Source organism: Cupriavidus phytohabitans (genome assembly GCF_017815025.1).
In the GTDB taxonomy this organism is placed as follows: domain Bacteria; phylum Pseudomonadota; class Gammaproteobacteria; order Burkholderiales; family Burkholderiaceae; genus Cupriavidus.
Map to the genome: position 1 here is coordinate 1 of NZ_JAGIQB010000043.1, position 56,491 is coordinate 56,491.

Below are 56,491 nucleotides of genomic sequence, written 5' to 3' on the forward strand. Positions count from 1 at the left end.
GGAGAAGGTGCGCGATATCGTGGGGTTGTACCTCGACCCACCGCTCAAAGCCATGGTGTTGTGCGTTGACGAGAAGAACGCCAACCCCACGCCTTTCGTGTGGACGAAGTCCGCCGACGACATCCTCGCCAGCGTCAGGCGATGTCTGCGAATCTCTGACGCAGGACACTAGGGGTGAACCTGCCGAAGTTGCACAGGATGGAGAACGTCCGTTGTATCTCTCGCAAGCGGCCATGGCGAACGTCAACGACGGCCGGCTGTTTTGGGTCGCGAAGAGACGACGGCCAGAGGGGGAGATCCATGACTTGCCGCACCCCCCTGCCCCTCCGATGACCAAGACTTCTCGCCGGCGACCAGGTCGGTGGCACCACCGACCGTTCGGCGACACATACCCGGCATAATGTCTAGACTTTTACGTCACACCCTTGGACGGGGCTTCACGGTTTTATAGCTTGGGCCGCTGTAGGGACTGTTTTCGCCAGCATAGAGAAGTAGGCGGGCGGGGTCATTGAGGCACGCCAGGAGGAGCTGTCATTTGCCGTCGTGATCGAGCATTTCCGAGTATTCGCTGCTGCCATCGATGCCAAGCCTTCAAATGAACAAGGGCCCCCGAAGGAGCCCTTGTCAGTAACTTTTCTGTTTCGAGGTCAGTTACAACCCAAGGCGGCTGTTAGGCGGCCAATGCGAACTTTTCGTCGTTAGCATTTACTTCGATTTAGTTTTAACGTCTTCTCTGACGAGTTGCCTCACGACCCTATCTCCCCCTGTCGAAACCAGGTCAGGCCCATCAGAAGCGCACTACCCGTGCAATGTGCTTCTGGTGGACCTGGGCGGAATCGAACCGCCGTCCAGAAGGCCTTCAAGAAGAAGGTTCACAACCATTATCGGGAACCTTGCGGCACCCGACCCTGCAGATTCTACGCCTCCTGCCGGCAGCGTCAAGGCGGTTTACGCGCGGCTCCTACAAGGCCCGTAACCCGGCTGCGCAGCCCCGTCGGGCGGCGCACGCGCGAGACTCGTGGGCTGCCCAAAGTCCCTCGACTCTTGTACACCATCCAAATGCCGGGCGGCGTTCATATAGCGTCAAGCAGGACGGCCGGTGGATGCATGGCGTCCCGGATGCCATCCACGCGGTCGACTCGGCCTCGAGAGAGGTGAAACCGGCCGCTTTGAGCGTTGCCGCCCCAAAGCAGCCCCGCCGCCAGGAAAGCGCCCTTTTTCAAGTGGGCACTTCGCCCTTCAGGGTGACTCGGTTCAAGAGGCGTTCCTGGTTGCCGTAGTCGTGGACCGCATAGTGCATGGTGCACCGGTTATCCCACATCAGCGCATCGCCGACGCGCCACATATGGCGGTAAACGTTGTCCGGCTGCGTGCTGTGCTCATACAGGAAGTTCAGCAAGGGCCGCGCTTCGGCCTCGGTCATACCCTCGATGCCCATCACATTGTCCGGATGCCCGATGTAGAGCGCCTTGCGGCCGGTCTCCGGATGCGTGCGCACCATCGGGTGCACTGCTGAGGGCGCATCGGACTCGCACACGCCTTGGGAGCGGGCCAGCCGCACGGCACGGAACTGGACGCGCAGGCCTTGCAGCATGCGTTGCATGACGGGAGTCAGCCTCTCGTAGGCGAGATATTGGTTGCACCACATCGTGTCACCACCCACCGGTACCACCTGCGCGCTGAGCATGGTGATCTTGGGCGGCACGGGCGTGTGCGGCGCATCGTAATGCCAGGCCTCGGTCGAAATAAGCTCCTTCGGCGCCGTTCGGATCTGGACCACTTCGGGATACTCATCGAGCCGCAGCCTGGACAGCAGGGCCGGAACAACCGGCTCGCCCCAGTGTCGGATGAAATCCAGCTGAGCCGCCGGCTTGAGCGACTGGTCGCGAAACACTAGCACGCAGTGCTGCAGGAATGCCTTGCCCAGTTGCTCGAGCATTTCGCTGGACAAGGGCTCCGAGAGCGAAATGCCTTCGACCGAGGCACCAATCGAGCCGGTGAGTGGTGTGATCTTAATGTTCATGCAAGCTCCTTCGTCGCAGTCTGCGACACGGTGATTGGCACGGCGGCCGCCATCACGCTTTTGTGGACGGCCACGATGATCTTTCCGAAATGCTGGTTGGTTGCCATGTAGGCGTGGGCCTGTGCAATGTCGTCGAGTGCGAACAGGCGGTCGACCGGCATCTTGAGGCGACCCTCGCGCAGCAGTGGCAGCACATCGCGCGCGCACGCTTCGATCAAGGCGAGCCGTTCTTCCTCGGTACGGGTGCGGAAGGTGGTCCCGACAACCTTCAGGCGATTGACCCACATGTGCTTGATGTCGACCTGGGCGGTATCGACGCCGCTCATCCGCGCAATGATGACTAGCCGGCCGCGCACGGCCAGGCATTTCAGGTTGGTGTCGAACACCGCGCCGCCCAGTGAGTCGATGATCACGTCCACGCCGCGGCCGTCGGTGATGTCTTTCACGGCCTGCACGGTGTCCTGCTGCGAGGTATCGATGGTGTGAGTCGCACCGTATTCACGCAGCCGCGCGAGCTTGGCCGCCGAGCGCGAGGTGGCGATGACCTGGCTGGCGCCGAGTTGGGCGGCCAATTGGACGGCTGCCAGTCCCATGCCACCTGTGGCGGCATTCACGAGCACAGATTGGCCGGCACGGAACTCGCCATTAGTGACCAGCGCGTCGTGTGTACTGATGAACACATTGGGGAATGCGGCCGCCTCGACCCAGGACAGCGTGGCCGGGATCGGGATCAGCGCGCGCGCCTCGGCCAGCACATACTCGGACTGGCCGCCCCAGCCGTGGCCGGTCACGCGGTCGCCTTCACGCACGCCGCGCACATCGGGTCCGACCTGGCTGACAATGCCGGCGAACTCGATGCCGGCCAGTATCGGGCCGCCGCTTTTCGCCTCACCCACCCGGACCAATTCGCCCCGGTTCAGGCCCGAGGCCATCACCTGCACCACCACTTGGCCGGGACCGGGCGTCGGGCGGGGAATCTCCCGGATTTCCAGATGGCCGCCTTGCGGGCCCGAGATAATCATGGCTGCTTTCATAGCTGAATCATTTCCATCAAGGTTTCGTGAGGTCTTACTGCTTCAGGGTCAACTTGCGGTTCAGTGCGTCAAAGTGGTCGTAGTCCGACTGCAGACGCTGCGCGAATTGCTGCGGCGATTCGGGCGTGATCGGCTCGAATCTCAGCTTTGCGACCTGGTCGCGGAACGGCGCCAGACCGGCGATGTGGCGCGTGACGGCGTAGAGCTTTTCGACAACGGCGGCTGGTACCTTGGGAGATACCGCGATGCCCTGCCAGCTGCTGAAATCATTGAACTCCGGAAAACCCTGTTCAGCGAAGGTCGGAACCTGCGGCATGCCGGGGTAGCGAGTGGTGCCCGCGATGGCCAGCGCCTTGATTTTGCTGCTCTGCAGATGGGGTCCCGAGGTCACGACGCTGTCCAGAACCATCGTGACCTGATTGGACATCACCGCGAGCAGCGCTGGAGGAGTACCCGAATACGGAACGTGTTGCATGTTCACGCCGAGTTTGAGATTGAGCATCTCACCCCCGCGCTGCGCGATCGTTCCAGGACTCGGTGATGCAAAGCTGCTCTTGTCCGGCGCGGCCTTGAGCTGCCGCACCATGCCGGCCAGGTCATTCGCTGGGTAGTCCTGCGCAACGACCAGCACGTAGCGGTACTGGGTGAGCGCCGCCACCGGCCGCACGTCCTTCATCGGGTCATAGGGGGGCTTCATGACGTGCGGTATTTCGGTCAGCACGTTCGAGCTGGTGTACAGAATGACGTGGCCGTCGGCAGGCGCGTTTAGCATGGCCTGCACTCCAATGGAGCCCCCCGCGCCCGCCTTGTTTTCAACAATGACAGGTTGGCCAACTTCCTTGGACAAATAGCTGGCAAAGATGCGAGCCGGCCCGTCCATATTCCCGCCAGCAGGCGCGGGGACGATGATCTTGATGGCTCGATCGGGCCAGGCCTGTGCCAGCGATGAGCAGGCCAGCAACAACGCGCCGAGCGCGAAACGACAAGACGCAAGGCTAGCAGCTTTCATGGATATCTCCTCGATTCTATTTTTCACACGACGGGGTGTTCTGCGGACGATAGGCATCGACGCGTCCTGCGCCAGTTCGCGGATCAGTTCATTCGCTGCAGGCTGATCAGTGGTCCGGTGCCTCGTCACACAGACCTGGACCTTGCAGCAGTGTGGGCGCTGCGGACCGTTGTGCGTCGCTCATCGCGCCACCTTGCGTTCTGCCAGCGCCGGCCTGATCGGACGGCGTGCGGTGGGATAGCGCAACTCGGCGAGCGTCTGCTCGGTGGTCTGGTACTGCGTGCCGATCTTGAAGATTGCGCGCGCCTCCTGGGCCGACGCGACGCCCCGACCCAGTTCGTGCGAGATGCGCACCAGTTGTTCGATCTGCTTCACGCTGGACATCGGCTCGCCGGTGGGGCCCCAGATCGTGTCCTCGATGCCGCAGCGCACATGCAGGCCCATGGCGATGGCCATGGTGTTGATCGGCAGGGTGGCGCGCATCAGCGATTCCAGCGTGAGCGTCGAGCCATCAGGGAGAAGGCGAATGAACTCCATCATGCTATAGGGGTCCGGGTTGTCGAAGCCGCCGCTGAGCGCGACCCAGTTCACATTGAGCGGCCCCTTGTAGATGCCACGCCGGATCAGGCGCTCGAGGGTGACGAGGCCCGACTTCATGGTGATCTGGAAGTGCGGCTGAATGCCGTTGGCCGCAAGTTGGGCGAGGTGTTCGCGCAACCAGGCGGGCCCGGCTGGAACGATCATCTCCTCGTAGGCGTCGTAGACCGCCTTGCGCTCGAACGAGGTTCCCGCGCAGTCCTCAGGGGTCATGATCTCCACCGTGTTCATCTGGCCGGTGTTGATGGCCACGGTGACCTGCTCGGGCGTCGGCTTCAGGCGCGCCAGCATGTGACGGGTCTCGTCGCTCAGCCATTCGGCGGGTGCGCCCTCCTCGACCGGTGCGAACGAGATCGAGCCGCCGACCTGGATGATCATGTCGGGCACCGCCTGCTTCAGGCGCGATAGCAACTCGTTGAAGCGGTCGAGGTTCTTGCAGCCCGAACCATCGTCCTCGCGGGCATGGAAATGAAGCACGGTGGCGCCGGCGTTGTAGCAGTCCACCGCCTTTTGCACCTGCTCCTCGATCGTGACCGGGATGTCGGATGGAAAGTCACCCGGCTCCCATTGCGGGCCATACGGAGCGGCGGTGATGACAAGTTTTTCCTGGTTTTCGGGCAGCAGGGCCCCATCGAGGAAGTGCATGGAATTCTCCTTTGTAGCTGCGGAGTCTGCGAAGGCAGGCCGTGTCCGCGCTTGTAGCTATGATGCGGGTGGCCGCCTCGGAAGAATTGATCCGTTGTCGCGTAGAATTGATAAGTCGTAACAGGTCAAAACATTCGAAAATGTCCACTACCCAGGTGACCCATCTCATCCGAAGTGCCAGCCTGACGGGCTTCGCCGACCTCGCGCAGTCGGCTGGACTTGACCCCTTGGCGATGATGCGCAAGGCGGGCCTGCCGCGCCGGTGTCTCGACGACAGCGAGGCCCTGATCGGCATGGAGGCGGTATGCCGCTTACTGAACCACTGTGCGCAAGCCTCGGACATGGAGGCGTTCGGCCTCAGGCTAGCCAGCCGCCGCCATATCTGGGAACTCGGCCCCGTCAGCCTCGTGATCAAGCAGGAGAACACTGCGCTGAGCGCGATCAAGACACTACTGAGCTACAACCGTGTGCTCAGTGACGCGCTGCTGGCCCGAGTGGATGAAGAGGATGAGGTTGTCGTCATCCGCGAGGAATTGATATTGGGCAAGTCGGTCCCGACGCGCCAGGCGATGGAGCTGACGGTCGGCGTGATGTTCCAGGTGCTGCGCGACCTTTTGGGTCCCAGATGGGAACCTCGTCAGGTTTGCTTCACCCATCGGCCGCCAGCGGATCTGACCTTTCATCGTTCCTTCCTCGGCAAGCGCATCGAGTTCAATAGCGCCTTCAACGGAATCGTCTGCGCAGCAAGCGACATGGCTCGTGAGCTGACCTCGACGCAGGCAGGGCTGGGTAGTTTCGCGCGTCGCTTCATGGACTCCGCGCTCAACCAACGCAAATTGGGGTGCAAGGAAACCGTGCGCCACCTGATCGCGGCCTTATTGGGCAGCGGCCGTTGCACGGTTGACAAGGTGGCGCAGCACCTGGGCGTCAGCCGGCAGACCCTGCACCGGCAACTGACCCTGGAGGGCGAACAGTTCAAGACCGTGCTGAATTCCGTCCGTCGAGAGCGGGCGCTAAAGCTGCGCGACGACAGTGATCATTCGCTGGAAGACGCAGCCTTGATGCTCGGTTTCTCCTCAGCCAGCGCCTTTGCGCACTGGTTCCAGGCCAGCTTCGGCACCAGCTTCATCCAATCCCGTCGGGAGCGCCAGCGTGAGACAAAAGAACAAGTCCATGTGACCGCTGATCAATAGCTGCCAACCGGCCGATTGTCATAATTTGGTTTGTCGCGGGAAACTGCAAACTGATGGAGGCAAGAGCATGGCACGCATGAGGATGGTCGATACGGACACAGTGGACCCGGAACTGAAGGACGTCTTCGAGAAGATGAAGCAGCAAGGCACCGTGCTGAACGTCTGGCGGATGATGGCCTGGTCCCCGGCGCTCGCCAAGGCCTGGGCGCCTTGCTCGCGCGGCCTTCGCAACGACCTGTCTGTCTCGCGCAAGCTGCGCGAGCTGCTGATCGTGCAGATCGCCTTGCGGCACGAATCGAGGTACGAATACGGACACCACGTGCACATGGCGCGGGCCGAAGGCGTCACGCCGGCGCAGCTCGCCGCATTGCCGGACGGACGAGATGGCCCGCTGTTCGACGCGGACGAAGCCCTGGTGCTACAGCTCGCAGACGATCTGACGCATGCCAGCGGCGCGAGTGCGGCGACCATGAACTCCATGCTGGAGCGCTTCGGAGAGAAGCACCTGATGGAGCTGCTCGCGACGGGCGCGTTCTATTGTGCGGTAGCGCGCATCGTCAATTCGCTGGATTGCGAACTCGAACCGGAAGCCGGCTGATTTGCTTGCCGGCGCGGCCGCAGCAGGAAATCAATGGTCTTGCCGGCGTTGTCCACGGACTGGTAGAGGCACTCATCCGGCGGGATACGAGCGCCATCTTGGCGCGACGCAGAAATCGGGCTCGTGCAAAACTTTGGACGTCGTCAGTTCAAGAACGTACTGGAGGCGTAGACTTGTCCAAGCGTGCTGCCCCGCCAGTTTTCGATCCATGCGAGTATTGATAACTTGAACTAAAGACCGAAGTCTTTTGCATCCGTTATCAAGCTCGCACACTATCGATTGTTTGGTTGTTAAAGAAGCCACCCTTTTCGGGTCACGCTCGTCGGCTTTGCCGGCTGCGTTGCCGCATCAGCAGCAGAGAAACGAGCCCTTAAAGGCTTGATTAACCGTCGAAAATGCTACTCAGAATTCTTGCGGAAGGAACACGGCGTCCCAACTCTCTCCGAGCAGAACGCCGACGCACGGCTAATCCGCAGGTGCAACCTCTGTTTGGGTCGCCGGGGGCCGGCTGCGGCGGACGCAGATGGCCTGAATAAGTCACGATCGTCAACGGACAGACGGGTGACGCGGGGGCGCGGCCGCCTCGATCATGCCGGCGGCTTCGTTGCGATCTCGTAAAACCTAACGAAGTTCGCCTTGTCGCCTCCTGTCTTCTATCGAATATGAAATCGCACCTGCGGCTTGCCTATCGAGTTCGCCGGAGGGACAACCTGTGTGGCGAATCATCAAGCTTGGTCCGACTTGCCGCTTTCCCTTGTATGTCTTGTGCTTTCCCTTTGATGACAGGGGCGGGTTAGCCCGGACACCACGGTGGCGTCGCAGCGCGCAAACGCTACCGCGCCGGGTCTTTGAGGCGTTCGCGCCGCGCACTGCTCCATGTTGCTTTCCACGTTCTAAACCGCGTCGGCACCAGGAATTACGTCGGACCGTACGTACGCTTGCCGACGCATCGCTGACCACCTCACGGTGGCCAGCGCACGGCTCGGAGCCGATGTGGCTCGCTTTCTTCATCGTACTGGACTCGCACCACCTAGTTCCGTTGCCAATCTCCCGGCGCACTCAGAACTTGTGACGCACGCCTAGCCCGATCCCCAGCATGTTGGACTCGCCCCGGCCGAGGGTATAGCTGTTGCCCAGCGCAAGGCTGTTGGCGAAGCCGTTGGCCAGCGAATCCAGTCCCAGCCCTGCATTCTTCGAATAAGCCGCCGTCAGGTAGATATCGGTGCGCTTCGAGAATGAGTAGGTGCCGATGAGATTGATCTGCCAGGGATTGGGTATCGATTGGTTGCCGAACAGGTTCTTAATATTGTCGTAGGCAAACTCCGCGATTAAACCCAGGGCCGGCGTTAACTGATATTGCCCGCCAAACCAGTAGTAGTCGTCGCGCTTGATCATGCTGCCGTTCGCTCCCCGGTTCTGACCCCACCGATAACCGCCCATAATTTTGGCATTGCCAAAGGCATAGCTCCCTGCAATGGCAGCGTTCTTGAAGGTACCGGTGGCGCTGCCAAATGTCGGATTGAACTGGTCGTAGCCTGCCGAGATGCCGATACCACCGGCGGAATAGGACAGGCCCGCGCCATAACCGGTGTCCCGACGGAACTGACCAGGCACCTCACCGTTACCGCCACCGGCAACCAGCAACGGGCTGGTCTGCGGCACAGCCAGACCGACGCCGAATGACCAGTGCAACGCTGCGGTCAGCGGACCGAATGCGCCCTTGTACTTGACCGTGTTGTCTTCACGATAGTTGGGTCCCAGCAGCGAAGCGCTCGGCTCATAAGATGTGGCGTAGAGCGCCGGCACGAAGTTCGACATCGAGTCGAACAGCGACGTGTATTGCCGACCAAAGGCTACCTGTCCATAGTTCTTGCTCGCGAGGCCGACGTACGCCGAGCGGCCGAACAGCCGGCCGCCCTGCTGCAAGGTGCCAGCGTCCTGGTTGTAGCCGCCTTCCAGCACGAATAGCGACGACAACCCGCTACCGAGGTCTTCCGTACCTCGCAAGCCAAAACGCGAGCCGGACAAGCCGCCAGAGTTCATCCGGTAGACCTTATTGCCTGGGCCGGGGTTGTAGCCATTTGCCGGTGCGGGCGCCGCGCCCACGTGGTTGGCAAACTCCAGGTTGGCGTCGGCTACGCCGTACAGGGTGACGCTGGTCTGAGCCAGCGCCGTACCGCCTCCTGCACCAACCATGAGAACAACAAGCCCCCCCTTCTTCATCATCGCGGCGAGGCCGATGCTGCCTTGCCGAACCGGCCGAAATGTTCGATCAAACTCTATGGTATTGCTGCAGCTGATGCCCAACTTTGTTCTCCTCGGTCTTTATATTGGTGCCATCGGACGACGCGCTCACAAGGACGTCCACTCATGCGCCTGTGATACAGGCAACCATCACTGCAGTGTCAGGAAGGTGCCTCTTCGATCGGCAGCCGGAGGGGCGGCGTGCTATCCGGCCCATGATGCCGGGCGATCCCAATAGCTCTCCTTTGATCGCCCGATCCCTGCCCAGTGATGTGCTTCCCCGCGGCAGATGCAAAAAGGAATGCCGTCCAGCGATCATGACGGGCTGGTGAAGAGCTGTTCGGTGCCATGATTCACGGCGTCCACGGCGTCCTCCTCTCAAAGAGCGACGCCTCACGACGGGTCCCCGCCGAAACGCTTACTGACTCTTATAGCCAACTGCTTGCAGCACTTCGCCCGTTGTTTTGTAATCCTTCCTCAAGCTCATGGACAATTGGTCGGGAGTGCGCGGGTTTTGGGTATTCACACTTAGACCTAGCGAGGAGAGCCGTTCGCCTATCTCTGGCGTCTTTAACGCTTTCAAAACTTCGCTCCGGATGCGTTGCTGGATTGCATCCGGCACACCAGGGAGCGTCCACAATCCCATCCAGGAGGTTCGTGTCATCGCGTCATAGCCCAATTCGGCGAAAGTCGGGACTTCTGGCATCAATTCGGAGCGCCTGGGCGAGCTGACCGCGAATAGCTTGAGTTTTCCCGCTTTGATCAGGGGCACGGAAGTCAATGGCACATCCAGCTGAAACTGGATGTTCCCCGCCATAACATCCACCAATCCGGGAGTGGAGCCATTGTATTGAATGATATTCATATCGAGCCCCGCCAGTTGGTTCAATTGGAGTCCGAGTATGTGCGACATCGTTCCCGGCGAGAACGAGCCGATATTGACCCTCCCCTTGTTGGCCTTCACATACGCAACCAACTCCTGAAAGTTTTTGGGTGGCAGGTTGACATTGCCCACTAGCATCGCGCCCATGCTTCCCAGTTCCACCAGCGGCCGAATCGCTGTGAACGGATCGTACTTAGGCTTGAACGTGTAGGGTAGCTCCGAAACCAGACTGCTAATGGACAGCAGGTAGGTGTGTCCGTCTGGGGGCGCTCTCAAAAAGGATTCCATGGCCACGGCACCACCCGCACCTGGCTTGGATTCCACGACGACGGGCTGCCCCAAACTCTTGGTCAAGGAGTCGGCCACTACTCGCGCCAGAATATCCGCCGTCGCTCCCGGCGTGCCAACGGCAATGATGCGAATCGGGCGATCGCCCAGAGGCTGGCCCATAGCGATCGACGTCGAAGCCGCAAACAATCCGGCCACCGCGGCGCGCACAAGACTACGGCGTACAGTATTCAGTGTCATTTTGTCAGGCAGAGTCATCTTGTCCTTTCAAATATGCAGTGAGGCAATTCAGTAACCGCTCCACGAGGCCGCGTTACACTCCCCGCGTTTCCCTGCCACTGGCCGAACTCGTTGGCGGTACGCGCGAGTTGTTCAATCTGTTGGAGCTAGTTCATATGGCTCCCCCTGCTGGTCGATGCGGGTGTTGCTCATGGCTTTCAAGGCAGGCTCCTGAGAGCGGAGAACGAGGTTCATGCCCGCTCGGTGGCCGTGGCCTGGCGCTCGCGCAGTTCCTGCTGTAGCAGGGGCGCTGCCAGGCTCATGGTATGCAGTCCCAGCGTTGCGGTGAGCTGCAGCACGGCCATGATCTCGTCGGCGCTCACGCCGAGGTCGAGCGCTCGCCGAATGTGGCGTCGCGTGCCGGGCGCGAACATGTGGGTCACAGACGCGTCGATCGCAATGCAGACCAGTTCGAAGGTCCGCGAGTCGAGCGCGGAGGAGTTCAGCGGGATGCTGACCATGCGCATAAACTCTTCGGTCCAGCCCGGCGCCAGAGACGCCATGGCGTCCCAATCTGGGTTCCAGTGGCCTTGTGCGCGCAAGGCGTCACAAGTGGGTGTTTGGCTTTGGCTCATGCGAGGACTCCCGACACGTCTTGGCGTTGGGCCAGCCTGCGGATCAGCGCGCGTGCTGCGGGCCATGGCCCATAGCCCGACGCTGGGTTCAGATGCCCGACCTCGCCAAGGTCGACCAGCTCCGCGCCCCAGCCGGACGCCATGTCCTTCACCCTTGCAAACTCACCCAGCGGATCGTTGCGGCTCGCCGCCACGATGCAGTGGAAAGGTAGCCGCCCCTTCGGCATAGGTGTCCAGCCTGCTTCGGCGAAAGCCGACAGCGCAGGGAACTCAGGCGGCAGAGGCTTCTCGAGGTCCGGCGGTGTCGCCAGCAGGGCGCCGATGATCATCCGGCCGCCGGTGCGGCGCGCCCAGTGCGCTGTCGCAATGCATCCGCCACTGTGCGCCAAGATGATGACCGGCGCCGGCGCAGCCAGTACGGCGGCATCGATCGCCGCGACCCGCGCATTCAGGTCGATGTTGGTGCGCCCCAACGCAGGGAGCGAGCGAACGTTGGGCAGTTCGTGGGCCAGCAGCGTCTGCCAGTGCGCCGGCGTTTCCTCTCGCAGCCCCGGTACCGTAACAACGGTCACTTCATGATGGTCTTTCATGCTGCCACCTTGCGTTCTGCCAGCGCCGGCCTGATCGGACGGCGTGCGGTGGGATAGCGCAACTCGGCGAGCGTCTGCTCGGTGGTCTGGTACTGCGTGCCGATCTTGAAGATTGCGCGCGCCTCCTGGGCCGACGCGACGCCCCGACCCAGTTCGTGCGAGATGCGCACCAGTTGTTCGATCTGCTTCACGCTGGACATCGGCTCGCCGGTGGGGCCCCAGATCGTGTCCTCGATGCCGCAGCGCACATGCAGGCCCATGGCGATGGCCATGGTGTTGATCGGCAGGGTGGCGCGCATCAGCGATTCCAGCGTGAGCGTCGAGCCATCAGGGAGAAGGCGAATGAACTCCATCATGCTATAGGGGTCCGGGTTGTCGAAGCCGCCGCTGAGCGCGACCCAGTTCACATTGAGCGGCCCCTTGTAGATGCCACGCCGGATCAGGCGCTCGAGGGTGACGAGGCCCGACTTCATGGTGATCTGGAAGTGCGGCTGAATGCCGTTGGCCGCAAGTTGGGCGAGGTGTTCGCGCAACCAGGCGGGCCCGGCTGGAACGATCATCTCCTCGTAGGCGTCGTAGACCGCCTTGCGCTCGAACGAGGTTCCCGCGCAGTCCTCAGGGGTCATGATCTCCACCGTGTTCATCTGGCCGGTGTTGATGGCCACGGTGACCTGCTCGGGCGTCGGCTTCAGGCGCGCCAGCATGTGACGGGTCTCGTCGCTCAGCCATTCGGCGGGTGCGCCCTCCTCGACCGGTGCGAACGAGATCGAGCCGCCGACCTGGATGATCATGTCGGGCACCGCCTGCTTCAGGCGCGATAGCAACTCGTTGAAGCGGTCGAGGTTCTTGCAGCCCGAACCATCGTCCTCGCGGGCATGGAAATGAAGCACGGTGGCGCCGGCGTTGTAGCAGTCCACCGCCTTTTGCACCTGCTCCTCGATCGTGACCGGGATGTCGGATGGAAAGTCACCCGGCTCCCATTGCGGGCCATACGGAGCGGCGGTGATGACAAGTTTTTCCTGGTTTTCGGGCAGCAGGGCCCCATCGAGGAAGTGCATGGAATTCTCCTTTGTAGCTGCGGAGTCTGCGAAGGCAGGCCGTGTCCGCGCTTGTAGCTATGATGCGGGTGGCTGCCTCGGCAGAATTGATCCGTTGTCGCGTAGAATTGATAAGTCGTAACAGGTCAAAACATTCGAAAATGTCCACATGCTGATCACGTGGTCGTCGAAGCCGGGCAGCCGGCGCTGGTACTTCGCCACCAGCTGCGGCTCGAAGGTGGCCTGCCGGTCGCGTGGAATGTCCAGTTCCAGTTCGCCATTGGGCGTGATGACGGTCTTTGGGCTGGTGCCGTTGCGGTGGTTGCGGCTCCTGCCTTCCTTGGCCTCAGCAGCCAGATGGTGGGTCAGTTCGGCGGCCAGCATGCGCTCGGCCGACCGCTTCTTGAGCAGCCCGGACAGGCCTGATTCGCCGAGAATCGACTCGGCTTCCTTGTTCTCGACCTGGGCCAGCAACTGGTCAATCAGCTCGTCGGAAACAAGCTTGGGTGCCTTCGGTTTCGTGGTCTTCTTGGTACGAGGCCCAGACGGCTAAGCGCAGTCTCAGCGCCGTCGGTGCGGGCGATTCCGCCGATTGCTTGGTCGTATTCCGCGATGCGGTCCTCGAGGCCACCGCACAGACGCGATCTCCGGCGGGGTGCCGGCGGCAGCCCCCCCGTGCGCTGATTCTTTGCCGTAACGTACTGGACAAAACTATTTTTTTGTCCTAGACAAATAGGGCCAACACTCCCTTTTTGTCCATGACCCCCTCCCACCGCTCCCTTCCGCCCCTGACGCCGGCCCGCCGCACGGAGGCCGCGGCATGAGCACGCTGACCGCCTCCGGCGGCGATGCCGGCCTGCCGATTGCCGCCGTGGAGCGCGAGACGGGCTTGGCCAAGGACACCCTGCGCGTCTGGGAACGGCGCTACGGTTTTCCACAGCCGCTGCGCGATGCCGCAGGCGACCGGCTGTACACCGCGCCCCAGGTGCAGCAGCTCAAGCTCATCCGCCGGCTGCTGGATGCGGGCCTGCGCCCCGGCAAGGTGGTGGGCCTGGACAGCGCGGCGCTGCACGCCCTGCTGGCCCAGGCGGTTCCCGCCGCGCCCATGGCTTTGTCCAGGACAAATGCCGGCGACAGCGCCTCTTCCCCGGCAATCGCGGAACTGCTCGATGCCATTGGTGCACACGCCCCCCAGACCCTGCGGCACGCGCTCAGTCACGCCCAACTTCGCATGGGACTGGCGCCCTTCGTCACGGACCTGGTGGCGCCCCTGACCACGGCCGTGGGTGACGCATGGGCTCAGGGGCGCTTTGAGGTGTTCGAGGAACACCTGTTCACCGAGGTGGTCACCGGCGTGATGCGCCATGCCATCGCCTCGCTCGCGCCGCTGCCCGTTCCGCAGGAACCCAAGGTGCTGCTCACCACCCTGCCCCAGGAGCTGCACAGCCTGGGGCTGCTGATGGTCGAGGCGCTGCTAACGCTCGAGGGCTGCACCTGCGTCTCGCTGGGCACGCAGACCCCGGTGGGGGACGTGGCTCAGGCCGCACAGGCCCACCGCGCCCACGTGGTGGCCCTGAGCTTCAGCAATGTGCACAACGCCGCGGTGGTGCAGGCCAGCCTACGCGAGTTGCGCGGCCAGCTGCCTGCGACTACCGCCCTGTGGGTGGGCGGCTCATGCACGGCGCTGTACCAGAAACCGCTGGACGGCATCAGCGCCGTGCAGCAGTTGTCGGGGCTGCCGTCCCTGGTGACGCAGTGGCGCCATACCCACTGAGCCCTTGGAGGGCATCCCATGGACACCACCCCAATCGTCTTTTCCTCGCCACTGCAGCGCCGGTCCCGGTCCGGCCGCCTGGGGCTGCTCGCGCTGCTGGAAGGCACTGGCCTGCACGCGGGCTGCGCCAGCACCAGCCCGCTGCCCCTCGTGGCGGCGGTCACGCCGTTCGACCTGCAGCGCTACCAGAGTCGCTGGTACGAGCTGGCGCGGCTCGATCACGCGTTCGAGCGAGCCAAGACCGATGTATCGCCGTGGGCGAGGTGGCCGACGTGCTTGCACGGCTGCATGGGCAGCGGCCCTTTGCCCGGCTGGCCTCGCACGAGGAAACCGGCAATGGCGACAGCTACGTGCGCGAGCAGTCCGTGGCCCGCTGGAGCCGCCAGCAGCGCATTGCCTGGCAGGAATGGCCCACCACGGCACCCGCGTGTACGACCACCAGGCGGCCTGGGAACACGACCCGCCGAACCTGTTCGTGCGGCGCTGACTGCCCGCGCTGCGGCGCGCGGACTGGTAAGCCTTATCCACGGAAGGAGCACTTTTTCAATCCACCCCATCGCAAGGAGGCAACGACACGGGACACCACACACACTGGTTGCGCGCAATGACGTGAATTGATCTTTTGTTCAGGAGACAATACATGCTAAACGGGTTCAAGAAGGCTTTGGTGCTGTCGCTGGTGGCCCTGCTGGCGGCTTGCGGAGGGGGCGATGACAACGACCCCGGCACGATCACTGAGGTGGCGAAAAGCGACACCCGCCTGAGCATCTTGGGGGAGGCCGTGACGGCCGCGCAGCTGGCCGACACCCTGTCGGGCCCCGGCCCGTACACCGTTTTTGCCCCCACCAACGACGCCTTTGCCGCGCTGCTGGGCGAGCTGGGGGTGACCAAGGAACAGTTGCTGGCCAACAAGCCACTACTGACGGCCGTGCTCAAGTACCACGTACTGGGCGCCAAGGTCACGCAGGCGCAGGTGCCGCTGGGCAAGGCCATCACGCCGCTGGAGGGGGGCGTCTTCAAGATCGACCTGGTGGATTCCGCGCTGCGTATCACCGATGGCCGCAACCGCAGCAGCCGGATCGTGCAGACCGACATCACCGCGTCCAACGGCGTCATTCATCTCATCGACAAGGTGCTGCTGCCGGCGGACAAGACCCTGGTGCAGACGGCACTAGGCACCCCTTCCCTGAGCATCCTTGTCGAGGCGGTCACGGCCGCGGGCCTGGTGGACACGCTCAACGGCGCCGGTCCGTTCACCGTGTTCGCCCCCACCAACGAAGCCTTCGCCGCGCTGCTGGGCGAGCTGGGCGTGACCAAGGACCAGCTGCTGGCCAACAAGCCGCTGCTGACCCAGGTGCTAACCTACCACGTCGCGCCCGGCCGCGTGCTCAAGGCCGAGGTGCCGGTAAATACGCCCATCAAGACTGTCCAGGGCGGCACTTTCACGGTCACGCCTGCGCTCACGATCACCGACCAGCGGGGACGCTCCTCGCGCATCGTGGCAACTGACGTGTTCGCCAGCAACGGCGTGTTGCATGTGATCGACAAGGTGATCCTGCCCGCTCCGTGAATGGCACTACGGCGCATGGCGGCCGTGCGCGCGTCTGCGACGCGGTACTGCTCCGACCGCTGCCGCCGCTCGCACGGCCAGGCGCACCGCCCCCTTGGTGTTCTGCTTCCGCAACGACCTGCGGCTGCACGACCAACTGGTGCTGCGGATCGCCTGCGCCGCTGCCCACCCCACCTGCTGCCCGGGTTATGCCTGCTAGACCCGCCGCAGGCCAGCCCCTTGGACTTTGCCCGCATGGGACCGCCATGCGGCGCAATCAGCCAGGGCTCGTCATGGCCAAGGCTGCGGGCGGGGATCAACGCTCCAGGGTACGGGCCTTGGCATCCGGAGCTTGGTCTGCCGGCCTCTGGGATGCCGCGCCGCGCGTCTTCCACAGTGACACGAGCACGCCGCCGGCGATCAGGCCGGCCGTGATACCCAGGCTCAGCAGCGAGGGGATCTTGCCCACGAGGTTGACCAGGAAGATCTTGCCACCGATGAACACCAGCACCAGCGCCAACGCGTACTTAAGGTAGGCGAAGCGGTGGATCATGGCCGCCAGCGCGAAGTACAGCGCGCGCAGGCCCAGGATGGCGAAGATATTGCTCGTGTAAACGATGAACGGGTCGGTGGTGATGGCGAAGATCGCGGGCACCGAGTCGACGGCGAAGATCAGATCAACGAACTCCACCATGCACAGCGCGAGGAACAGCGGCGTCACCCAGGTCACGGACCGGCCGGTGGCGGGGTGCGGCGCGCGCACGAAGAAGGCGTTGCCGTACAGCCCGGGCGTGACGCGCAGGTGCCCGCGAAGCCAGCGCAGCAGCAGGTTCTTCTCCAGGTCGGGCGTGTGGTTGGTCATCCATAGCATCTTGATGCCGGTGAGCAGCAGGAACGCGCCGAACACGTACAGCACCCACGAAAACTGCGTGACTAGCGCCGCGCCCAGGCCGATCATGAGCGCGCGCAGCACGATCACGCCCAGGATGCCCCAGAACAGCACGCGGTGCTGGTATTGGCCCGGGATGGCGAAGAACGAGAAGATCATCGCGATCACGAACACGTTGTCCATGGACAGCGATTTCTCGATCATGAAGCCGGTGAAGTAGTCGAGGCCGCTCTGGGCGCCGAGCAGCCACCACAGCCAGCCGCCGAACAGCATGGCGGCGCCGATGTAGCCGCCCGACAGCCACAGGCTCTCGCGGATGCCGATCTCGTGGTCGTCGCGGTGCAGCACGCCCAGGTCGAAGGCGAGCAGCGCCACCACCACGCTGGCAAAGACCAGCCACAGCCAGACGGCCTGGCCCAGGAAGCTGGTGTGGAGGAATTCAGTCATGGCGATAGGTGCAAGCAGAGGTGCGGATCGTGCCGGTCACTGCGCGGCCGCTTATTGCGGTTGCGCCATGGTGCGCGGCGCTAGGCCCCAGTGGCGTGCCGACTTCTGGGCTGTTGCGGGGGTAGATTCGCATGGGGGTGTTCCTCGATTCGTGTTCAGAAAGCAGTGCCAGGTGACATCAGTCGAACAGTTCACTGAACAACGAGGACTTGCGGCGCCTGTCCGCAGGCAGGCGCTCAAAGCCCATGTTGCCGTGCGTGGGTGCGTATTCGTGTTGCGCTCGTTCGACCAGCTTGTCCCGTTCGCCGCGGCCGAGCCATACGCCACGGCATTGCGGGCAGTAGTCGATCTCGATGCCGCTGCGCTCGGCGATGACCAGCGTGGGTGCGGGGCAGTGCGAGCATTTCATGGTTCGTGCTCCATCGTGCGGTGGCGATGGTCGCACTGTAGGTACGCAACGATCAGAGAAAAATCAAAAAATACGCAAGACACTTCAAAAAAAACGAAGTTTCTTTCGCCGAGGAAAGGCATGAACTACAAGCACCTGCACTACTTCTGGACCGTGCTGCGCGCGGGCGGCATTGTGCGCGCCAGCGAGCAGCTGCACCTCACGCCGCAGACGCTCAGCGGCCAGATCAAGCAGCTGGAGCTTTGCCCTGGGCGCCTCGCTGCAGGAGGCGCTGGCGACGGGGCGCGACGCGCGGCGCACCGCGGTGCTGCGCGTGGGTATCGCCGACTCGGTGCCCAAGGCCGTTACCTTCCACGTGCTGGAGCCCGCCATGGCTCTGCCCGAGCCGCCCCGGCTGGCGTGCCACGAGGGCGGACTCACGGGCCTGCTGGGCGAACTGGCGGTGCATCGACTGGACCTGGTCGTCTCCGACGTGCCCGCGCCCGCCAGCCTGAGCGTGCGCGTCTACACCCATCTGCTGGGGCGCACGGGTGTGGCCTTCTTCGCCGCGTCCCGGCTGCTCCAGGCCACGGGCTGGTGCTGCTGCCCACCGTGCACACGGCACTACGTCCGCGGCTCGACGCCTGGCTGCGCCAGCACGCGCTCGCGCCGCCGGTGGCCGCCGAGTTCGACGACAGCGCGCTGCTCAAGGCCTTCGGCCGCGAAGGCCAAGGCGTTTTCGCCGCGCCGGCCGTGCTGGCCGAGGAGATCGCGCAGCAGTACCACGTGGTGCCGCTGGGCATGCCGCTCGACCTGATCTCATCGGCATAGCGCATCACGAGGCGGCCCGCGTCGGTGGGCTCGACGCCGCGCCCCACCTTGCGCAGCAGGGTCTGGCCCAGGCGCTCGGACGGCCCGGCGCGCGCGCAAGGCCTTTCCCGCCTGCCTGGCCGGCATGCCGCTGCTTTCTACGCGATCTCGGTCGAGCGTCGCATCACGCACCCGGCAGTCGCCGCTATCACGGCCGCCGCGCGCGGCAAGCTGTTTGCCAAGCGGCCTTCGTGATCGGCGGAAGCGCGCCAGCCGTCATGCGGGTTTCACGCTTGCTCGCGATACAGCCAGGCACGGGCAGTGCGTTTGGTCGTGACGTTGGCGATCAACACGTCGAGTTCGGCACGCTGTGCGGCTGGCAAGCCGTCGCGATCCTTGAGCAGCGTCCAGCGCAGGCCTTTGAGGCTTGGTTCGATCTTCTGTTCGCCCCGCAGTACCCCTTCGCGCAGGTCAGTGTAACCGGTCATTTACTCATAAGTCAGAAATGTAGCGGACAGATGGATGCCTAAAGAACGAGCGCACGAGCTTCGGGTTACGTCCAACTTGTGCGAGCTGTTCGTGAATTCTAGGGCCCAGCTTTTCGCCTCTTTGCAATTGACGTCGGAGACCGCGCCAAACCGGGGGCTAAGCCTTCGTGTTCGCGGAGATGAAACGCGGTCAGCGGCAGTTCATTCGCCACGGTGCAGAACTGCAGGACGCCTTCATGCGCTTCGCCGTAACGCCTGCCACGAATGCTGAATGTGTGCAGATGTTCGTCGGCCCAACCCATGACGACCTGGATGACATGGTGCAACTGTCCGAGCGTCAAGTGCTTGGGAACGACGACGCGCCGCCAGACCGGCGGGCTCAGGCGCCCGTGCATCGCACCTAACGCCTGCAAGTCAGAACCGGTGCACGATGCCGGTATAGATGCCTTGCTGACTTGCACCCGCCAGAGGCCTGTTGCTGCCAGCCTCGACGGAGAACGCCGCCTTTCCGCCGTTCATGACGGTACCAACCGTCCCATACAACAGGGTGCGCTTTGAGAAGAAGTAGTTTGCGCCGAGTGCAAGCAGGGTTCCGTTGCCGGCAGAATTGTTCCGGATTGCCCTGTATGCACCACCAATCAACGTCAGCGCTGGCGATACTTGGTAGTTCGCGCCAAGCCAGAACTGTTGCTGCTTGTTAGCGGCCATCGGATTGTCGGCGTCTGCCACCGTTGCGCCGCCGGAGCGAGTGAGACTATAGCCCCCGAACAGTTTCAGGTGGCCTACCACATACGCGGCGCCGGCCTCATAAAGGCGTGAAGCAGTGTATAGATTGGTAAATTCCCCTTTGGCATCTCGGATTTCTTCGTAAATTCCCTTGATCAAAATGGGGCCGTTCTCGTAGCTCAAACTACCAGCTAACTGCCTGCCAGCGTTGAAATTTCCTGCGGTACCATTGAGGCCTGCCTGCGCCCGGAACGAGAGTCCTCCCCAGTCCGGTGAAGTGTAGGTGATGGCATTACCACGGGACCCCCAACTTCTGCCATTTTGAAGTGTGCCAATGCTGATGGCCTGCATACCCATCGGATCGACGGTCCAGCCCTCCGAGTCAGGCAAGCCCATGGCGCGACCAAGCCACAGGGTTCCGTATGTGTTGCTGGAAAGCCCGACAACAGCGTAGCGACTGAAGAGGCCCAGACCCGCTCCCTGCCCGTCACCCGATGAGAATGCACTCTCCAGGTTCATCACCGCACTGAGACCGTCACCCAGGTCCTCCTTGGCCCGGAGCCCCCACAGGCTTACCCCCCACTGATTGCTGCCGTAACGCAGCAAATCGCCGGTTTGCCCATTTCCGGTGGCGATCTTGTTCATATAGTCGACGCCGCCGGCAACTCGCCCATAAAGGGTGATACTGCCCTGCGCATTCGCGACCGCCGATACAAGCAACACGATCGCCGCCGCCACGGCCCTGGCACACAGCCATTGATTGCGATACCCCAGAAACATCTGTCCCTCCACTACCTGCGTCAATTCCTGAATTAGCTTTGAAAATGGTCCCATGGTGCGCGCCGCAGAATCTCGTCATGGCAGAAAAGAGGCAATATCATCCCGCCCGTTCGCAATAATTCGAACAGACCTCATACCCTGACTTGCCCTTTGTGGCTGGCGACTCCGACAGCGCCTCACCGGCCGATCTATCGAAGCGACCTCGCGATGGAATCGCTCACGTCATTCGGCGTCAGCCTGATGGATTTACCCCGTTGTCGAACGCAGGCGAGCGCCGGGAGGGGCAGCCGATAGCGTGCTCGTTCGCCCGTCTCGGCAGCCCCTTCCGTTGAATAGGGGCATCCATGTCTGTCTCCTTCGGTTGCTCTTCCTGGCCACAAGGCGATGTGAGAGTGACCCTGCCGGCGCAAGCCAGGAAACAGTCCCGCAAAGCAACCACGATCCAGGCCTTGCGTCTTGTATTCAGGCTCGCCGTACTGAGTGCCGTTATCAACTCTTTTGATACGCCTCGGCAGGCTCCAGCTTCGTCGATGTTTGTCGTATTATTTAATTCACGCTGAATTAAATAATAACCGGGCATAGAACTCAACAGAGGGAATACCCGCGCGGCGAATAAGACGCTCTGGAGCGGAGCGCTGCTGCCGATTACTGTGAAGGGTCGTAAGACGCCGGTCGGCTTCTCTCAACTTGGTCTTCATGACGGTTGACTTCAGCCAGTTGCTCCCCTAGGGCTCACTACAAGCTACCCAGCCTCAGCCGGAGCCAGGAGAGGTATCGTGCGCTCTCACCATGCGCGGGACTCGATCACTCCCGAGCAACGCCGCTTTAAGTGAGGCGCATCCTGGACTTTTACCTGCTCCTTGCCGGTTAGCTGGCGAGCACTGTATATTTATACAGTTATCGTCGCATCCCGGAAAAGCTGGCTCCTGAAGTCAAGCCCGTGCGGCGCCTGCTTTCTCTCCCCACCTCGAAAGGCAATCATGTTCGTGGACCGCACCGAAATCATCAACGCCGCCAAAGCACTGCGCGCCAGCCAGGAAGAATCCAGGTACAGCAAGCTCGTCGCGCTCGCGAACAAGCAACTGAAGGCAATGCAAACGGCAATCCAGAAGGGCAAGGAAGAATTCGAGACCAGACTGGTACTCGACATCAACGAAGACAATCCGCAAGCAGCGCTGGAACCGCGCGCGCAACGGCTGGCCGACGACCTCAGAGCGCAGGGCTACACCGCAACGGTGACCACGTTTGCCGAGGTCAGCACGGACCGCAAGAACTGGACGCCGAATATCACGGTCGTCATCGGTCTGGGCGACATGGTTTCCGAAGACGACAGCGCGATAGCGGAAAGCACGGTGACCGACGAGACGGAAGTCGCGCTGGCTGGCGAAGCTGCCAGTGAAATGGCCTGACAGCAGGCGGGCAATCCGAGATAAGGACGAAGCCTTGCAAGAGTCGGAGCAGCACGAGCAGCACCGGTGCGGCCATGCCAATGGCCGCATAGCCGGGGACCAGACCAATGCCGATGGTCGTGGCCGACATCGCCAGCACCGAGACCAGGAAGACCACGCGCCGGCCGAATCGGTCGCCCAGGCTGTTCAGGATGGCACTGCCGAGCGGCCGGGAAACGTACCCGAGCGCAAAGACGCCGAAGGCGCCAATCAGCGAAGCGACGGGATCTGTCGCTGGAAAGAATTGCGTGGCGATCTCCCGCGCGAAGACGCCGTAGATGATGAAGTCGTTCCAGCGAACCACCAAGGCTCGCCAGCATAACGGTTTTCCACTTCTGCCTGATAGGCGGGTGCGGGCTTCGAGAATCAGTAGGCCCTGACTTTGCAGAAAGGGCCAATCACGACGCCAGCCTTGGCTGGCGGGAGCTACGCCCCCTTGATACCGAAGCGCCTGATAATGTCTCTGTAACGCGCCGACTCGCTGCGCATCCGTTCTGCGAATTGCGCACCCGGCATGCTGACAAGATCCGTCCCGATTGCCGAAAACCTCGCCTTGGTGTCCGGCCGCTTGAGCACGGTGAACGCCGCCCTCTCAAGCTGGGCGACGACGTCCGCCGGCGTGCGTGATGGCACAAGCAGGCCGTACCACGCCACGAAATCGTCGTCCCGCATGACGCCCATCGCCTCGCCAAGCGTCGGCACGTTCGGCAGCAGCGGCGAGCGACGAGGCTGCGTGACTGCGAGTGGCACCAGCTTGCCGGACGCAATGTGCGGTAGCAGCGGGGGCGCACCGACGAGCGCGAAGGTCACCTCGCCGCCCAGCGCGGCCACCGTGGCGGGGCCGGCCCCCTTGTAAGGAACGTGGACGATGTCGAGCCCGGTTTGCGCCCGCAACAACTCCAGCGCAATGTGCTGCGGTGACCCGTTGCCGGGCGTGCCGACCGAAATGCCGCCTGGCCTGCGTTTTGCCGCGTCGAACGCCGCGCGCAAGGTCTTCGCGCCGAGCGATGCATTGGCGACGAGCACGTTTGGCGACTGCGATATCAGGACGACCGGCGTGAAGTCGGTAATCGGCGCATACGACGTCTTCGCCTGCAGCCACGGCGTAATGGTCAGTTCCGGATTGCCGGCGACGAGCACGGTGTAGCCATCCGGGGACGCCTTGGCGACAGCCTCGGCGCCCATCATTCCGCCAGCTCCGGGACGGTTGTCAACCACGAAGCTCTGCCTGAGTTCGTTGCCCATCCCCTGTCCGAGCAGGCGGGCGATGGCGTCAGCCCCGCCCCCGGCCGCGTAGGGCACGATCATCCTGACTGGCGCGTTGGGATAGCCCTGCGCCCACGCCGGCTCGAGCGTCGCGAGCAGCGACGCGCCCAGCGCGCCCATGAAGGTTCTGCGATGCATGTGGATCTCCAGCGCTAGTCGAATATCCGGCCGGGATTCAGTATGCCGGCAGGATCCATCGCCTGCTTGAGGCGCCGCATCAGCGCGATTTCCTCAGGCTTGCGCGATACCAGGAGGTATTCCTTCTTCAACCGGCCAACGCCATGCTCGGCACTGACGGCGCCCCCGCGGCCCTTCAGTGCAGCGTAGGCCAGTTCGTCGACGAGGTGCAGGCCGGCGTCGTCGACAGGGCCGCTGATCAGGTGGATGTTGTTGTCGCCCAGATGCCCGAGGAACAGGTGCTCCGCATCCGGCAGGCGCTCCCGCAACGCGGCTTCCAGTTGCCCGATGTAGCTGGCAGTCTCGCTCCACGGCAGGCCGAGGTCGAGCGTCGCAGCCGGCTTGAGATGCGTGAGGACTTCCGGGATCGACTCGCGCAGGCGCCAGAACGCTTCGCGATGCGACAGCGACGCCGCAAGGGCGCAGTCGGTGATCTGGCCTGCATCCAGGGCATCGGACAACGCTGCTTGCAGCGCGTCATCCATCAATTGCCCGGCATTGCCGGCCGCCTCGATCAGCACATGCCACGGCGCTCCGGCGACCGGCGCCGGCTGCCCGGTCAGGCGCGACGCAAGACTGATGAAGCGGTCGGACATGAACTCGAACGCGCACATCGCCGAACCCAGCCGGCGCTTGAGCGCACGCAATAGTTGCGGCAGCGCCTCGAAGCGGTCGGCCGACACCCACGCTGCCGCCAGATCGCCCATGGGCGGATGCAGTCGCAAGGTCAATCGTGTGATGATCCCCAGCGTGCCTTCGGATCCGATGAACAGGAAACGCGGATCCAGTCCCGTGCTGTTCTTGACCAGGCGAGTGAGCGAAGAGACAACGGTGCCATCGGCCAGCACGGCCTCGATGCCGAGCACGGAGTCGCGCATGGTCCCGTAGCGCATGACGCGGATACCGCCGGCATTCGTCGACGCATTTCCGCCGACCTGGCAACTGCCGCGCGCGCCGAGGTCGACCGCGAACATCCAGCCCTGGTCTGCCGCCGCCTCCTGGACCTGCTGCAGCGTCGCGCCGGCCTGGACCTGCATCACGCCTTCGAGGGCGTCGATCTCTTCGATCCGGTTCATGCGTTCCAGGTTGATCACCACGTCACCCTCGCCGGGCACCGCGCCGCCGGCCACGCCGGTCAGACCGCCCTGCACCGTGATCCGGCGCCCTTCTTCGTGGCACCGCCGCACGATGGCCGCGACTTCTTCGGTTGAAACGGGACGGAATACCCGGGAGGGCCGCCCGACGGCGAGTCCGCTCCAGTCCCTGAGAAAGCGTTCGTCGATCTCGGTCGCCGGTGCCAGTTGAAGCTGTTCGTCCATGATGTCACTTCCTGTCTTATGCGGCGGTCTTCGCCGTCACGGGGGTGGATGTGGACGAGCCGAGCGTATGGGCCACGTCGGGGCCGCCGTAGTGCGCGATCAGGGCGGCTTGATCGCACTTGGCCTGCCGGTCAACGGCATCGGGGTCGCAGATCGCCAGCAGGGCATTGTGCATGCGGGCCAATACCGGGGCGTATGCCGCATCGCCAGCCAGATCGGTCAGTTCCTCGGGATCGGTCTCCAGATTGAACAGCTCGGGGGGGAAGCCAACGTAATAGTGGTACTTCCAGCATCCCTTGCGCAGCATGAAGCCACCCGCATTGCTGCCCGCGGCGTGGTACTCGCTGAGGATGACTCGCTCCGGTTCCGGTGCCGAGCGTGCAAGCTCGAACAGGGAGCGGCCGGGCCGGTCATCGATCTCCGTCGCCGGATCGATGCCGGCGCCTTGCAGGATCGTCGGGAACAGGTCCAGCAGGTCGACCGGGGTGCCGCACACGCCGGACGGTACATCCGGGCCGGCCAGCAGCATCGGGACCTTGACGCTTTCTTCGTAGAGGGTCGACTTCCCCCAGACGCCGCGCGCACCGAGGTTGTCGCCGTGGTCGGACGTGTAGATGACGTGCGTGGTGTCTTCCAATCCGTTGTCGCGCAGCGCCCCGAGGATCTGGCCGACGTTGTGGTCGAGCCAGGTGCAGAGGCCGTAGTACGCGGCGAAGGCGCGCAGGCGTTCGTCGGCATCGGCGAACTGCCTTTCTGAGGCCATGAATTCGCAATACTCCTTGACCCAGGGATGCTGTTCATAGCCGGTACGCGGGTGCAGCTTCGGCTCCGGCAGGCGGTCGGTGGGGTAGAGGTTGTAGAACTCGTCCGGCACGACGAAGGGGAAATGCGGCGCGACCAGGCCGACGTACAGGACGAAGCCGTCTTCCTGGCGTTGTGCCGCCTCCTCCAGCCATTGCACCGCCCGCTGCGTCACCGCCCGGTCGTATTGCGTGTACGACGATTCGCCGGGGCCGATGTGCTCGCCCAGCATGCGCGGGCCGTTTTCGCGCGGACGAAACGGATTGCGGATCGACGCCCAGACCATGCCATGGCCGCCGACCACGTGCATGGGCAGGTGCTCCGCATCGAAGCCCGCCGGGTCCTCCTCGTTGCGGTAATGCAGTTTGCCGATGCTCTCGACGCGGATGCCCCGCTCCTGGAGCGCATGGCCCCATCCGCGCTGCTCGCCGGTATAGGGCATGGCGTTGTCCCAGAGGCGGACCTGATGCACCCGCCGGCCCGTGGCAAAGGCTGCACGGGCCGGGACGCAGATCGGGCTGGGTGTGTAGGCGTTGGGGAAACGCACGCCACGGGCGGCCAGTGCGTCCAGGTTGGGGGTCTTCACGAAGGGATGCCCGGAGCAGCCCATCATTCTCGGGTCGTGCTCATCGGACATGATGACCACAACATTCTTGCTTGCCATGCTTGTCTCCATCGAAGGCGTCTCAGTGCGCTCTGGAGACAACTCTAATCAAGGCGCTGCGCCGAAACCAATACTGTCTCGGACTACGAAGGTTTCATTTTTTCTTATAGGTCGCCCCGACCTTGCGGCCGGGCAGCGCGCCGCTCTCCACCAGGCCACCGACAATGCGAGCGATGAGGTCACGAATTGCCGCTGCAGCAGGAGACAGGGGACGGTCCTCGGGCCAGACCAGCGCCTGGATGCGGGTCAGTTCGGGCTCCATTACCGGGCGACCGGCGATGGATTTGGCCGCGACGGCCTCGAGGCAGGCGCTGGGCGGCATGACAACGTACGCAAGTCCGTCGCGTGCCAGCGCGATCAGCATCTGCGGGCTGTTGAGCTCGTACCGGACATCAAGGGAACGGCCAATGGCATTGGCCGCACGTTCGATGATCTTGCGCAGGTCATGCGCGCCGTCCGGCGCGGCCAGTGGAAGTTCTGCCACCTCCGCGAACGTCATTGTCTCTGGCTTGCGGCGCATGGCCGCGCGCGTGCCGTACAACAGAAATCGCTCTTCATAGAGCGGCATGGAGGCCATGCCCTGGATTTCCGATGGGCTCGGCATCAGGGCCAGATGCGCCTGCCCCGACTCGACGAGCGCGCGCGATTCGAAAGACATACTTTCGCGCACGGTCACTTCGATGCCGGGATAATCACACGCCACGGCGCCGAGCAGCGGCCCAATGACCGCGCCGGCAATGGATCCGGCAATGGACAGACGCACATTCCCAGTCGGAAGGCTCGCGCGTCCGTCAATCTCGTCTTTCAGGGCGTCCGTCCGGGCAAGAATGTCGATGGCGCTCGCCAGCAGCCGCTGGCCGGGGGGCAAGAGTTCGACGCCACGAGCATGGCGCTCGAATAGCTTCGCACCCAGACTGTCCTCCAGCGAAGAGATGTTCTGGCTGAGAGCGGGCTGGGCTACCCGCAACCGCTCCGCGGCGCGCGAGAAGCTACGGCTTTGCGCGATCTCGACAAAATACGCAGTGTGATGTCATATGGCACGTCCCTCCCGCGATGTCAGCCAGTGCACTTTCGCCGGCCTCTGGCGTGCAATTTTAAGCACTTGTTGCAGTGAACTGACGAGGACAAGCGCAAACATTGGAACGTGCATGTTTGGCGAGGTCTTTCTCGACTCCGCCACGCCGATTCTTACCTTTGGCACGACGTGCCTTTGTGCGTCGTACCGCTGGCCTCCCGAACAGCTTCGCCAGCAACATGCCCAAGCGCATCGTGATCATCCAGGGGCATCCAGACCCATCGGGCCAGCGCTTGCTGCATGCGCTGGCGGACGCCTATGCTCAAGGCGCGACCACGGCAGGACACGAGGTACGGCGCATCGAGGTGGCGAAGCTCGACTTCCCGTTGCTTCGCACGCAGGCTGAGTTCGAGACTGGCACATTGCCTCCTGCATTGGAGCAGCCAAGGGAGGAATTGCGCTGGGGGGAGCATTGGGTCTTCCTGTTTCCGCTATGGCACGGGACCATGCCGGCGCTATTCAAGGGTTTTCTCGAACACATCTTTCGGCCCGGCTTTGCCATGGAATACAGGGAGAAAGGGTTCCCCAGACGACTGCTCGCCGGCCGCTCGGCACGGATCGTCGTGACCATGGGAATGCCGGCGCTGCTGTATCGCTGGTACTTTGGCGCATATGGAGTCCGCGGCTTCGAACGAAGTATGCTAGGTTTCGCCGGGATCAAGCCGATCCGCAAGAACCTGTATGGGCTTACCTTTGCCGACGAGAGGACACGTACCCGTTGGCTGGAAAACATGCGTGCACATGGTGCGCACGGGAACTGAGCGGAACGTGGCAAACCACATGCCCGCTGCTTGGGCGGTTGCCCGTTGTGGTGTCTCCCTGCCACCGTTCGTTCATCGACCAAAGGAGCCGTTCGTCTTGCAGCTGTTGGATGTCTCAGATGGGTCGTCTTCTGCCCTACGCGGACAGGTCCCAGGAGGAACGCTCGTTGTGCTCGGCGTCGGGCCGGACCCGGCCATTCTCAGTCATCTGATCCTCAGCCACCGAATGACGGCGCCGCACCAAACAACAGACATTGAAAGAAGCGTAGTCGCACCGGAACACCATCGAGCCAAGATCTGCTGCTTTAATCGGACCCAACGCGCGAAAGCCTCACGTCGAGAATTGCGTGAAATCTGCTAGGTCGAGGCGTCTTGCAGCCAGTCTCACGTTGACACTTCGATGCCGCGCCCCGTCAACTCCGGCCCTCCGAATTGCGCAATCTCACGAACAAGCTGCATAACGGTGCGGCACGCCAGTGTGAGTTCGCCATGGCGCGACATCGCCAACGCAATATGGCGGGTGATCTGTGGATTGATGATCTTCGATGCCCGCAAGTGGCAATCCCGACCGGCGTTCGAGATGGCATACGGCCCCAGCAGCGCGTACATGCCCCCGTCGGCGACGATATGGGTCTGCAGGCTCAGCGAATCAGCCTCCACTGCGACGTTCAGCGCAACACCATGCTCCAGTGCCAATTGATCCAGTCGGTCGCGCCAGCTATTGGGTCGGCAGAACATCACCAGGGGAAGATTGTGCAGCGCAGAAAACTGAACGGTAGGGTTGGCGGTCACGCTGTCTCCCTCTGCACCCACCAAGTAGGTCGCCGTTTCGACCAGGTACACGTCACCGTGCTTGGGCACCGGACTGTGGCGGAACAGGATAGCCAGATCGACGTGTCCAGCTTCCAGCCAGTTCTCCAGTTGTGCGCCCTGCCCCTCGCGCACACTGAGTTGCACCAGGGGATAGCGCTCCTTCAGGCGGTAATAAAGCGTGCTGACCAGTGGATGCGCGGTGGAAGGCAGGATTCCGAGGCGAACCGTACCGATAGGCTTACCTGAGGTCGAGTGGATGTCGTTGACCAGTTGGTCCGTGCCCGCCACCCACGCCCGGACCTTGGGCGCCACACGCTCGCCGAATTCAGTAAGCACAACCCCGCGACCCGTGCGCTGGAATAGACGCCCCCCGCATTCCTGCTCAAGTTCATTGAGTTGACGGCTGATGTGGGGCTGGCTCGTGCCATAGGACTGAGCCACCTTGCTCAGGCTGCCTAGGTCGGCAGCCGCCAGGAACAATTTCCATGCGGAGTAGTTCATCGCTTTCCTTGGCTTCCATGCTATACGGAATCAGTATATCTGAAATATAAAACATGACACTTCCAGCATGACACGGCCGCTCCTAGACTGCCTCACATGCCCGCCAACGTTATGGAGACACCAGCAGCGGCGGGCTCTCCGGGCAAAGCATCCGGCACCCGGTGAACTCCATACTCATTACAGGAAGTGACATGAAAAACATCGACCTCCGCGGCCTCAATCCTGCCCCGGTCACGCCCTTCACCCGCGACGGTGCGGTGGACTACGCCGCCTGCAAGAAGCTGGGCGCCTGGCTCGGCAGCATCGATGGCGTGAAGAGCCTAACCGTGCTCGGTCACGCAGGCGAAGGCACCTTTCTGACGCAGGCGGAGCAGATGAAGGTCATTGAAACCTTCGTCGAGGCAGTCAATGGCGCCATTCCCATCATCGCCGGCATCACGTTGGAAGGCACCGAGGTGGCCGCCGAGGAAGCCAAGCGCGCGGTCCAGGCGGGCGCGTCCGCTGGCCTGCTTTACCCCTCGCACGGCTGGCTGCGCTTCGGCTATCAGAAGGGCGCGCCTCAGGACAAGTACCGCCAAGTGTATGAGACCAGTGGGCTGCCGCTGATCCTGTTCCAGTACCCCGATGCAACCAAGTGCACCTACGACCTGGAAACCCAGCTCGACATCGCGGCGCAGCCCGGCGTGTTCGCGATGAAGAACGGCGTGCGCAACATGCGCCGCTGGGACACCGAGATCCCCGTGATTCGTCGCGAGCGCCCTGATCTGCAGATTCTGAGCTGTCACGACGAATATCTGCTGCACACCATGTTTGACGTGGACGGTCTGCTGGTGGGCTACGGCAACATCGCACCAGAACTGCTGGTCGAACTGATCAAGGCCGGCAAGGCACGGGACTACAAGGCCGCCCGCGCCATCCACGATCGCCTGCTGCCGGTCACGAAGAACGTTTACCATCGCGGCTCGCACATGGAAGGCACTGTGGCGCTCAAGCACGCCCTGGTGGCACGTGGCATCCTGGAACACGCCACCGTGCGCTCGCCGCTGCTGCCGCTGGCACCCGGCGCCGAGATCGACATCGCCAACGCCATGCGCGCTGCCGGCATCGTTGGCTGAACGACGGCGGGTCCAGCTACAAGGCTGTGCCCGCCAGCCGGCTCGAGCCCGGCTATTGGATTCTCCCGTCATGCCGCAGCCGGCAGGCAAGGCGGCACAACGGGCGAAATACAAGGCCTCACGCTGACTTGAGCTTCTGGAGTGCCCGCAGTCGCCGGTTTCCAAAAGCTCCGGTAGCAAGAAGGTCATGCCGACAGCGGAAGCCGACGACATAAGAAAGATGGCCGGTGCTCGCACACCATGAGCCAGTCAACTTGGAGACAGCATGGACACCACTACGGTCGCACCCATGTACAACAGTGGCAGGAGTGATGCGGCAAGCAGTGCGCCATTTGATCCCCGGCAGCGGACAGCGCAACTTCTCTTTCGCATCGAGAACGTTCCCTTTAGCAGGTGGCACACCAAGGCCCGCATTGTCATGGGCAGTGCCACCCTGTTCGATGCATTCGACGCGCTCTCTCTGGCGTTTGTCATGCCGGTCCTGGTTGGGCTCTGGCACTTGTCACCGGGCGAGATCGGGGTCCTGATCGCTGCCGGGTATCTTGGGCAGGTCATCGGCGCACTATGCTTCGGTTGGCTGGCCGAGCGCCTGGGTCGGGTGCCGAGTGCCACCGTGACCGTGGGCCTGATGTCGGTCATGAGTGTGGCGTGTGCCTTTGCCGGGAACTTCCAGATGCTGTTCCTGTGCCGTTTCATCCAGGGCATTGGTGTCGGCGGCGAGGTGCCGGTTGCGGCAACCTATATCAACGAACTGTCGCAAGCCCATGGCCGTGGCCGCTTCTTCCTGCTCTATGAACTGATCTTCCCGGTTGGCCTAATGCTGGCGGCCCAGGTAGGTGCCTTCCTGGTGCCGCGCTTTGGTTGGGAGTACATGTTCCTGGTTGGCGGGATACCCGGCGTGGTCATCGCGCTGCTGATCATGCGGCTGCCGGAATCACCGCGATGGCTGATAGGCAAAGGCCGGTTCGATGACGCAGAGCGCGTGATCGGGGATATCGAGGCCAGTACCCCCAAGCGAAACCTCGATCCGCAGCACAACGCCGCAGAGGTGCACCGGCGTATCTCGGAACTGTACGATGGCCTCCATTCGCAGAAGAAGGGCAACTGGAAGGAGCTGTTCTCGCCGTTTTATCGTGGTCGTACGGTGGTGGTATGGCTGCTGTGGGCGAGCTCCTATTTCGTTGCGAATGGCATCAACAACTGGTTGCCGAGCCTGTACAAGACTGTTTATCACCTGCCACTGCAGGAGTCGCTGCACATGGCCTCGCTCTCCAACGTGCTCAGCACCTGTGCCGTTCTTGTCTGTGCACTGTCGGTGGACCGCGTGGGTCGTCGGCGCTGGGCCATGGGGTGTTTCGTGGTCAGCGGCATATTTCTCGCCGTCCTCGGAGCGTTCGGCGCCGCCAGCCCCTGGTCGGTCATGCTGCTGGCTTCCTCTGCCTATGCCGTGATGGGCTCGGCGACGGTGCTGCTGTACCTGTACACGCCGGAAATCTATCCCACGCGTATCCGTGCGATCGGAACCGGCCTGGCAACGTCATGGCTACGAGCTGCCTCCGCCACCGCACCGGCCGTTGTCGGCATGGTACTGACGGGACAAGGTATTGCCACCGTATTCCTGATGTTTGCGGGTGCCTGCGTGGTCGGCCTTGTCGCGGCCAGCCGAATGACCGAAACCACCAACCGGCCGCTGGAAGAGATTTCACCCTGACTGGCTGACCTGCCAATGCAGCGGCGCAGACCGCCGCCGTCAGACGCTTCACGGCGATCATCGGACCCCGTTTCCCTTGCATCCGGGCACTCGAAACGTTTCGAGCGCCCGGCGATGGGCGGAGACCGCTCGCCTGCCTTTCACAAGTTTGTAACGACTTGCCATAACAAGGAGACATCCATGAGGAGTTGCGGGAAATGGTGCGCGGGCCTTTTTTGCGCCGCACCGATGTTCGCTTCGGCACAATCGGTGACGCTTTACGGCCTCGTCGACACGGGAGTCGAGTATGTGAACAATATTGGTGCCAGCAAGGACGGTGTCGTGCGGATGCCCAACCTGACTGCCACCGTACCTTCGCGCTGGGGGATGCGCGGGACGGAAGACCTTGGGAGAGGCCTGAAATCTGTCTTCGTCCTGGAATCCGGCTTTGCCCCGGACTCCGGATCGTCAAATCAGGGGGGGCGCTTGTTCGGTCGCCAGGCCTTTGTAGGGCTGAGCAATCAGTGGGGACAACTCTCCTTCGGCCGTCAGTGGACGATGACCTTCTGGTCGACACTGGACTCTGACGTACTGGGCCCCAACCTCTACGGCGCCAACTCGTTAGACAGTTATCGACCCAATGCCCGCGCCGATAATGCCATCGCCTACAAGGGTACGTTCGGCGGATTGACTGTTGGCGCGACATACAGCCTTGGGCGCGACACAGTCAATGCTGGCCAGAACCCCGCGGGAACCAACTGCGCCGGAGAGAATCCCGCCGACAGCAAGGCCTGCCGGGAATGGTCAGTGATGCTGCGGTATGACGCAAGCTGGTGGGGCCTGGCCACTGCATATGATTCCTTGCGCGGGGGCACTGGTGCGGCAGGCGGGCTGGTGAACAGCGGCCTCAAGGATGACCGCCTGCACTTTGGCGGCTACATGGTACTGTCCAAGGCGAAGCTCGGCATCGGTGGTACCTTCCGGAACAACGAGGGCAGCACCACGTCCCATAGCCAGCTTTACTATGCGGGCCTGGCCTACGACATCACGCCCGCCCTCAATCTCGCGGGGCAGATCTACTATCTGGGATTCAACCATAGTGCCAATAAGGCATGGCTCGCGGCCCTGCGCGGAACTTACGCCTTCTCCAAGCGGACCTCCGCCTATCTCACGACTGGCTTCATTGATAACCGGGGCCAACTAGCCATGTCGGTCAGTAGTGGCAGCGCCGTCGGAACCAGCGCGCCGGCACCGGGCGGCAACCAGTTTGGTGCGATGCTTGGCATCAAGCATGTCTTCTAAGTCGGCGCTATACCTGTTTATCGCAAGGGCTCAGGCGAACACAGCAGAGGCAAAATCCATTCTTTGGACGCTCGCTAGTCGAGGCAGAGCGGCAAGCATGCAATTCAATATCAGGAGACGACAATGAGAGGTATCTTGAGAGCGCTACTGGCCACAAGCTTTGGTCTTGTCGCCACGCTGGCTTTCGGCCAGACCTACCCCAACAAGCCCGTCAGAATCGTTGTGCCGTATCCCGCAGGTGGAACGGTGGACGCTGTCGCACGGGTTGTGGCGCAACGCCTGAGCGAAAATCTCGGCCAGCAATTCATTGTCGATAACCGGCCTGGAGCCAGTGGAACCGTTGGCAGCAAGCTCGTTGCGGCTTCTGCGCCAGACGGCTATACCCTGCTGGTGCAAGCATCGACCTTCGTGGCCACGCCAATGCTGATGAGTGCGAAGACCTACGACGCAGAAAAGGACTTCACGGCGATCACGCAACTGGGTAGTGTCCCAATGCTGGTGACGGCGCATCCCGGTGTTCCTGCAAAGGACCTCAAGGAGTTCATGGCCGCCATCCGCAAGGAGCCCGGGAAGTACACCTTTGGAACCTCAGCAGTCGGCTCAGCTAGCCACCTTGCCGAAGAAGCGATCAAGCACGACGGCAAACTCCAGTTCGAGATCATCCCCTACAAGGGCACTGCCCCGGCGTTGACTGAAGTGATGGGCGGACACATCAATGCCATGGTGGATGCCTTGCCATCGACCTTGCCGCATGTGAAGAGCGGAAAGCTGAAACCGCTTGCGGTCACCAGTGCGAAGCGCATTGCCGTGTTGCCGGACGTTCCGACGGTTGCGGAGTCGGGATTGACCGGCTTCGAGATGGTTTCCTGGTATGGCTTGTGGGGGCCGGCGAGAATGCCCGCCGAACTGGCTCAACGCATTCGGAATGAAGTCGCGAAGGCATTGGCTTCGGAAAAAGCGGTCAAGGTATTGGGCGAGTATGGATTCAGCGTCACGGCGTCCCAGCCGGCGGACTTCACCGCATACATCAGGCAGGAGAAGGCCAGATTCAGCACCCTGATCAGGGAGGCGAATATCAAGCTCGACTGAACAGCATTTGGAGGGCCACGATGAGCACATATACCGCACGCGACCGAGCCGCCGCGGTGGAACACATCCATGGTCGCGCTGCCGGCACGCTTGAGTTGGACTACGAGACCGCATGGCAGGATGCGATTGAACTTGAGCAACTCGGCCGTCAATACGGTGTCGACGTCCAGTATCGCGCCGTCGAGCATGTCTCCGTGGCATCCCCCGAAGCATTGGTGCGCGGCCTCCGCATGGAGAAGGCCACATACAGACAGCGCTACCTCTATTGCAGGTTCGAGATGGCCGCGCTGTCTGAGGATACGCTGCGCAATATGGAAGATCTTGCCATTGAACACGGCGACTACCTCATGCCCGGTCACCTCTTTACGGAGGCAACGCTAACCTGGGTGTGAGCGCCTGGATTCACCCGGGCAGCCGAAGGAATCCTCCTTTGTGCACAATCGGTGACTGCAATACCACGGTCATGGGACATTGAATTCGCGTTGGCGGATGACCGAGAAGGGTCGCGAAGAGACGACGGACAGAGGGCGAAGATCCGTGACTTGCCGCACCGCCCTGCCCCCTGCGATGACGAAGACTTCTCGCCGGCGACCAGATCGGTGATACCACAGACCGTTCGGCGAGGCATCCCCGGCATTACGTCTAAGCTCGCGGATTCTTCAACTTAAGGCGGCAATGCTCCAGATAGCGGTTCATGGCCGATCGCCAGTTCTCCGTTGCGGCCGCCCTGCCCGCGTCGTCGGTTGTCGCCCCGATAAAGTTCGAACCTGGCGATAAGGAATAGCAGTAGCTCGAACCGTGCACCGTTCGTTCCCTACACGATTGTCCGTATCGGAATAACCATGCGGCTCACTTTGGCATGATATGAACGAAAATTGTCGTTCGTACCACTAGCCCGTTCAGCCCGCGCTCCCTATCCTGTGCTCGGTGGATCGCGGCCCGACAGGGGGCAGAGTCCGCCAGAAACTTCAACTTACAGTGAGAGAGAACGTGAAAGGCAAGCTACTGATGCTCCGCCCGGACTTTACTCAAGCCTCGGACTCAGCCAGCTAACGGACATGGACCGATACGACAAGCAAATCCTTGCCATCCTGCAGGAAGACGCAACCGTCCCCGTAACGGAAGTCGGGGACCGTGTCGGCCTGACCTCGACGCCATGCTGGCGCCGCATCCAAAAGCTGGAAGAGGCCGGCATCATTCGCAAGCGCGTTGCATTGCTGGACGCAAACGCCTTGAATGCCGGTGTCACAGTCTTTGTTTCAGTGCGTACCAGCCAGCACAACCTGAAATGGATCAAGCTGTTCCATGGATTAGTGGCATCGATCCCGGAGGTGACCGAGTTTTACCGGATGGCCGGCGACACCGATTACCTGCTGCGCGTGGTAGTGCCGGATATCGCGGCCTATGACCGCGTCTATAAGAAGCTGATCCAAGGGGCGGAGCTTGCCGATGTTAGCTCCAGCTTTGCGATGGAACAGATCAAGTACACCACTGCGCTACCATTGGATTACGCGTAAGAGAGCACCGGTCATCCGAGACCGGCGCTTGTAGAAACCTACGATCTATCCGCGTATAGGTGACTCGATTGGATGGAAACCGCCGTGCCACCGTGAATGGGCGCAACGGCAACTGGGAAACTTGATCCGCCATTGGCCGGAATCAATGCAGCTCAGATGTACTGAAACGTCGTCTGTAGTATCCGGGACTTGTTCCAAGCCGGATCCGGAAGTGATTGCGCAACGTGGCTGCGGCGCCGAACCCCACTTGCACCGCGATGTCATCCACGGACGAATCGGTCTCTTCGAGCAACACTCTCGCTCGGCTTAAACGTTCTATCAGCAACCACTCGCCAGGCGGCATACCCATCATACTGACAAAGTGCCGCTGGAAGGTGCGGGCACTCATTGCGGCTTGCCTTGCCATTCTGGCAATCGGCCAGTCTTCATCCAAGGTTGCGCGCACCGCGTCCACCAAGGGTGCCAACGAAGCGTTGCTGCGCTTCGAGACCGGCTCGGCAATGTACTGGGCTTGGCCACCTTCACGGTGTGGCGGCATCACAAGTCGGCGTGCGACCTGATTGGCCGCACGAGGGCCAAAATCCCGGCGGATCAGGTGCAGGCACAGATCGATTCCCGCTGCACTTCCCGCCGAAGTCAGGACATCGCCGGCATCGACGTAGAGCACATCTGCCTCCACCCGGATTTCCGGATATCGCTCCGCCAGTGTTGCCGCGTGACGCCAGTGCGTAGTCGCGCGCTTACCGTCGAGCAATCCCGATGCGGCCAGGACAAAGGCACCCGTGCAGATCGACATGATTCTCGCCCCCCGCTTGTTCGCCTTTCGCAAAGCGCGGCAGAGATCCGGCGGCACAACCGCTTCAATATCGCGCCAGCCCGGGATGATGATCGTCTTCGCCCTCGAAAGAAGTTCAAGGCCACCGTCAGCCTGCACTCGGATGCCACCCGGCCCGCGCAACGTCCCGGGCTCGGCCGAACACGTCGCGAAGCGATACCACGCGTCTCCCATTTCCGGTCTGGGCAAACCGAACACTTCAACGGCGCAGCCGTACTCAAAGAGGCTCAGGCCGTCGTAGACGACGACTGCGACAAGTCCCCCATTGGCGGCCGATTGCGATTCCTTCTTTGGCACGATGCAGATAGAAATAGGTATTGATGCCACCGCGCCGGATTTTGCACCATCTGCCAGGCGTCTCGCAAGCGTCGAAACGTGGCAGTTGGAGCGCGCAGGGGCTGCGGATCACTATACGGCACACTTTGGCATGATCTAGACGAAAATTGTCGTTCGTGCCACTAGTCGGTTCAACCCGCGGTCCCTATCCTTTGCTTGGTCGAAAGCGGCCCGACGCAGCAGAGTCCGCCAGAAACTTCAACTTACAGTGAGAGAGAAAGTGAAAGACAAGCTACTGATGCTTCGCCCCGGTTTTACTCAAGGGACGGAAGGCCCCTTCTATTGCGGCGATGCGGTTGCCATCGAAGGTCTGCTTAGCTTTTTTCCGCAGTTGCGCAGCCAGATTGACGTCGAATACATCGCCGCGCCGCGGCCTCGCAAAGCAATTGTCGACCTGATCGGTGAGGCAAACCAGTCCGCCCCTGTTCTGGTGCTCAGCGCTGGACGGGAGCCAGTCGACAACAGCGTAGAGATTCGCATGCACGGTCAAACGCGATTCGTCGACTCGCCCGACCATATCCGTCGATACCTCTCATCGCAATATGGCGTAGCGCACTCAACTTCCTGACCTCCGCCCGACTCTGACTCTCGTGCGCGGAGCAGGTGTAACAGGTTTCGCGCCCGGTCCAACCTATTGCCGCGACTGAAGTCGCACAACTGAGCGACCGATGCGCGCGGCGTGCTGCGCCCAAGCCGATGCAGCACAGGCGCACGTGTTCCGTGCTGCACAAAATATTGAGTAGGAAGCTGCTTGCGAGCTTTATCGGGGTGCCGATGACTTTTTTTGCTCGAAACTCCATGTGCGTGGAGAAATGGTCTTCGCCCCCCGCTTTAGCCGGCCAGCGGCGACACCTGCGGCGCGTCGAAGGCACGAACCTCCGGCGGTTCCCCGTTGGACCACGGCGCGATCTCGACCAGCGCGGAATGCGCGCTGGACCCCTGGGCCAGGCGAGAGGTGCCGCGGTCCATCGTCAGGACGTTGGGATTGCCGTGGCGTTCAAGCGAACTGTCGCTCGCATCGAACCAGGCACCGGTCGACATCACCACAACGCCGCGTATCAGTGCATCGTCCAGACGCGCGCCGGCCAGGCATGCCCCGCGCTCGTTGAACACGCGTACGAGTTCGTTTTGCACAATGCCGCGCTCCGCCGCGTCCAGCGGATGTATATGGATTGCCTGCCGGCCTCTGACCTTCATTGACACGGAGTGGCTACCCGCGTCCAACTGTGAGTGCAGCTTGTCAGCCGGCTGAGACGTGATGAGGTGCAAAGGCCAGCGCTGGGCTGCGGCATCTCCAAGCCATTCGGCAGGTGGTAGCCAGGACGGATGCGGAGGACAATCCTGATAGCCGAATTCGCCAATGCGCCGGGAGTAGAGCTCGATCTTTCCACTTGGTGTGCTCAGGGGACTGCCCTGCGGATCGGCACGGAAGTCCGAGAACAGCACGAACGGTGTGCCAGGCTCCGGCAAGCCGGTGTACCCCTCCTCCCAGAACTGTTCAAATGGCGGAGCTACGAAGCCTGCCCCGGCCCAGCGTTCCACCATGCTGTCGTAGATATGGCGAATCCACGCGAATTCGTCGCGGCCTTCAGTAAACGCGAACTCGCAGCCGGCGCGCAATGCCAGGTCTCGATAGATGTCGAAATCGTTGCGGCTGCTGTACTGGGGCGGCAGCGCCTGATGCATCGCCAGCACGTACCGGTCTCTTGAGGAGCCCCCGATGTCGTTGCGCTCCAGCGTCGTCGTGGCCGGCAGAACGATGTCCGCGCGCCGCGCCGTCGGCGTCCACCAGCTGTCATGCACCACGATCGTCTCCGGCACTTGCCAGGCCCGTGCCAGTCGGTTCAGGTCCTGGTGGTGGTGGAAGGGGTTGCCGCCGGCCCAATACACCATGCGTGTATCCGGATAGATACCTTCGCGGCCGTTGAAGTCGTAACGCTGCCCGGGGTGCAGAAGCATGTCCGAAATACGCGCGACGGGGATGGTGCTGCGCGCGGGATTGGCACCCGCGCCCATCTCCGGGGCCGCGACGTCGGGCCGGGGCGTTCCGGCGCCGTTGATGGAGCCATGCCCGAACGCAAAGCCGCCGCCCGGCAGGCCGATCTGCCCCAACATCGAGGCCAGCGCGATGCCGGCCCAGTACGGCTGTTCGCCATGATGGGCGCGCTGCAACGACCATGTGCAGTTCAACATCGTGCGCCGCCGGGCGGCTTCCGCGGCCAGTTCGATGATGGTCTCGGCCGGCACCGCGCAGATCGACTCCGCCCAGCGGGCGTCCTTTGTCAGGCCGTCGTTGCGGCCCAGCAGATATGCCGCGAACGCGTCGAAGCCCTCGCAATAGCGCGAAAGAAAATCCGCTGCGTGCAGGCCGCGCGTCAGTAGGGTGTGCGCCATGCCCAGCATCAGCGCGGTGTCAGTGTTGGGCCGGATGGGCACCCATCGGGCCTGCAGGCCGTCGGGTATGTCCGCGCGTGTCGGGCTGACGACAACAAACTTCACTTTCGAGCCCTTTGCGCGTTCGATCCACTCGTGCGAACTGTGCGCACCCGCGCCGCCGGAAGTGATCTGGGTGTTGCGTAGTGGCAGGCCGCCAAAGGCAATGAACAGCTCTGTGTGTTCAAGAACGCTGCGCCAGTCCGTCACTCTTCCCGTGACCGGTTTGTAGGTGCCAATCACATGGGGCAACAGGAACTGCGCGGCGCCCCAGCTGTAATTGCCCGCCTGCGTGGTACATCCCCCGCCTGCGAACAGAAAGCGGTGCGTCAGCGTGCGGGCATGATGCAGGCGCCCTGCGGAGGACCATCCGTAGGAACCGCCAAAAACGGAAGCATCGCCGTGTTCGCCGCGCACCCGCGCCAGCTCGCCGGCCACCAGATCCAGCGCGGTATCCCAGTCAACCTCCACGAACTCATCGTTACCCCGCTCGCTGCGCTCCGCGTTCTCGCGCTTGCGCAGCCAGCCGCGCCGAACCGCAGGCCGGCGGATCCGCAGTGGCGAATGGACCATGCCTGGCATGGATTGCAGGATCGGTGAAGGCGCGCTGTCGCAGAGAAACGGCTCGCATGCGACGAGCCTCCCGCCTTCTACGACCGCCGTATATGCACCCCAGTGCGAAAGCGTGGGAAAGCGGCTGCGGACATCGGCAGCAGCAAGCGTAGTTGTCATGTTGGTCTCCTCCACCGGAATACAGACGCTCGCTACGAGCGGCGCAAGCGCCCAATGTTGGGCGAGCCACGCGAGCATTTTTTTCTCTTTTGGACGGAATACGCCAATTAAATGAGATGAATTTGCTCAGGGCGCATCCCTAAGCTGGTCGACATTCCAGCGGCAATCACCAACATGGAAGCCGCACCGCTCAGCCACGGAGATCCGATGAAAGAAAGCACTCAGTTAGTTTGCGCTGGCCGCCACCCCGAGCGGTTCGGCGGGGTCGTCAACACGCCGATCTTCAGGGCATCGACCATCCTCGCCGGGTCGATGGCCGAATGGGAGGAAATGAAGCGCGCCCGCGCCGCGGAAGAGCCTGGCGCGACGACCTATGGCCGCTACGGCACGCCCACGACCCATGCGCTGGAAGAGGCCGTTGCCGCGCTGGAGGGTGGATACCGGTCGCTCGTGTTTCCGTCCGGCCTCGCGGCGATCAGTACCGCGTTGACGGCGCTGCTGTCGGCCGGCGACCACGTGTTGGTCACTGACAGCGCTTATTCTCCAACACGCGCTTTCATGGAGCGTGTCCTGACGCGCTTCGGCGTCGAAGTCGAGACCTACGATCCCGCTGGCGGCACACCGATCGAGACATTGCTGCGACCCAACACGCGTGTCGTGTACGTCGAATCGCCGGGGTCGGAAACCCTCGACATCCAAGACATCCCGGCCATCTCGGCAGCGGCGCGTCGACATGGCGCCGTCGTGGTCATGGACAACACGTGGGGAACGCCGCTCTACTTCAAGCCGTTCTCCCACGGCGTCGACGTTTCGATCCAGGCCGCCACCAAGTACATCGTCGGCCATTCCGATGCCATGCTTGGCGTGGTCACCTGCAATAGGGATACCTGGCCGCTGATCAAGCAGACCACTCAGGACATGGGTCAGACTGCCGGTCCGGACGACGTCTACCTGGCACTGCGCGGCCTGCGCACGATGGCGGTCCGGCTCCAGCGCCACTGGGAATCAGGACTGCGCGTTGCCCAATGGCTGGAGCGGCAGCCGCAAGTCGAGGCAGTGCTGCATCCCGCACTGCCGTCCCATCCGGGCCATGGGCTGTGGAAGCGCGACTTCACAGGCGCCTGCGGTCTCTTTTCCGTTGTGTTGCGCACGAATTCCAAAGGTTCACTCGCAGCCTTCATCGACGCGCTGGAGCACTTTGGCCTGGGGGTTTCCTGGGGCGGCTATGAAAGCCTCGCCATCCCCTTCACGCCGGGAAAGAACTGCACCGGCGCGCGCTGGCCGTATCAAGGGCAGGCCGTGCGCCTGCATGTGGGTCTCGAAGACCCGCAAGACCTCATCGACGATCTGCAGCGCGGCCTGATGGCGCTTTCCGCGCATGCTTCCACCCTGGAGGCATTGCAAGACGCCCAGGCCGACCAGGCTTGCCCGACCTGAACGACAACGCAGCCTAAGCCGGGTTCTCCCGGCAGTTCCCACTACACGAATCTACGACGGAGACAGACATGAGCAAGATGAAGATTGAAGGGTCCTTTGTTGCCCTGATTACCCCCTTTGCCAAGGATGGCAACCCGGACTTCGGTGCCTTTCGCGAACTGCTGGATTTCCAGGAACGCCACGGCACCTCTGCGGTGCTGATCATGGGGTCCACAGGCGAGGTCTCGATGCTCTCGCAAAAAGAGCGCGAGGCCATCATCGTGGAAACCGCGAAGATGAAGACCGGCAAGATGAAGCTGTTCTATGGCTGCACCGGCAACAACACCCAGACTACCAAGGACTATCTGCGCTTTGCCAGGGCCAACGGCGCGGATGGCGCCATCATCGCCGCGCCCGCCTACATCTGCGCGCCGGAGGCCGACATCGAAAGCTACTTCCTGGAAGTGGCCGACGAGACCGACCTGCCCCTCGGCATCTACAACAACCCGCCGCGCGTGAAGACCGACCTGCATTGGGACAGTCTGCTGCGCATCTTCAAGCATCCCAACTATGTTGTCCACAAGGAGTCGACGACGCGCGTGGGACAGGTAGCGCAAGTGCTGCGCGGCGCGCCGGATGTCTCCGTGATGTGTTGCGACTCGCCCAACCTTGGCCTGGTCGTGCCAACGATGAGCCTGGGCGGCCATGGCACCGCGAACATGACCGGCAATATCGCCCCCGCGGAGCTGACGCAGATCTCCCGTCCGTGGACATCCCCCGACACCGCGGCCAGCTTCCACAAGGCCTACCTGCAGAATCTGCAGTTGCTGCATTACGCCTACTCGGCCATCAACCCCGTGGCGATCAAATCGCTGATGAAGGCGGTGGGCCTGCCTTCGGGCGAACTGCGCAAGCCGCTCACCGGCCTGGAAGGCGAGCCCCTGCTGCGCGGCCTGCGCGTCATCAAGGAGCTCGAACTCGACCGGAAGTACGGCTGGTCGTCGCCGATGCTAAAGGCCGTTTGAACCGAACCGGGAGCGATCAATGGATCTCGGCATTGCAGGGCGCCATGCACTCGTCTTCGGCGGGAGCAAGGGCATGGGGCGCGCTTGCGCGCACCAACTGGCGGCGGAAGGCGTGAAGGTATTCATCGCCGCCCGCACGGAGCGCACGCTGGCCGCGGCGGCCGCGGAAATCGGCGCCGCGACGGGCGGTGATGTCCGCTACGTGGTAGCGGACATCACCACGGACGAGGGGCGCGCCGCCGCGCTGGCGGCATGTCCTGCCCCCGACATCCTGGTCAACAACGCGGATGGTGCCCCGCCCGGCGATTTTCGCCAGTGGACACCGGCGGACTGGCATGCCGCGATCGATGCCATGATGCTCGGGCCGATCGACATGATCCGGTGCACGGTTGACGGCATGATCGAACGGCGCTTCGGCCGCATCGTCAATATCGTTTCGCGCAGCGTGAAGACGCCGCAGCTGGAGCTGGGCCTGTCCAATGGCGCGCGCTCTGGCCTCGTCGGCTTCGTCGCAGGGCTTGCGCGCCAGACGGTTCGCCACAACGTCACGATCAACAACCTGCTCCCGGGCGTGTTCGCGACCGATGCCCAGCGCCACCACATCGAAGGCATGCTGGAATCGACTGGCAAGAGCTTCGAGCAACTCTGGAAAGAACGCGGCGCCAACAACCCGGCCGGTCGCTATGGCCGGCCGGAAGAGCTCGGCGCACTCTGCGCCTTTATCTGCTCCGGGCAGGCGAGCTATATCTGCGGTCAGAACATCCTGATTGACGGCGCGGCTTACCCGGGCACCTTCTGAGCCACCGGGTTCACCGAAGCCATTCCAACGCAGCGTCTCGCGCCCCACGTCATCGCGCGCGATGGCGCTGCCTTTCCTTGTCCAGCAAGTTACGTTGATCCGGCCATGCAACCACGCCCCCTCACCCAGATCCGTTCCCGCCACATTCCCGTCGTACGCATGGGCCTCTTCCTCCTGTCCGTCCTGAAGTCCGCGGGCGTCGCAAAAGCGGATTCCACGCCTGACAGCGCCTACCCAGTTCGTACGATCACCATCGTCGTGCCGCACGCGCCTGGCGGCTCGGTGGACGGCCTTGCGCGCGTGTTCGCGATGAAGCTCGGCCAGGAGCTGAAGCAGACGGTCGTTGTCGACAACCGGCCGGGTGCATCGGGCCTTGTCGGGGCCGGCATCGTCGCCCGCGCGGCGCCAGACGGCTACACCCTCTATATCAACGCATCGATCCACAACATCAATCCGATGCTCTATCGGAAGACCATCAAGTTCGATGCGGTCAGGGACTTCACCGCCGTCAGCATGCTCGCGCAAGGCGCGCTGATCTTTAGCGTGAATCCGCAGGTACCGGCGAACTCGCCGCAGGCACTGGCGCGCGCCGTGAAAGCCAACCCCAAGCAGTACAACTTCGCAACAAGCGGCAATGGCTCAGCCGGCCACCTGGCCCTGTCCCAGTTCATGTATGACAGCGGCATTGCAGACCTGCAGGTGCCCATCGCCCTGTACAAGGGCGGCGGTCCGGCGCTGACCGACCTCATGAGCGGCCAGGCCCAGGGGATGATGGATCCCATGCTCTCGTCGCTGCCCGGGGTCAAGGCCGGCAAGCTGCGCGCGATCGCGGTGACCGGGCGAGCGCGCAGCCCGTTGCTGCCGGATGTCCCGACCATGCAGGAAGCGGGATTCAAGAACTTCGAGTTCTATTCCTGGTATGGCCTGTGGGCGCCGGCCAGGCTGCCCGATGGGATCAGGAAGAAGCTCGACAGCGCCTCGGCCAGGATCATGTCGTCGCCGGACATCAAGGATCGCCTGAACGGACTGGGATTCGAGAGTGCCTACAAGGATGGCGGCGAATTCGAGAAATATATCGACAGCGAAACCAGGCGCTATCGCGCGATCATCGATCGCGCGCATATCACGGCCGACTGAATCTTTGGAACGGGGCAGCAGACATGCGCGTACTAGTGCTTGGCGCCGGCGTCGCCGGCATATCCGCCGCCTACCACCTGTGGCGCGACGGCCACGAGGTGACAGTGCTGGAGCGGCAAGCGGGCCCGGGACTGGGGTCCAGCTTCGGCAACGCCGGGGGCCTTTGCCCCGGTTTTGCCGGACCGTGGGCGTCGCCGGGGATGCCGCGCAAGGTGCTGCGCATGGCCCTGCAAAGGCAGGCGCCGGTGCGCTTTTCGATGATGCCGGATGCGGAGCGCCTGCGCTGGCTCGCAAAGTGGCTCAAGGAATGCAATGCGGAGCGCTTTGGCATCAACAAGGCTCGCATGCAGCGCATGGCGCACTACAGCATGCGCTGCATGCAGGCCTTGCGTGACGAGGTGCCGGAACTCGCCTTCGGCTTTCACCGCGACGGTACGCTGCAACTGCTCGAGACCGAACAGGAAGTGGAACTGGCACAGTTGGCCACGCGCACACTCAGCCAGTTCCAGGTGCCATGGCGGATGATGAGTCGCGACGAAGCCGTGGCGATCGAACCATCGCTGCGGACGTCTGCCGTCGCATGGCAAGGCGCACTGCATCTGCCAGACGATGCATCGGGCGACAGCGCAAAGTTCTGCGCGGGCCTTGCCGGATATCTTTCCAGTCGCGGCGTCTCGTTTCAGTATGGCGTTTCGGCAACCCGCCTCGTCCATTCGCACGGCCGCCTTCGCAGTGTCGAGATCACGCATGACGGGCAGATGGACCAACGGCAGGCCGATGCTTGCGTGGTGGCGCTCGGCTGCCAGGCGCCCGCGCTCCTTGCCACCGCAGGCCTGCGGATCCCGGTTTATCCCCTCAAGGGCTATTCAATCACGATTCCCATCGCCGACCCCAAGGCTGCACCGCGCATGGCGATCATGGACGAGCACCACAAGATCATGCTTACCCGCCTTGGCGACAAATTGCGCGTCGCGGGAATGGCCGAGTTCGTCGGATACGACCTGACGGTGCGCCGGGTCTGCACGGAACTGCTCTCCACGCTGACGCGGCGGCTCTTTCCACGCGGGCTCGACTATGCCGCGGCCACGTCGTGGGCCGGCCTTCGTCCGATGACGCCGGACGGGCCGCCCATCCTCGGCGCGACACCGCTACAGGGCCTCTACCTGAATGCTGGCCATGGCTCCAATGGCTGGACTCAGGCGTGCGGCACCGGCCGGCTTGTTGCCGACGCGGTCTCCGGCAGGCAGCCGGAGATCGACATGGATGGACTTACCGTCGAGCGATTCGGTATGCACCGCGCCGGGCGTCCGCCGGCTCGCGTGGCCTGAACCAATCGCTTGCACGGGCGCCGCTGCCGGCGGCCCCGTTCGCGCCGAGTGCCATCGGCGCAGATGCCAGCAGCCGCGTTACACACACGGCCGCCCGCTGAACCGCCATAGCCGCATCACCAGCTATCGCCGCATCGCCCATGCCGGGGCAGTGGCTTGCGCAGCCCTGCAGAGGCAGCAACTCGAACATACATACGGAGGAGAACGATGAAAACATCAGGAAAGTACGCCGTTGCGGCGTCAGTGTGGTGCCTGCTTGCCGCGACGGCACAGGCGCAGGCACAGTCAAGCGTCACGCTATACGGCGTCATGGATGCTGGCTTGGAGTATGTCAGCCATGCGGGCGCGGATGGCTCGGGGTCCGTATACCGCGTCACCTCCGGAAACACCGCGGCATCGCGATGGGGCCTGCGGGGCAAGGAGGCGCTGGGTTCGGATATGAGCGCCATCTTTGTGCTGGAGAGTGGCTTCCTGACGGACACCGGCATGGCAGGATTTGGCGGCCGCCTGTTCGGCCGGCGGGCGTTCGTCGGCATCGCGGGGCCTTGGGGCCAGGTCACACTCGGGCGCCAGAACAATATCCTGTTCGATTTTTTCATTCCCTTTGACACAAACCGCTATGCGCCGTATTCCGTGCTTGCCCACGATGCGCAGTTCGCGGGTCGGGCCGACAATGCCATCAAGTACACGGGCAACTTCGGCGAACTTACGATCAGCGCGCTATACAGCGCCGGCTACGACTCGACCATCGCCAGCGGCGGCGAAGTCCCCGGCGCGCCGCGCGTCGGCCAGGAAATCGGCACCGGCGCTTCGTACACCATCGGCAAATTCGGATTGGCGATTGCCTATGACCAACGGCGCGGCACGTCCACGGTCACGGCGGGCAACATTGAACGCCGCTACGCGGCAGGATTTCTCTACACCAGCGGCCCCTTCACGGCCGAGGCCGGGTACCGGCTCCTGCAGGACGGGCTGGGCTCGCCCGCCAGCCGCTCCCATCTCTACTGGCTGGGCGGTGCCTACGCGGTAAAACCGGCACTGACGCTGCGCGCCGGCATCTACCGGACGGATAAGCGTGCTTCTGCTGACGACGCTATCAGCTACGTGTTGCAGGCGGCGTACACCCTGTCGAAGCGCACGGAGCTTTATGTCAATGCGTCCTACATGGACAACGCGGGCCGCTCGACGCTGGGCGTGGCGAGTGCGACCAAGGTCGCGCCAGGCGTCGGACAGACCGGCTTGGCGGCGGGCATGAAGCACATCTTCTAGTACCGCGCGCAGGGCGTTGCGGGTATCCCCATCCGCTCGCTACCGAACACCGATTCTTCAGCTAAAGAGACAATGATGTACATAGGTATCCCTCGCGAGACGCGGGCCGGCGAGACTCGCGTCGCCGCCACTCCTGAGACCGTCAGGAAGTACGTCGCACAAGGCCACAAGGTCGTGGTGCAGGCCGGCGCCGGCGTTCGCGCCAGCCAGCCCGACGGCGCGTATGAAGCGGTCAGCGCCACCATCGGCACCGCTGCCGAAGCGCTGGGAGCCCAGCTGGTGCTCAAGGTGCGCGCGCCGGACGACGCGGAACTGGCACAGATGAAGCCGGGGGCCGTGGTCGCGCGGGCCCAGCATGCGCTCAAGGAGCTGACCGAAGCGCTCTCGGGCAAGGGCGTGACCGTGAAATACGCGATCCACCCGGTGGCGGGCCGCATGCCGGGCCACATGAACGTGCTGCTGGCCGAGGCCGAGGTGCCGTACGACCAGGTCTTCGAGATGGAAGACATCAACAGCGAGTTCGGCCAGGCCGACGTGGTGCTGGTGCTGGGTGCCAACGACGTGGTCAACCCGGCGGCCAAGACCGATCCCAAGTCGCCGATCGCGGGCATGCCGATCCTGGAGGCGTACAAGGCCAAGACCATCATCGTCAACAAGCGCTCCATGGCCGCCGGCTGTGCCACGACTATCTGCCTGGCGGCAGGGAGCTCAGCTACGTGACCACGGTAGCTCACCAACGCGCGAACAATATCCATGTGCGCGATGGCATCGGCGAGGAGGAATTCGTCGTGATGCGCCAGGAGCGTGACGCCGCGCTCCCGATGCCCGCCCTGATCCTGCCGTCCGTGCAGGTCAACATGCGGGCGGGAGAGCTACCCTCTCCTGAGACGAACGGTAAGCGATATCTTAAAATCCCCGTCAACGCACTCTGATGCGACGAACTGTTCACGAGCGCGATAACGACTGCGAACGAAGGCGATGAAGCTACCAATCTAAAGGGACTCCTTCGCCTACCGGCGTCAGGCATCGACGAACGCTGCAGCCTTGCTAATCCGCGATACGCCTCGATTCGGACGACGCTGTCCTACCTATCTCGCAAGGCAGTCAATCTCACTCTGAATCGCCATCCGCCGGTCCAACGTCCAGTTCATCGACTCTTGCTTATCCAGTGTAATTTTGTCATGGCGCCATACCTCCGCATCGCCGTCCGAGCACTCGACGTCGGCCGCCATCCTTGTGAGCGACTTGCCGTGAGACGACGGCGATGGGTTGCTGGCGGAGCTTTGGCCGCTATCTTCCGGAATTGGGGCGGTAGGCGGCCATGATTCCTCGGGCTGCGGTTCGTTTGTGCGTAGTGGCGCCGGTTAATGGGCCGAGATCGTCTCAAGCGATTCGCCGCGCGTCTCGATGCCGAAGCAATAGACGATGATCGCCGCGGCCAGGAAGCAGGCGGCGCCCAACGCGAACACGCCGGCCTGTCCTGCTAGCGGAAGCACCACACCGACCAGCGTCGGGCCGATTAGCGATCCGAAGCGGCCGACCGTGGACGCCATGCCGCAGCCCGTGGCGCGAGCGCGCGTCGGATATAGCTCCGGTGTATAGGTATAGAGCACGGCCCACATGCCGAACATGAAGAACTGCATCAGGCCGCCGGCGAGGAAGAGCGCCATCGGTTCCGGGCTCATGCCAGCGACGCGGCCGTAGACGAAGGCCATCACGGCGCCGCCGACCAGCGTGATCACGCATGCCGGCTTGCGGCCCCAATGCTCCACCGCCCAGGCCGCGCACAGAAAGCCCGGGATGCCGCCGATCGAGATATAGACGGTATAGAGGACCGACTTGGTCACGCCCATGCCGGTCTGTTGCAACAGCGCGCCGATCCAGGTATTGAGGCCGTAGAAGCCGAGCAAGGCAAAGAACCACAATCCCCACACCGTTAGCGTGCGGTTGCGGTACTCGGGCGACCACAGCACCTTGACGCCGAACACTTCTGCATCCGCGCTGACGACTTTGGGCTCTGCTTCAGGCAACGAAGACAGCTTCATGCGGCGCATCACGGTGGCCTCGATCCGCGCAACAAGTGCCGAGGCCTCTTCGTGGCGGCCTTTCGATTCGAGCCAACGCGGAGATTCTGGGACATAGCGCCGCACCACGAACAGGAACAGCGCCGGCACCGCGCCGAGCAGGAACATGGTGCGCCAGCTGTACGCCGATAGCACGTAGTACGACATCAATCCCGCGCAGATAAAGGCAATCGGCCAGTTACCATCCATCAGCGCCAGATACTTCCCACGCTGACGCGCGGGGATGAACTCGGACAGCAGCGTCTGCGCCAGGGGCAGTTCCATGCCCATACCCACGCCGAGCAGCAGGCGATAGATACCGAGCGTGACCGGGTCATTCGCAGTTGAACACAGGAAGCTGCCCACGCCCCAGACAATCATGCTGACCTGGAACACCGGCTTGCGGCCGAAGCGGTCGGCGAGCATGCCCGAGCTGAGCGCGCCGATGGCCATGCCGACAAAGCTCGCACTGCCCAGCATGCCGGCCTGTGCGCTGGTGAGGCCGAACTCCGTGCGGATCGATCCGAGCAAGTACGTCATCATGGCCAGGTCTAAGTTGTCGAAAAAGAATGCCATCGCAATCACCATGAATAAGAAGCGGTGATAGCCGCATACGGGCAGCCGCTCCAGCCGGTCGCCGACGCGGACCCGCATCAGTTCCATCGGGGTCAGTTTCATCTTGTCTCCTGTCTTGTATGGGCCGGCATCCGAGCGTGCCGGCGCGCGCAACATCGCCATGCGGCATGTCTTGCGCTACTGTCGCGCGTCGGCCCTTGCGCTGCCCTCGCGCGGATGACAAGCACTGTCGCCGGGGCGCCAACCAGCGTGGTGCGGCAAATGCGCCAACGGCGCATACGCGTACCCGCCCGACAGCGGCGGCTACCAGCAACGGCAAACGAGAAAAATGGAGTGAGAAGCCGAGACGAAGATGGCACGCGAGCGGTCGCGTGCCGTTGGCCCGTTGGCAGGGCCGCGCGGAGAGGATCAGCGATTGGCGAAGCGACGCGGGTCGAAGGCGTCTTCTGGCAGCGATGACAACGCCGCGCCGGCGGGGAAGGCATAGCGCAGATAAGGGGCGCGCGGCTGGCCTGGCGGCGAGTATTGCCCATCGGCGAGGATGCGTTTCTTCGCTGACAAGGAGCGGATCTCGCAACGGTAAGCCACGATCTGGTTGGCTGCGCCGTCCTCGATGGGAGTGTAGTCCTTCTCCGGCCTGAACTTGTCGAGCGCGACGTACTGGTGCGCACGTATCTCCTCGGTTTGGTCGCGCACCGTTGCCATGCAGCGGGCGATGACGCTGTAGTACTCGAGGCTGGTGTTCTGGCCCTTAGGAGCCTTCAGCAAAGCCACTGGGCGGTCGATCTCAATGGTGACGTGCGGGTCGGCGCGGATTGCCGCGGCGAGCTTGCCAAAGCGCGAGCTGTGGATCAGGAAGGCGTCGCCGGTAAAAGTAAAGCTCTGTGCCGTGACGTAGGGATAGGGCGTGTCATGGACGCCAACGCGGCAAATCAGCTCGTCGCGCAGGAACGCCTCGATCGCGGGCCAGTCGGTCCACGCCAGGTCGGTCCGGCGCATTTCGGGATCCAGGTAGTCTGGTGTTTTATCTCTCATATCTGTCATGTCTGCCTCAGGATGGAAGGATTTGTGCTCACGCCAGCAGCCGCATCTGCTCGCGAGCCGGGCCCAGGCCGACGCCGCGCAGGCGGCAACCCAGCGTGTCGGCCAGCCAGCGCAGCAGCGCGTCCAGCTGTGGTGGAAGCGGATCGGCCGAATGGTTCGGAAGTGCATCGACGGCAAAAGCAGGGAATCGCCGCGTAGCGCCTTCCGGGCCTTCGTCGTCAACGACCACGATGGCGGGATCACGCGTCTGCGCGAACAGCGCCAGCGCATCACACTTGTTGAGGAAAAGCTCGTCCACGCCGTGCTGCTGTACGGTGCGACGCAACTGCCCGATGTCGAGCAGTCCTATGCGCCGAGGCCGGCCAGTGCCCGTGCCATATTCGCCAGTCAGCATCCGGATGGCCATGCCGATGTGGAACGGCTCGCCGCCGGCCAGGAGCGCCATGGGGTCATGTGTCGATGCCTCCTGCTCGCGACCGAGGCCATTGTGCGCGGCGTCAGCGCAATACTTGGCAGACCGCTGCGCACCCAGTTCGGACGGGAAGCGCCCCGCGCCCACGCGAGAGACGATTGCCTTGGCGACGCCGATGGTCTTTCGGTGGTAGCGACATGGCAAGTCGCCGCCGACATAGGCATACGCCGGCACGGTATGGCTGGCGGTTACCCACGGCTGCTCGCCGTGCGTCATGTCCAGCATGACCGACTGTGCGCCTTCGAACAGCACGCGCGCGCCCTGTGCCACGCGTCGTGCAAGGTAGCCGGGATCCGATATGACGTAGTCGCTGACCAGCGCCCAAGCCGCGCGCATGGCCTCCAATGCGGCGGCATCCAACGGATCGCCACCGCGCGCAGCAGCCACTGCCATCTGCCGGATTACGGCCCCGCTGTCCTGTATCAGGTCCCGCAACTGGAACGATGTGCGTTCGATGCCGCGGGCCCGTAGCGCATGGTCGGCGTAGCAAGGGCCGATGCCATTGCCGGTGGTGCCGATCGATGCACCGTGCGCACGATCACGCGCAACGTGCAGTGGCTGGACCACCAAACAACGGTCGCTGATCGCCAGACGGCCTTGCAACTGGATGCCAAGTGCCGCGAGCATCGCGATTTCCTCTGCCAACTGCGCCAGGCCGATCGCGCAGCCGGAACCGATATACAGGGACACGGCAGGATGCAACACCGCGGAGGGCACTTGCCGCAGGCGTACCGCGCCCTGCGGCGTCGCGATGGTATGACCGGCGTTCGCGCCGCCATTGAAGCGCGCCACGATGTCATAGTCGCCGGCAATATGGTCAACCACCCGCGCCTTGCCTTCATCGCCGTACTGCAGGCCGACCAGCACGTCGGCGTATCCGCTTCGGCTTGCCATGATCATGCGTCGGTGTCGATGGCAAAGCTTGCCTCGATCTCAACGGGCGCGCCAAAGGGGAGGCTTGCCACGCCGATGGCAATGCGCGCATGCCGGCCTTGATCCGCAAATATGAAGTTAATGAGTTCCGACGCGGCATTGATCACGGCTGGTGCGTCGTGAAAGCCGGCTGAAGTCGAGACAAAGCCGCCAAGGCGCAGTACCGACCGAACGCGGTCGAGTTCGCCGTCGGTAGCGGCCGCCACCCAGCCCAGCACGTTGGCCAGGCAGAGGCGTGCGGCGTCGCGCGCGCTGTCAAGGGGCACTTCGGCAGGCACACTGCCGGCATACACGGGCTTGCCATCCCGCAGCGGCAATTGTCCTGATACTGTCAGGACGCCACGATGCAGGGTGTAGGGAACGAACAGAGCGTTGGGCAAGACTGGCGAGGGCAGCACGATTCCTGCCTCGGCGAGGCGATCGATGACAGACATGGAGGTTCCTTGTGAGCAATGGCGAAGGCGCCGCCGTACATGTGTTGCACGGCAGATTCGCCACCTTCACTGTGCTCCCCCTCCTACCCGCTGTCCTCCGCGGGGATGACAGGCGCTATCGCGCAGACGCCAGATCTGGGATGCCCGGGCCTGCGTTATCGGAGTGCCGTATCGCGAAAGTATTCCGTTGGTGTCATGCCCAATGCGCGCCGGAACATTGCGGTGAATGCGCTGGGGCTTTCGTAACCTAGCTGCAGCGCAATGTCGATCACCGGACGGCCTTCAGCCAGCAGGCGTACCGCCGCCATCAGGCGCGCCTGCTGCTTCCAGCGGCTGAAGGTCATGCCAGTCTGTTCCGGGAACAGCCGGATGATGGTGCGTTCGCTTGCGCCGACTGACTGGCTCCACGCTTCGACCGAGGTCTCGTCGGAAGGATCGGCGACGATGCGCGCGCAGATCCTGGCTAAACGCGCATCCTGTGGCATGGGCAAGTGCAGCGGCACAACCGACAGCGGGCGCATCTCCTGCAGCAGCAGTCTTGCCACCAGACCGTCGCGTCCGGCTTCATCGTAATCGACAGGCATGCGCACCATTTCGGAGATGATTTCGCGCAGGAGGGGCGGCACCGCCACCACGCAGCACGTGGTCAGCTCGCCCGGAACGGCGTCCTGCCGGACGTAGACCGTGCGCATTTCGACGTTGCCGCACGTCTGCATGGCGTGTCGCATGTCACATGGCACCCAGACGGCGCGCTGGGGCGGTACCACCCAGGAACCCATTTCAGTGTCGACGAGGATCGCGCCGCTGTAGGCGTAGATGAGCTGCGCTCGCGGGTGCGAGTGGTAATCGATATAGAAGCGGTCAGGCAGCGTGCGCGCCATGCCGCCTACCGGCCGTTCGATGTGCTGGTAGTCGTCGCGGTTTTCACTTTTTCCGAACATGGCGTCTCCGAGACATCAAGTGTCATCTGCCGGTGCGCATGGCAAGGCACCGAACAGTATCGTGGGATCTGACGTGAGCACGCGTCGCCATTTCACAAAGGAGCCGGTGTGCGTACCGGCCCGACAGTTCGGAGCCAAATGTAATGTCAGTGTATCGAAACTTCAATCAGGAGTGCCTGGACAAGCAGTACAACGTCAGGGGCGGCATCCCCGGCTACCAGGCCATCTTCGACCGGTGGGCCAGGGACAGTCGCGGGTTTCGAGCCAGCCATCCGGTCAGGGAAGACCTGGCATATGGCGACGACCCCAAGCAATCACTGGACTTCTTTCCCGCAGCCACCCCCAGGCGCCCCTTGCTGGTTTTTATCCACGGAGGATACTGGCAATCCCTCGACAAATCGGACTTCAGCTACGTGGCTGCGCCGTATCTGCGGCGCGACATCAACGTAGCGGTGGTCAATTACCGGCTCGCGCCCGACGTGCCCATGGCGGCGATCGTGCGTGACAATCAGGAGGCGCTGGCCTGGCTATACCGGCAGGCAGAGGCATTGGGCTTTGACGGGGACCGCATCTTTGTCTCGGGACACTCCGCCGGCGGGCATCTCACCGCCACCATGGCTGGTACGCACTGGGAACAGTTCGGCGTGCCCGCCGACCTGGTCAAGGGAGGGTGCGCTATCAGCGGCTTGTATGACCTGGAACCGATCCGGCTGTGCTATCTCAACAAGGTCGTCCGCCTGACGCCGGCGGACGTGGCGGCGTACAGCCCGGTCTATCACCTCCCGACCGCCAGGCTGCCGATGATCCTTACCGTCGGGGGAGATGAATCGGACGAGTACCACCGATTGCAGGCGCAATACGCCGCGCTGCTGCGCGAGCAAGGCATCGAAGCCGAAGTGGTAGTGCAGGCACGAGGTCACCACTTCGATGCGGTGGACTATCTGGGAGACGCAGAAGGAGAGCTTGCCGGGGCGGTATTGAAGATGATTGCCGCCGCATCCTAGGCGGCGGCAAGTGCCTCGGGGCGGCCCCTTCGGTTAGCGCAACGATCGGAACGTCGACCGCACCGCGCACTAAACAACGCACGCTCTAACCCGAACAGCGAAAGGTTCAACTACCAGCCTGGTTGTAAAAGACCGGGTTGGGATAGGCCAGGCCAGTTAAGCCTTTGTGGCCGGCAAGCCCGCGTGGGTGCTTAGGTGTTGCGTGAAAGCTTGACCCTGCAAGCGGGGTAATTTTGACAACCCCAGAATGCGCCGGTTGGCCCTTTGCGCTCGACCATCTTAACTCCGCATGCTGCGCATGTCGGCGTTCGGTAGTCCCCCCGAAAGGCCTGTGCCAGCAACGTCCTCTGCCTGTGCGGATCGAGTGCGAGAATTCGCTCGATAACCCCCGCACCATCGAGCAACTGAATGCCGGCCCGCTCTGCCGACTCCGTTACCGGTCGGCCGACATAGCCAGACAACGACCAGAAGACGCCCCTACGCACCTTGTGTTCATGCATGACACCGGCAAGTGCGCGAACCTGCTCCACTTTCACCGGCTTGCTCCATGCTTTGCATTGCACCACAGCTACAGGAACATCCAGGCCCGCCTTGTACAAGGTTGCATCGATGCCACCATCGGGGCCGTGGGGGACGGTCTTGACCACGAACCCCATCGCCTCGTAATACCCGACACACAGCAACTCAAATCGCTTCCACTCCAGCAATTTGAGGGCATCTAGCGTCCAGCTATTGATTTCTGGCTTCTCGGACGTTGGTACTGTCTGCGCTGGCGCGCCGCCGGCCTCCTTTGAATCGGCAGGCGTGCCGGAATACCTGGAGGGTGGCAGGGGCGACAACGTGGGGCGGCTCGCGCGGAAGCGCCGGGTCCTGATTGGGGCATCCTGCTGCCCTGCCCCTGCCCTACTTCGCGCACGGAGGTATGACAACACCCCCAGAAATCCAAACAGGGCGGTTGGAACCCAGGCTAAGGACTGGCTCAATACGGAAATGCCCCTCAACACCGGACTCGACGCGAATATCGCTGGCAAGACCCCACGAAACACGATGTAGGCGCCCACGGCCAGTGCGAGGGATACCCACCATGGCGCATCCATCAATACCTTGCTAAGCGACGGCTCCTTTCTCCTGCGACCCATGTCTCTACCTGTTGTTGTTCTTCACGTCATTGCCGCGGCATTCCGCTCACGACAAATCTACCCGATTTAATATACAAGGCGGGTTGCATCAGACCAACACCCCACTGACTACGGGTGGCAGAGCAGTCGGCGTTCGGCTGCTGGCGAGTCCAGTAACCCGCAATGACCTGGCCTCGCCTAATCCCTTAAAC

48 protein-coding genes, 1 other RNA gene and 9 pseudogenes are annotated in these 56,491 nt (G+C 62.9%); 27 read left to right on the plus strand and 31 right to left on the minus strand.

The genetic code is table 11. The annotated features are described in order from the left end of the window. Nucleotides 1–596: 596 nt before the first annotated feature. The 5 genes from ssrA to J8I34_RS25110 all read right to left on the minus strand — a co-directional run bounded on the left by ssrA (nucleotide 597) and on the right by J8I34_RS25110 (nucleotide 5,308). Nucleotides 597–956, minus strand: a transfer-messenger RNA (tmRNA) gene (ssrA, locus tag J8I34_RS25090). A 263-nt stretch (nucleotides 957–1,219) separates the two neighbouring features. Continuing rightward, complete coding sequence (locus tag J8I34_RS25095; RefSeq protein WP_209807231.1) at nucleotides 1,220–2,023, minus strand: TauD/TfdA dioxygenase family protein; 804 nt, start codon at nucleotides 2,021–2,023, stop codon at nucleotides 1,220–1,222. Continuing rightward, nucleotides 2,020–3,057, minus strand: a complete 1,038-nt coding sequence (locus J8I34_RS25100; protein ID WP_209807232.1) for a zinc-binding dehydrogenase — start codon at nucleotides 3,055–3,057, stop codon at nucleotides 2,020–2,022. The genes J8I34_RS25095 and J8I34_RS25100 overlap by 4 nt, the downstream gene beginning before the upstream one ends. A gap of 34 nt (nucleotides 3,058–3,091) precedes the next feature. Beyond that, complete coding sequence (locus J8I34_RS25105; protein WP_209807233.1) at nucleotides 3,092–4,066, minus strand: Bug family tripartite tricarboxylate transporter substrate binding protein; 975 nt, start codon at nucleotides 4,064–4,066, stop codon at nucleotides 3,092–3,094. A gap of 180 nt (nucleotides 4,067–4,246) precedes the next feature. Beyond that, nucleotides 4,247–5,308, minus strand: a complete 1,062-nt coding sequence (locus J8I34_RS25110; RefSeq protein ID WP_209807234.1) for a beta-keto acid cleavage family enzyme — start codon at nucleotides 5,306–5,308, stop codon at nucleotides 4,247–4,249. Between the two features lie 140 nt (nucleotides 5,309–5,448). Between J8I34_RS25110 and J8I34_RS25115 the strand changes: the two genes are divergently transcribed. Both J8I34_RS25115 and J8I34_RS25120 read left to right on the plus strand, forming a co-directional pair. Further along, a complete protein-coding gene (locus tag J8I34_RS25115; RefSeq protein ID WP_051320760.1) occupies nucleotides 5,449–6,501 on the plus strand; it encodes an AraC family transcriptional regulator in 1,053 nt (350 codons plus the stop codon). A 100-nt stretch (nucleotides 6,502–6,601) separates the two neighbouring features. After that, entirely contained in the window at nucleotides 6,602–7,099 is a 498-nt protein-coding gene (locus J8I34_RS25120) for a carboxymuconolactone decarboxylase family protein (RefSeq protein WP_209807235.1), read from the plus strand. A gap of 1,059 nt (nucleotides 7,100–8,158) precedes the next feature. On the opposite strand, the gene J8I34_RS25125 is transcribed toward J8I34_RS25120, so the two are convergent. From J8I34_RS25125 to J8I34_RS25150, 6 genes and pseudogenes are all read right to left on the minus strand, one after another. After that, complete coding sequence (locus tag J8I34_RS25125) at nucleotides 8,159–9,322, minus strand: porin (RefSeq protein WP_209776766.1); 1,164 nt, start codon at nucleotides 9,320–9,322, stop codon at nucleotides 8,159–8,161. 439 nt (nucleotides 9,323–9,761) lie between these two features. Further along, nucleotides 9,762–10,772 carry a Bug family tripartite tricarboxylate transporter substrate binding protein gene (locus J8I34_RS25130; protein WP_209807236.1) on the minus strand — a complete coding sequence of 337 codons (1,011 nt, stop codon included), beginning with the start codon at nucleotides 10,770–10,772 and terminating at the stop codon, nucleotides 9,762–9,764. Between the two features lie 212 nt (nucleotides 10,773–10,984). Continuing rightward, entirely contained in the window at nucleotides 10,985–11,368 is a 384-nt protein-coding gene (locus J8I34_RS25135; protein ID WP_209776702.1) for a carboxymuconolactone decarboxylase family protein, read from the minus strand. After that, a complete protein-coding gene (locus tag J8I34_RS25140; protein WP_209776705.1) occupies nucleotides 11,365–11,958 on the minus strand; it encodes an RBBP9/YdeN family alpha/beta hydrolase in 594 nt (197 codons plus the stop codon). The genes J8I34_RS25135 and J8I34_RS25140 overlap by 4 nt, the downstream gene beginning before the upstream one ends. Further along, nucleotides 11,955–13,016, minus strand: coding sequence for a beta-keto acid cleavage family enzyme (locus J8I34_RS25145; protein ID WP_209807237.1), 1,062 nt, complete (start codon nucleotides 13,014–13,016; stop codon nucleotides 11,955–11,957). Before J8I34_RS25145 ends, J8I34_RS25140 begins: the two co-directional genes overlap by 4 nt. 144 nt (nucleotides 13,017–13,160) lie before the next feature. Continuing rightward, nucleotides 13,161–13,481, minus strand: a pseudogene (locus tag J8I34_RS25150) (transposase); the annotation flags it as partial. Between the two features lie 334 nt (nucleotides 13,482–13,815). Between J8I34_RS25150 and J8I34_RS25155 the strand changes: the two are divergent. The 3 genes and pseudogenes from J8I34_RS25155 (at nucleotide 13,816) to J8I34_RS25165 (ending at nucleotide 16,339) form a co-directional block, all read left to right on the plus strand. Beyond that, complete coding sequence (locus J8I34_RS25155) at nucleotides 13,816–14,769, plus strand: MerR family transcriptional regulator (RefSeq protein ID WP_209776711.1); 954 nt, start codon at nucleotides 13,816–13,818, stop codon at nucleotides 14,767–14,769. A gap of 18 nt (nucleotides 14,770–14,787) precedes the next feature. Continuing rightward, nucleotides 14,788–15,021, plus strand: a pseudogene (locus tag J8I34_RS25160) (lipocalin family protein); the annotation flags it as partial. Nucleotides 15,022–15,409: 388 nt separating this feature from the next. Further along, nucleotides 15,410–16,339 (plus strand): fasciclin domain-containing protein, encoded by a 930-nt coding sequence (locus tag J8I34_RS25165; protein ID WP_209807238.1) that lies wholly within the window; start codon nucleotides 15,410–15,412, stop codon nucleotides 16,337–16,339. Nucleotides 16,340–16,634: 295 nt separating this feature from the next. Here J8I34_RS25165 and J8I34_RS25170 read toward each other — a convergent pair whose 3' ends face one another. Together J8I34_RS25170 and J8I34_RS35520 are read right to left on the minus strand one after the other, a co-directional pair. Continuing rightward, entirely contained in the window at nucleotides 16,635–17,654 is a 1,020-nt protein-coding gene (locus J8I34_RS25170) for a TerC family protein (protein WP_209807239.1), read from the minus strand. 178 nt (nucleotides 17,655–17,832) lie between these two features. Next, complete coding sequence (locus J8I34_RS35520) at nucleotides 17,833–18,063, minus strand: TFIIB-type zinc ribbon-containing protein (RefSeq protein ID WP_209776720.1); 231 nt, start codon at nucleotides 18,061–18,063, stop codon at nucleotides 17,833–17,835. A 120-nt stretch (nucleotides 18,064–18,183) separates the two neighbouring features. Between J8I34_RS35520 and J8I34_RS35745 the strand changes: the two are divergent. The 3 genes and pseudogenes from J8I34_RS35745 to J8I34_RS34845 form a co-directional block, all read left to right on the plus strand. Then, a pseudogene (locus J8I34_RS35745) lies at nucleotides 18,184–18,252 on the plus strand (hypothetical protein); the annotation flags it as partial. Nucleotides 18,253–18,639: 387 nt separating this feature from the next. Then, nucleotides 18,640–18,873: a LysR substrate-binding domain-containing protein gene (locus J8I34_RS34840; RefSeq protein ID WP_348635808.1), complete on the plus strand. Its 234-nt coding sequence runs from the start codon at nucleotides 18,640–18,642 to the stop codon at nucleotides 18,871–18,873. 135 nt (nucleotides 18,874–19,008) lie between these two features. After that, nucleotides 19,009–19,107 (plus strand): annotated as a pseudogene (locus J8I34_RS34845) (LysR family transcriptional regulator); the annotation flags it as partial. 38 nt (nucleotides 19,108–19,145) lie between these two features. Here J8I34_RS34845 and J8I34_RS25185 read toward each other — a convergent pair. The 4 genes and pseudogenes from J8I34_RS25185 to J8I34_RS25200 all read right to left on the minus strand — a co-directional run. After that, nucleotides 19,146–19,304 (minus strand): annotated as a pseudogene (locus J8I34_RS25185) (ISL3 family transposase); the annotation flags it as partial. Nucleotides 19,305–19,344: 40 nt separating this feature from the next. After that, nucleotides 19,345–19,476, minus strand: a pseudogene (locus tag J8I34_RS25190) (IS630 family transposase); the annotation flags it as partial. Beyond that, entirely contained in the window at nucleotides 19,439–19,735 is a 297-nt protein-coding gene (locus tag J8I34_RS25195) for an IS1096 element passenger TnpR family protein (RefSeq protein ID WP_245176117.1), read from the minus strand. The pseudogene J8I34_RS25190 and the gene J8I34_RS25195, both read right to left, overlap by 38 nt. Before the next feature lie 19 nt (nucleotides 19,736–19,754). Beyond that, entirely contained in the window at nucleotides 19,755–20,846 is a 1,092-nt protein-coding gene (locus J8I34_RS25200) for a porin (protein WP_209807259.1), read from the minus strand. A 980-nt stretch (nucleotides 20,847–21,826) separates the two neighbouring features. On the opposite strand from J8I34_RS25200, the gene J8I34_RS25205 reads away from it, so the two are divergent. Together J8I34_RS25205 and J8I34_RS25210 are read left to right on the plus strand one after the other, a co-directional pair. After that, nucleotides 21,827–22,255: a hypothetical protein gene (locus J8I34_RS25205; protein ID WP_029049915.1), complete on the plus strand. Its 429-nt coding sequence runs from the start codon at nucleotides 21,827–21,829 to the stop codon at nucleotides 22,253–22,255. A gap of 34 nt (nucleotides 22,256–22,289) precedes the next feature. Further along, on the plus strand, nucleotides 22,290–22,616 hold the full coding sequence (locus tag J8I34_RS25210) for a hypothetical protein (protein ID WP_209807240.1): 327 nt from the start codon (nucleotides 22,290–22,292) through the stop codon (nucleotides 22,614–22,616). Between the two features lie 104 nt (nucleotides 22,617–22,720). On the opposite strand, the gene J8I34_RS25215 is transcribed toward J8I34_RS25210, so the two are convergent. From J8I34_RS25215 to J8I34_RS35290, 5 genes and pseudogenes are all read right to left on the minus strand, one after another. Then, nucleotides 22,721–23,698 (minus strand): Bug family tripartite tricarboxylate transporter substrate binding protein, encoded by a 978-nt coding sequence (locus J8I34_RS25215; protein ID WP_035878635.1) that lies wholly within the window; start codon nucleotides 23,696–23,698, stop codon nucleotides 22,721–22,723. Nucleotides 23,699–23,712: 14 nt separating this feature from the next. Continuing rightward, nucleotides 23,713–25,056, minus strand: a complete 1,344-nt coding sequence (locus J8I34_RS25220; RefSeq protein WP_209807241.1) for an FAD-binding oxidoreductase — start codon at nucleotides 25,054–25,056, stop codon at nucleotides 23,713–23,715. 16 nt (nucleotides 25,057–25,072) lie between these two features. Beyond that, complete coding sequence (locus J8I34_RS25225) at nucleotides 25,073–26,521, minus strand: sulfatase-like hydrolase/transferase (RefSeq protein WP_209776731.1); 1,449 nt, start codon at nucleotides 26,519–26,521, stop codon at nucleotides 25,073–25,075. Nucleotides 26,522–26,615: 94 nt separating this feature from the next. Further along, a complete protein-coding gene (locus tag J8I34_RS25230) occupies nucleotides 26,616–27,389 on the minus strand; it encodes a LysR substrate-binding domain-containing protein (RefSeq protein ID WP_256441858.1) in 774 nt (257 codons plus the stop codon). Beyond that, nucleotides 27,387–27,533, minus strand: a pseudogene (locus tag J8I34_RS35290) (helix-turn-helix domain-containing protein); the annotation flags it as partial. The pseudogene J8I34_RS35290 and the gene J8I34_RS25230, both read right to left, overlap by 3 nt. Before the next feature lie 242 nt (nucleotides 27,534–27,775). Between J8I34_RS35290 and J8I34_RS25235 the strand changes: the two are divergent. Further along, entirely contained in the window at nucleotides 27,776–28,357 is a 582-nt protein-coding gene (locus tag J8I34_RS25235) for an NAD(P)H-dependent oxidoreductase (RefSeq protein WP_029050391.1), read from the plus strand. Nucleotides 28,358–28,741: 384 nt separating this feature from the next. Here the strand turns inward: J8I34_RS25235 and J8I34_RS25240 are convergent, their stop codons facing one another. Then, nucleotides 28,742–29,671, minus strand: a complete 930-nt coding sequence (locus tag J8I34_RS25240; protein ID WP_209807242.1) for a LysR family transcriptional regulator — start codon at nucleotides 29,669–29,671, stop codon at nucleotides 28,742–28,744. Between the two features lie 191 nt (nucleotides 29,672–29,862). Here J8I34_RS25240 and J8I34_RS25245 point away from each other — a divergent pair, with 191 nt between their 5' ends. The 6 genes from J8I34_RS25245 to J8I34_RS25270 all read left to right on the plus strand — a co-directional run bounded on the left by J8I34_RS25245 (nucleotide 29,863) and on the right by J8I34_RS25270 (nucleotide 36,384). After that, nucleotides 29,863–30,786, plus strand: coding sequence for a dihydrodipicolinate synthase family protein (locus J8I34_RS25245; RefSeq protein WP_209807243.1), 924 nt, complete (start codon nucleotides 29,863–29,865; stop codon nucleotides 30,784–30,786). 265 nt (nucleotides 30,787–31,051) lie between these two features. Beyond that, complete coding sequence (locus tag J8I34_RS25250; protein WP_209807244.1) at nucleotides 31,052–32,497, plus strand: MFS transporter; 1,446 nt, start codon at nucleotides 31,052–31,054, stop codon at nucleotides 32,495–32,497. A 180-nt stretch (nucleotides 32,498–32,677) separates the two neighbouring features. Further along, a complete protein-coding gene (locus tag J8I34_RS25255) occupies nucleotides 32,678–33,778 on the plus strand; it encodes a porin (protein ID WP_209807245.1) in 1,101 nt (366 codons plus the stop codon). Between the two features lie 123 nt (nucleotides 33,779–33,901). Beyond that, entirely contained in the window at nucleotides 33,902–34,867 is a 966-nt protein-coding gene (locus J8I34_RS25260) for a Bug family tripartite tricarboxylate transporter substrate binding protein (protein ID WP_245176120.1), read from the plus strand. Between the two features lie 20 nt (nucleotides 34,868–34,887). Further along, on the plus strand, nucleotides 34,888–35,259 hold the full coding sequence (locus J8I34_RS25265) for a PHA-granule associated protein 4 (RefSeq protein WP_209807246.1): 372 nt from the start codon (nucleotides 34,888–34,890) through the stop codon (nucleotides 35,257–35,259). Between the two features lie 666 nt (nucleotides 35,260–35,925). Next, on the plus strand, nucleotides 35,926–36,384 hold the full coding sequence (locus J8I34_RS25270; protein ID WP_029050092.1) for an Lrp/AsnC family transcriptional regulator: 459 nt from the start codon (nucleotides 35,926–35,928) through the stop codon (nucleotides 36,382–36,384). A 142-nt stretch (nucleotides 36,385–36,526) separates the two neighbouring features. Here the strand turns inward: J8I34_RS25270 and ftrA are convergent, their stop codons facing one another. Continuing rightward, complete coding sequence (gene ftrA, locus J8I34_RS25275) at nucleotides 36,527–37,516, minus strand: transcriptional regulator FtrA (protein ID WP_209807247.1); 990 nt, start codon at nucleotides 37,514–37,516, stop codon at nucleotides 36,527–36,529. A gap of 259 nt (nucleotides 37,517–37,775) precedes the next feature. Here ftrA and J8I34_RS25280 point away from each other — a divergent pair, with 259 nt between their 5' ends. After that, on the plus strand, nucleotides 37,776–38,123 hold the full coding sequence (locus J8I34_RS25280) for a DUF3088 domain-containing protein (RefSeq protein ID WP_084402577.1): 348 nt from the start codon (nucleotides 37,776–37,778) through the stop codon (nucleotides 38,121–38,123). A 263-nt stretch (nucleotides 38,124–38,386) separates the two neighbouring features. Here the strand turns inward: J8I34_RS25280 and J8I34_RS25285 are convergent, their stop codons facing one another. Continuing rightward, nucleotides 38,387–40,720: a molybdopterin guanine dinucleotide-containing S/N-oxide reductase gene (locus J8I34_RS25285; protein ID WP_209807262.1), complete on the minus strand. Its 2,334-nt coding sequence runs from the start codon at nucleotides 40,718–40,720 to the stop codon at nucleotides 38,387–38,389. Between the two features lie 207 nt (nucleotides 40,721–40,927). Here J8I34_RS25285 and metC point away from each other — a divergent pair, with 207 nt between their 5' ends. The 8 genes and pseudogenes from metC to J8I34_RS25325 form a co-directional block, all read left to right on the plus strand. Further along, complete coding sequence (gene metC, locus J8I34_RS25290) at nucleotides 40,928–42,157, plus strand: cystathionine beta-lyase (RefSeq protein ID WP_209807248.1); 1,230 nt, start codon at nucleotides 40,928–40,930, stop codon at nucleotides 42,155–42,157. A gap of 68 nt (nucleotides 42,158–42,225) precedes the next feature. After that, a complete protein-coding gene (locus J8I34_RS25295; protein WP_209807249.1) occupies nucleotides 42,226–43,161 on the plus strand; it encodes a 4-hydroxy-tetrahydrodipicolinate synthase family protein in 936 nt (311 codons plus the stop codon). Between the two features lie 19 nt (nucleotides 43,162–43,180). After that, a complete protein-coding gene (locus tag J8I34_RS25300; protein WP_209807250.1) occupies nucleotides 43,181–43,960 on the plus strand; it encodes an SDR family NAD(P)-dependent oxidoreductase in 780 nt (259 codons plus the stop codon). A 105-nt stretch (nucleotides 43,961–44,065) separates the two neighbouring features. Continuing rightward, nucleotides 44,066–45,097 carry a tripartite tricarboxylate transporter substrate binding protein gene (locus J8I34_RS25305; protein ID WP_245176121.1) on the plus strand — a complete coding sequence of 344 codons (1,032 nt, stop codon included), beginning with the start codon at nucleotides 44,066–44,068 and terminating at the stop codon, nucleotides 45,095–45,097. 23 nt (nucleotides 45,098–45,120) lie between these two features. Beyond that, nucleotides 45,121–46,425 carry a D-amino acid dehydrogenase gene (locus tag J8I34_RS25310; protein WP_209807251.1) on the plus strand — a complete coding sequence of 435 codons (1,305 nt, stop codon included), beginning with the start codon at nucleotides 45,121–45,123 and terminating at the stop codon, nucleotides 46,423–46,425. Nucleotides 46,426–46,632: 207 nt separating this feature from the next. Next, entirely contained in the window at nucleotides 46,633–47,694 is a 1,062-nt protein-coding gene (locus J8I34_RS25315) for a porin (protein ID WP_209807252.1), read from the plus strand. Between the two features lie 75 nt (nucleotides 47,695–47,769). Next, nucleotides 47,770–48,375 (plus strand): annotated as a pseudogene (locus J8I34_RS25320) (NAD(P)(+) transhydrogenase (Re/Si-specific) subunit beta); the annotation flags it as partial. Beyond that, nucleotides 48,369–48,626 (plus strand): annotated as a pseudogene (locus tag J8I34_RS25325) (MBL fold metallo-hydrolase); the annotation flags it as partial. The pseudogenes J8I34_RS25320 and J8I34_RS25325, both read left to right, overlap by 7 nt. Nucleotides 48,627–49,058: 432 nt before the next feature. Here J8I34_RS25325 and J8I34_RS25330 read toward each other — a convergent pair. The 5 genes from J8I34_RS25330 to J8I34_RS25350 all read right to left on the minus strand — a co-directional run bounded on the left by J8I34_RS25330 (nucleotide 49,059) and on the right by J8I34_RS25350 (nucleotide 54,157). Further along, complete coding sequence (locus J8I34_RS25330; protein ID WP_029049418.1) at nucleotides 49,059–50,435, minus strand: MFS transporter; 1,377 nt, start codon at nucleotides 50,433–50,435, stop codon at nucleotides 49,059–49,061. A gap of 306 nt (nucleotides 50,436–50,741) precedes the next feature. After that, nucleotides 50,742–51,368 (minus strand): pyridoxamine 5'-phosphate oxidase family protein, encoded by a 627-nt coding sequence (locus J8I34_RS25335; protein WP_209807264.1) that lies wholly within the window; start codon nucleotides 51,366–51,368, stop codon nucleotides 50,742–50,744. A 37-nt stretch (nucleotides 51,369–51,405) separates the two neighbouring features. Then, nucleotides 51,406–52,749 carry an adenylosuccinate synthetase gene (locus J8I34_RS25340; protein ID WP_209807254.1) on the minus strand — a complete coding sequence of 448 codons (1,344 nt, stop codon included), beginning with the start codon at nucleotides 52,747–52,749 and terminating at the stop codon, nucleotides 51,406–51,408. Then, nucleotides 52,746–53,216, minus strand: coding sequence for a RidA family protein (locus J8I34_RS25345; protein ID WP_029049421.1), 471 nt, complete (start codon nucleotides 53,214–53,216; stop codon nucleotides 52,746–52,748). The genes J8I34_RS25340 and J8I34_RS25345 overlap by 4 nt, the downstream gene beginning before the upstream one ends. Nucleotides 53,217–53,371: 155 nt before the next feature. Next, nucleotides 53,372–54,157, minus strand: a complete 786-nt coding sequence (locus J8I34_RS25350; RefSeq protein WP_029049422.1) for an AraC family transcriptional regulator — start codon at nucleotides 54,155–54,157, stop codon at nucleotides 53,372–53,374. A 143-nt stretch (nucleotides 54,158–54,300) separates the two neighbouring features. Here J8I34_RS25350 and J8I34_RS25355 point away from each other — a divergent pair, with 143 nt between their 5' ends. Then, a complete protein-coding gene (locus J8I34_RS25355) occupies nucleotides 54,301–55,161 on the plus strand; it encodes an alpha/beta hydrolase (RefSeq protein WP_209807255.1) in 861 nt (286 codons plus the stop codon). Between the two features lie 191 nt (nucleotides 55,162–55,352). Here J8I34_RS25355 and J8I34_RS35295 read toward each other — a convergent pair whose 3' ends face one another. After that, on the minus strand, nucleotides 55,353–56,300 hold the full coding sequence (locus J8I34_RS35295; protein WP_209807256.1) for a restriction endonuclease: 948 nt from the start codon (nucleotides 56,298–56,300) through the stop codon (nucleotides 55,353–55,355). Between the last annotated feature and the right edge of the window lie 191 nt (nucleotides 56,301–56,491).

Coding starts and splice junctions, on each gene's coding strand:
- J8I34_RS25130 (WP_209807236.1), bottom strand. CDS start 10,772: ATGACTCTGCCTGACAAAATGACACTGAATACTGTACGCCGTAGTCTT.
- J8I34_RS25165 (WP_209807238.1), top strand. CDS start 15,410: ATGCTAAACGGGTTCAAGAAGGCTTTGGTGCTGTCGCTGGTGGCCCTG.
- J8I34_RS25270 (WP_029050092.1), top strand. CDS start 35,926: ATGGACCGATACGACAAGCAAATCCTTGCCATCCTGCAGGAAGACGCA.
- J8I34_RS25255 (WP_209807245.1), top strand. CDS start 32,678: ATGAGGAGTTGCGGGAAATGGTGCGCGGGCCTTTTTTGCGCCGCACCG.
- J8I34_RS25200 (WP_209807259.1), bottom strand. CDS start 20,846: ATGTTTCTGGGGTATCGCAATCAATGGCTGTGTGCCAGGGCCGTGGCG.
- J8I34_RS25105 (WP_209807233.1), bottom strand. CDS start 4,066: ATGAAAGCTGCTAGCCTTGCGTCTTGTCGTTTCGCGCTCGGCGCGTTG.
- J8I34_RS25345 (WP_029049421.1), bottom strand. CDS start 53,216: ATGTCTGTCATCGATCGCCTCGCCGAGGCAGGAATCGTGCTGCCCTCG.
- J8I34_RS25100 (WP_209807232.1), bottom strand. CDS start 3,057: ATGAAAGCAGCCATGATTATCTCGGGCCCGCAAGGCGGCCATCTGGAA.
- J8I34_RS25170 (WP_209807239.1), bottom strand. CDS start 17,654: ATGACTGAATTCCTCCACACCAGCTTCCTGGGCCAGGCCGTCTGGCTG.
- J8I34_RS25095 (WP_209807231.1), bottom strand. CDS start 2,023: ATGAACATTAAGATCACACCACTCACCGGCTCGATTGGTGCCTCGGTC.
- J8I34_RS25315 (WP_209807252.1), top strand. CDS start 46,633: ATGAAAACATCAGGAAAGTACGCCGTTGCGGCGTCAGTGTGGTGCCTG.
- J8I34_RS25115 (WP_051320760.1), top strand. CDS start 5,449: ATGTCCACTACCCAGGTGACCCATCTCATCCGAAGTGCCAGCCTGACG.
- J8I34_RS25265 (WP_209807246.1), top strand. CDS start 34,888: ATGAGCACATATACCGCACGCGACCGAGCCGCCGCGGTGGAACACATC.
- J8I34_RS25340 (WP_209807254.1), bottom strand. CDS start 52,749: ATGATCATGGCAAGCCGAAGCGGATACGCCGACGTGCTGGTCGGCCTG.
- J8I34_RS25155 (WP_209776711.1), top strand. CDS start 13,816: ATGAGCACGCTGACCGCCTCCGGCGGCGATGCCGGCCTGCCGATTGCC.
- J8I34_RS25205 (WP_029049915.1), top strand. CDS start 21,827: ATGTTCGTGGACCGCACCGAAATCATCAACGCCGCCAAAGCACTGCGC.
- J8I34_RS35295 (WP_209807256.1), bottom strand. CDS start 56,300: ATGGGTCGCAGGAGAAAGGAGCCGTCGCTTAGCAAGGTATTGATGGAT.
- J8I34_RS25220 (WP_209807241.1), bottom strand. CDS start 25,056: ATGGACGAACAGCTTCAACTGGCACCGGCGACCGAGATCGACGAACGC.
- J8I34_RS25285 (WP_209807262.1), bottom strand. CDS start 40,720: ATGACAACTACGCTTGCTGCTGCCGATGTCCGCAGCCGCTTTCCCACG.
- metC (WP_209807248.1), top strand. CDS start 40,928: ATGAAAGAAAGCACTCAGTTAGTTTGCGCTGGCCGCCACCCCGAGCGG.
- J8I34_RS25110 (WP_209807234.1), bottom strand. CDS start 5,308: ATGCACTTCCTCGATGGGGCCCTGCTGCCCGAAAACCAGGAAAAACTT.
- J8I34_RS25225 (WP_209776731.1), bottom strand. CDS start 26,521: ATGGCAAGCAAGAATGTTGTGGTCATCATGTCCGATGAGCACGACCCG.
- J8I34_RS25330 (WP_029049418.1), bottom strand. CDS start 50,435: ATGAAACTGACCCCGATGGAACTGATGCGGGTCCGCGTCGGCGACCGG.
- J8I34_RS25145 (WP_209807237.1), bottom strand. CDS start 13,016: ATGCACTTCCTCGATGGGGCCCTGCTGCCCGAAAACCAGGAAAAACTT.
- J8I34_RS25250 (WP_209807244.1), top strand. CDS start 31,052: ATGGACACCACTACGGTCGCACCCATGTACAACAGTGGCAGGAGTGAT.
- J8I34_RS25300 (WP_209807250.1), top strand. CDS start 43,181: ATGGATCTCGGCATTGCAGGGCGCCATGCACTCGTCTTCGGCGGGAGC.
- J8I34_RS25295 (WP_209807249.1), top strand. CDS start 42,226: ATGAGCAAGATGAAGATTGAAGGGTCCTTTGTTGCCCTGATTACCCCC.
- J8I34_RS25245 (WP_209807243.1), top strand. CDS start 29,863: ATGAAAAACATCGACCTCCGCGGCCTCAATCCTGCCCCGGTCACGCCC.
- J8I34_RS25135 (WP_209776702.1), bottom strand. CDS start 11,368: ATGAGCCAAAGCCAAACACCCACTTGTGACGCCTTGCGCGCACAAGGC.
- J8I34_RS25310 (WP_209807251.1), top strand. CDS start 45,121: ATGCGCGTACTAGTGCTTGGCGCCGGCGTCGCCGGCATATCCGCCGCC.
- J8I34_RS25305 (WP_245176121.1), top strand. CDS start 44,066: ATGCAACCACGCCCCCTCACCCAGATCCGTTCCCGCCACATTCCCGTC.
- J8I34_RS25335 (WP_209807264.1), bottom strand. CDS start 51,368: ATGAGAGATAAAACACCAGACTACCTGGATCCCGAAATGCGCCGGACC.
- J8I34_RS25350 (WP_029049422.1), bottom strand. CDS start 54,157: ATGTTCGGAAAAAGTGAAAACCGCGACGACTACCAGCACATCGAACGG.
- J8I34_RS25260 (WP_245176120.1), top strand. CDS start 33,902: ATGAGAGGTATCTTGAGAGCGCTACTGGCCACAAGCTTTGGTCTTGTC.
- J8I34_RS25240 (WP_209807242.1), bottom strand. CDS start 29,671: ATGAACTACTCCGCATGGAAATTGTTCCTGGCGGCTGCCGACCTAGGC.
- J8I34_RS35520 (WP_209776720.1), bottom strand. CDS start 18,063: ATGAAATGCTCGCACTGCCCCGCACCCACGCTGGTCATCGCCGAGCGC.
- J8I34_RS25195 (WP_245176117.1), bottom strand. CDS start 19,735: ATGCACGGGCGCCTGAGCCCGCCGGTCTGGCGGCGCGTCGTCGTTCCC.
- J8I34_RS25235 (WP_029050391.1), top strand. CDS start 27,776: ATGCCCAAGCGCATCGTGATCATCCAGGGGCATCCAGACCCATCGGGC.
- J8I34_RS25355 (WP_209807255.1), top strand. CDS start 54,301: ATGTCAGTGTATCGAAACTTCAATCAGGAGTGCCTGGACAAGCAGTAC.
- J8I34_RS25140 (WP_209776705.1), bottom strand. CDS start 11,958: ATGAAAGACCATCATGAAGTGACCGTTGTTACGGTACCGGGGCTGCGA.
- J8I34_RS25215 (WP_035878635.1), bottom strand. CDS start 23,698: ATGCATCGCAGAACCTTCATGGGCGCGCTGGGCGCGTCGCTGCTCGCG.
- J8I34_RS25125 (WP_209776766.1), bottom strand. CDS start 9,322: ATGAAGAAGGGGGGGCTTGTTGTTCTCATGGTTGGTGCAGGAGGCGGT.